Source organism: Mesorhizobium sp. M0960, from assembly GCF_040319055.1.
Taxonomy (GTDB): domain Bacteria; phylum Pseudomonadota; class Alphaproteobacteria; order Rhizobiales; family Rhizobiaceae; genus Mesorhizobium.
Genome location: NZ_JAMYNN010000004.1, coordinates 278,819 through 332,836, shown reverse-complemented (window position 1 = coordinate 332,836; position 54,018 = coordinate 278,819). Strand labels below are relative to the sequence as shown.

Sequence of the window (54,018 nt, the reverse complement as noted above, 5' to 3'; positions counted from 1 at the left end):
ACAATAGCCGGTGCAAGCGGCCAAGGCACGTTGCCAATCAGCGCCCCTGTCGAAATCGCCTGGAGCTAAGCCGCCATTCCACCCGCCTGCGTCAGCAGAAACGCCTCGCCGCAGGCTTTGGCCAGATTGCGCACCCGCAAGATGTAGCTCTGGCGCTCGGTGACGGAAATGACGCCGCGTGCGTCGAGCAGGTTGAAGACATGGCTGGCCTTGATGCACTGGTCGTAGGCGGGGAATACCATCCTGTGCATCGCCAGATTGTCGTTCGACGCCGGCGCGCCGGCTTGTAGCAGCGCCTTGCACTCGGCCTCGGCGTCTTCGAAATGCCTGAGCAGCATCACCGTGTTGGCGAATTCGAAATTGTGGCGCGAATATTCCTGCTCGGCCTGCAGGAAGACGTCGCCATAGGTCACCTTGTCGGCGCCTTCGCGGCCGTTGAAGTTGAGGTCGTAGACATTGTCGACGCCCTGCACATACATGGCCAGCCGCTCCAGCCCGTAAGTGAGCTCACCCGCCACCGGCGCGCATTCGATGCCGCAGACCTGCTGGAAATAGGTGAACTGCGACACCTCCATGCCGTCGCACCAGCACTCCCAGCCCAGTCCCCAGGCGCCCAGTGTCGGGCTTTCCCAGTCGTCCTCGACGAAGCGGATGTCGTGCAGCAGCGGATCGATGCCGATCGCGGCCAGCGAGCCGAGGTAAAGCTCCTGCAAATTGGGCGGATTGGGCTTCAGGATCACCTGGTATTGGTAATAATGCTGCAGCCGGTTCGGATTTTCGCCATAGCGGCCGTCCTTGGGGCGGCGCGAGGGCTGGACATAGGCCGCGTTCCAGCGTTTTGGGCCGAGCGCGCGCAATGTCGTTGCCGGATGAAAGGTACCGGCGCCGACTTCCATGTCGTAAGGCTGGAGGACGACGCAGCCATAGTCCGCCCAATAATTATGCAAGGTCAGGATCAGCCCCTGGAACGAGCGGCTGGGATGCGTGTGGGCAGGGATGTCAACGGTCACGGCGGCCTCCGGCGGGATGCGGCACCTCGTAGAGTGCCGCTCCGCGACCGTCAAGGCGATGGGGTCACCCCTTCGGGGCGGGCGCCGGCTCGGGCTTTACGTTCGGGGTTTCCTGCGCCGTGTTGGATTCGATCGGCGGCAGGCCCTTCATCAGCTTTTGCTGCAAGGCGGCAAGCACGTCCGGGTCCGGCTTCAGGTCGCGGGCCTGGTTCCACTGGAAGGTGGCTTCCAGCTTGCGGCCAACGCGCCAGTAGGCGTCGCCGAGGTGATCGTTGAGCACCGGATCCTCCGGCTTCAACGAAACGGCGCGTTCCATTTCGCGCACAGCGTCGTCGAACTGGCCAAGGCGATAATAGGCCCAGCCCAGCGAATCGACGATGTAGCCGTCGCTCGGCCTCAGGTCGACGGCCTTCTGGATCATCGCGAGGCCTTCCTTGAGGTTCATGTCCTTGTCGACCCAGGAATAGCCGAGATAGTTCAAAACCTGCGGCTGGTCGGGGTAGAGCTCCAGCGCCTTGCGGAAATTCGGCTCGGCCTTCGGCCATTCCTTCAGCCGCTCATAGGCGATGCCGCGCTGGTAGAAGATGTTCCAGTTGACGGCGGTCGGCGTCTTCAGCACCTCGACCGCCTTGTCATAAAGATTGGCGGCGGAGCGGAAATCCTCCTTCGAGGAATAGACCCCGCCGAGCGCCAGATAGGCGCGCATGTCGTCGGGATGCGCATCGACGATGGCCTTGAGGTGGGTGATCGCCTCGTCGTTGCGGTCGAGATCGGCAAGGTTGAGGCCGAGCTGCAGGTCCGAAAGCTCCTTCAGCGGCGAACCGGCGGGAATGCGGCGATAGAGCGCGATGGCGCCCTCGCCGTCCTTCAACTGCTCGGCAACGGCGGCAAGCTGAACGAGCGCCGCGTCATTGTCGGGCCGCAGCGCCAGCGCATATTGCAGATAAAGCCGCACGAACGGCTCGCCGCCGCCGCGGTTGAGCGCGGTGGCGAGATCGAGCAGGATTTCCGAGGCGCCGTCCGACGGGCCGGCAGCGAAGGGTTGGATCCTTTCGCCCTTGTTGATCTTGTCGCGAAGGGCTGCAATCTCGACCTTGCCGGGCGCAAATGTCTCGGCCTGGTCGAGCACCGACAGCGCCTTGGCCTTGTCGCCCTTACGGGCGAGGAAAGAGGCGTAGGCCTGCGCGTTGCGCATCCATGTTTCGGGGGCGGCACCGCCGGCGGCCGTGTCCTGCAGGGTGGCGGTGTAGAGCGCATCCGCCCTGTCGGGCAGGCCGGAGGCGTCGGCAATCAAGGCACGGTGGAAGGACTTGAACAGGCCGAACCAGTCGGGGCCCTGCAGCTTGTCGATGGAAGCCATGGCCTCGCCGGCGTCACCCGCACCCTGCTTGGCCCAGCCGGTCATGACGCCGGAAATCAGCCGGTCGAGATCGGATTCGAGCGACAGCTTGAGCCAGTATTCGGCCTTGGAGAAATCCTTCTTGTGGAAGGAATCGATGGCCAGCGCCAGGCGCGAGAAGCGCTCGACATCGGGAACCGCCTTGAGCTTGTCGGCGTAGACCAGGGACTCATCGAAGCGCCCCTGTGCGATCAGCGACAGCATCAGGCTCTGCTGCAGTCCCGTATCGTTCGGATCGAAGGCAAGCGCCTGCTTGTAGTAGGAGACGGCGCTGTCGAGGTCGTTGTCGCCTTCGGCAATCCGGGCGGCGAGATAGGCCCCCGAGAAGGATGTGATCCTGACCGGCTCTGCGGTCTGTTTGGCATGGACCGGCAGAGCCGAGATCGCCATGCCCGTCGCGATTGCCAGCCCCGTCAGCCAGCGCGCATATCCTTGCCGCATCATATCCCTTTCAGCCAAACGCCATCTCCGCGTCAGCGGGATCGCCGTAGACTCGATCTTTACAGGTAAAGCATGGCCTTTTTGGGGTCGTGCTTCAACCCGGCCCGAATTCACAATCGGGTCAAGCAATTAATAAACCATGCCGAAAGGGCCTGAACTGCGACCCTTGACCGCGTGGCGTCCGCTTTGGCGCTGCCTGCGCGTCGCTATTTGCCCGATGCCGTAAGCGATCCATAAGCGCCATCGGTTGAAAGCTTCCGCCATGCAACTTTGCGTGGCAGGATGAGATTTCAATTCTTGCTTCGCCAGCCATGGGGGCGCCGATGCTGGAAGTGCCGCGCGACGAAGAAGCCTTCGCCATCTCGATCGTATCTACGAAGCAGCGTTCGCCGCCGCCGACGCCGGAGGTCAATCCCAGAAGGGCCGCCGAACAAGCCGGTAAGTGAGGCGTCACGGCCCGGAACTCAGGACGTTTGCGAAAGCCTTGCGTCGAGCGCCTGCATGGCGACGATGACAAGATCGTGCAGCCGTTTTTTCGGAATGCCGTCGCGTGCCTGCACCGAAAGGCCGTGCATCAGCGTGGCATAATAATCGCCCAACGCCGCGGCGTCGGTGGCCGGCTTCAATTCGCCATCGCGCACGGCCTTTTTCAATCGCTCGACGATCGATGCGGTACGTGCCAGCCGGTGCTCCGCCAGCCATTGCAGCACGGCGTCATTTTCGACGGCGCAATTGGTCGCGGCCGTCACCACCATGCAGCCCTGCGGCCGCCCCGGCCGCGTATAGATTTCGACGGCGTCGCGAAGCATGCGCTCGATGACGCGCCGGACGTTTGGTTCTTCCTGCAGCGCGCGCGTGGCGAAGCCGCCCTCATTGGCTTCGTAAAGCGCCACCGCTTCGCGAAACAGGTCCTCCTTCGAGCCGAAGGCGGCATAGATGCGCGCCGATGCGAGGCCAAGCGCCGATACGAGATCGGCCATCGAGGTGCCCTCGTAGCCGCGTCTCCAAAAGGCGTCGCGGGCTTTCTCAAGCGCCTGGTCGCGGTCGAATTCCCTTGGCCTGCCTGCCATGGCGGTCTCCAATTTTTGTCGATCAACAAATAATCCGCTTGACTTCGGATTGCAAATCTCAATTCTTTTTCGATCATTAAATAATTGTCGACAAGGAGACCGGCATGAGTTCACTCGATCAAGGCGCGCCGCTCGGGGCGATGGCAGCGCAAGGAACAACCAGCGCGAAGCGCGGCGCAACGCTGGCGCTGCTCGCCTTCGCGCAGCTCATCATCGCGCTCGACCTCAACATCGTCTTCGTGGCGTTGCCGGAGATCGGCGCCGGCCTCGGATTTTCAGGCCAGACCCTGCAATGGGTGGTCAGCGCCTATACCGTGTTCACCGGCGGCTTCCTACTGTTCGGCGGCCGGGCCGCCGACCTGATCGGCCAGCGCCGCGTCTTCATCTTCGCGCTCTGGCTCTACGCGCTCTCGTCCCTGGTCGGCGGCCTCGCATGGTCGCCGCAAATCATCATTGCGGCCCGCGCCGTGCAAGGCATCGGCGGCGCCTTCCTGTTTCCGGCGACGCTGTCGCTGATCAACCGTCTGTTCGCCGAAGGACCGGAACGCAACCGGGCGCTCGCCGTCTGGGGTGGCGCAGGCGCCAGCGGCCTGACGCTCGGTTCGCTTGCCGGCGGGTTTCTGACCAGCGCCTTCGGCTGGCCGTCGGTCTTCTACGTCAACGTGCTTTTGGCCGGGATCGCCATCATCGCGGCTTTCGCCATCATTCCGCGCGATCCGAAGCCGCACGAGCACCGCAGCTTCGATCTGCCGGGCGCGCTGACCGTCACCGCCGGCGCGACCTTGCTTGTCTTCACACTGGTTCAGGGGCCCGAATATGGCTGGGGATCGACCGCAATCATCGTCAGTGCAGCACTGGCGGCATTCTTCCTGATCGCTTTCACGATGATCGAGGCGAAGAGCGCCGATCCGCTGATGCCGCTGCGCCTGTTCCACAACCGCAGCCTCGTCGCCGGCATGACGATCACCTTCCTCTACATGGCCACTTTCGGAGCGCTGCCCTACTTCCTCACCGTGCTGTTGCAGAACGTGCACGGCTTCACCGCCTTGCAGACGGGCCTCGCCTTTCTCGTGCCGTCGGTCGCCATCGCCACCGGCACGCAAGCCGGCGAGCGTCTGGCGACGCGCTTTTCGACGCGCAGCACGCTGGTCGGCGGCATGATCGTCGGCGCGGTAGGCACAGCATTGATGGTATCAGGCGCGACCGCGGAGAGCAGCTATCTGTCCCTCGTATCCGGCCTGATCGTCTCCGGCGTCGGACAAGGCATCGTCTGGACAGCAATGTGGATTGCCGCCGCTTCCGGCGTTGCGCATGATCAGCAAGGCGTCGCCTCGGGGATGGCTTCGACGACACTCAATGTCGGCAATGCCGTCGGCATGGCCGTGCTGATTGCGATTGCGAACAGCCAAATCGGCGAATTGTCCGGCAATGCCTTGAAAATTGCCGTCGCCGACGGCATCCAGGTCGCCTTCTGGCTCGCGGCGGCGGGCATCGTCGTCAGCCTGCTCGCAGCAATGGTTCTTCCGGCAAAGGCGCGATGAGAACAGGCGCGGGCGCCGACGCCTGTCAATTCACCCGGCTGATGCAGAAATCGATGACGTCGATCAGCGCCGATTTCTGCGGCGTCGCCTCGAGCGGCGCCAGCGCGTCACGGGCGATCTCGCCGAAGTGGCGGGCGCGTCCGATGGTGTCGGCAATTGCGCCGTGGCGGAGCATCAGGCCGACGGCCTTCTCCAGTCCGGCATCGTCGGCGGCATTGTCCTCGATGGCGCGTTTCCAGAAGCTGCGCTCGGCCTTTGTGCCGCGCCGATAGGCGAGGATCACCGGCAGCGTCACCTTGCCCTCGCGGAAATCGTCGCCGACATTCTTGCCGAGGTCCTTGCTGGTGCCGCCGTAATCCAGCGCATCATCGATCAGTTGGAAGGCAAGGCCGAGATTCATGCCGTAGGAGCGGAGTGCTGCGCGATCATTGCGCGTCGCCTGGGCGATGACCGGGCCGACCTCGGCGGCGGCCGAAAACAGCGCCGCGGTCTTGGCCTTGATCACGGCGAAATGCTCATCCTCGGTGGTCTCGAGGTTTTTGGCGGCGGCGAGCTGCATCACCTCGCCTTCGGCGATGACCGAAGCCGCACTCGACAGGATGTCGAGCGCTTCCAGCGAGCCGACATCGACCATCATGCGAAAGGCCTGGCCGAGCAGGAAATCGCCGACCAAAACACTGGCCTGGTTACCCCAGATCATGCGCGCCGTCTTCTTGCCGCGCCGCATGCCGCTTTCGTCGACAACGTCGTCGTGGAGAAGTGTCGCGGTGTGCATGAATTCGACCGAGGTGGCGAGCTTGACGTGGCCGTCACCGGAATAGCCGAACATCTGGGCGGCGGCGAGCGTCAGCATCGGCCGCAGCCGTTTGCCGCCGGACGAGATCAAGTGGTTGGCAATCTCCGGGATCATCTCGACGTCGGAGCCGGCCTTCGACAGGATCAGTTCATTAACGCGCCCCATGTCGGCGGCGGTCAGGTCGATAAGGTCCTTGATCGAGGCGGCTTCCCGCTTCCCGTTTTCAATGTTGAGAACGACACCCACGGCAAAACTCCCAACCTCGATATGCACGACGGCAACATGGTCCCTGGACAGACTCTAGGGCGGCAGCCACCGGTGCGGCAAGAGGCGAATTGGCGCGGCGGCTCTGGTACATAATCACGTCCACGTTTACATCAACGCCGCAAACTGCGAGTTTCATTCGATGATAGAGCTCATCCGCACCAACGACGCCGTCATCATTTCCTTTGTCGAATCGCTGATGCGCGATGCCGGCATCGGCTTTTTCGTCGCCGACCAGAACATGAGCGTGCTCGACGGCTCGATCGGCATTCTGCCCCGCCGTGTCATGGTGGACGCCGACAAGGCCGATGCGGCGCGGCGCATCCTGACGGATGCCGGCATCGCCAACGAGATCCGCCAAAAATAATGTCCGCGTCGCCCGCTGCCCTTGTCCCGGACATGCCGGCTCATACGGTCGATGCCTTCCATCGCGGTCGCTTCTGGCTGGTGCAGCCGAGAAAGGCAGGCCACCGCGCCGGCATGGATGCGATGATGCTGGCGGCTGCCGTGCCGTCCTCGTTCGCCGGGCGGCTTGCAGACTTTGGCGCGGGTGCCGGTGCCGCCGGCCTGGCGGTACTGTCGCGCTGCCCCGGTGCCGAGGCAGTGCTCGTCGAGCGTTCTCCGGAAATGGCGGCCTTCGCCACAACCACGCTTGCCCATCCCGGCAACGCGCATCTCAGCGACCGCGCCTCGGTGCTCGTCGCCGATGTCGCGCTGTCGGGCCGGGCGCGAATGGCCGCCGGCCTCGAGGATAACAGCTTCGATTTCGTCATCATGAACCCGCCGTTCAATGCCGCCGAGGATCGCGCGACGCCCGATCCGCTGAGAAAGGCCGCGCATGTCGCGGAGGACGGGCTGTTCGACAGCTGGATCCGCAGCGCGGCGGCGGTGGTCAGGCCGGGCGGCGGGCTGGCCGTCATTGCCCGGCCGGAACAGCTCGGCGCCATCCTCGATGCCATTGCCGGCCGCTTCGGCGATGCCGAGATGCTGGCCGTCCATCCTCGCCCCGAAGCGGCAGCGATCCGCATCGTCGTCCGGGCAGCACTCGGCGCACGCGGCAAGCTGTCGATCCGGCCGCCGCTGATGCTGCATGCCTATTCAGGCAATGGCCCCTCGGAACGGGCAGAGCTGATCAATAACGGGTTGGCGTCGCTGTTCGGAGACTGATCCATTTTGATTGCCGGGGTGACGGCATTGCCGTTGGCCGGCGAATTCCTACATGCCTCAAGCAAATCGACCGGAGACAGCCCCCTCGTGAAACGTCTTTTCAATCGCCTGCTGCCGAAATCCTGGCGCTCGAACGTCGTCACCATTCCGGTCATCCGGCTGCACGGCACCATCATGCCCGGCGGCGGCCAGTTCCGGCCGAGCCTGTCGCTGGCGTCGACTGCCGGCCTTCTCGAAAAGCTGTTTTCCTTCGACGCGCCGGCGGTCGCCATCTCGATCAATTCGCCAGGCGGCTCGCCGGTGCAGTCGCGGCTGATTTTCAGGCGCATCCGCGACCTGGCAACGGAGAAAAACAAGAAGGTCCTGGTCTTCGTCGAGGACGTGGCGGCATCGGGCGGCTACATGATCGCGGTCGCCGGCGACGAGATCTTTGCCGACCCGTCCTCCATCGTCGGCTCGATCGGCGTGGTGTCGGCCTCGTTCGGCTTTCCGGAGCTGTTGAAGAAGATCGGCGTCGAGCGCCGCGTCCACACCGCCGGCCAGAACAAGGCGGTGCTCGACCCGTTCAAACCGGAAAAGAAGGAAGACGTCGAGCGCCTGAAGGCGCTGCAGCTCGAGGTCCACGAGACCTTCATCGATCTCGTCAAGGATAGGCGCGGCAGCAAGCTCAAGGACGATCCCGACCTGTTCACCGGCCTGTTCTGGACGGCCAAGAAGGGGCTCGAGCTCGGGCTGGTCGATGCCCTCGGCGACATGCGCAGCGTGCTGAAAAGCCGTTTCGGGCCGAAGACCCAGCTCAAGCTGATCACCGCGCCGCGCGGCCTGTTCGGCCGCTTCGGCCTGTTCGGCTCGAGTTTTTCGGCGCCCGATATTGCCGCCGCCGCGGCAAGCGGCGTCATCGATGCGGCGGAAGAGCGCGCGCTGTGGGCGCGCTTCGGGCTTTGAAAAGCCGGTGAAAGCGTCTAGCATAAATCATCAACCGACCCGACCGGCCGTCTTGCCGGCCTTGCGAGGGAGAGTTTGACATGCCGCAGATCATCTTCTTCGCCGTCGTCGGCATTGCCGCCTATTTCGGCTACCGCTCCTTCGTCAGGGAAGCCGAGCGGGTGACCGCCAAGGTGCGGCGTACCGAAAAGCAAGCCGCCAACGGTACGATGGGAACGCTGGTCAAGGATCCGAAGACCGGCGAATACCGTCTGGCCAAGGATTGACCGTCGTCTCCCTCGCGGCCGAGCCAGTGGATTCCGAGACCAGCATCCGGGCATCGCATGCGCACGCCAAGATAAATCTCGCGCTGCACGTCACCGGCCGGCGCGCCGACGGTTATCACACGATCGAAAGCCTGGCTGTGTTCACGCGCTTCGGCGACCGCATCGAGACGGAACTTGCCGACAGCGACGGGTTTTCCGTGTCCGGCAAATACGCCTCCGCGGTACCGGCCGACGACAATAATCTGGTGGCGAAAGCGCGCGACGCGCTGCGTCGCGAGGCCGGTCCCCAGCATGCGCCGGCTGTCGCCATCAGGCTCGAAAAGAACCTGCCGGTCGCGTCCGGCGTCGGCGGCGGGTCAAGCGACGCGGCGGCTGTGCTGCGTGCTCTGGTCCAGGCCTGGAGGCTCGACATCGGCGATGCCGAACTGGCGCGGATCGGCCTGTCGCTTGGCGCCGACGTGCCGATGTGCCTCGCAGCCAAGCCGCTGATAGCCCGCGGCATCGGCGACGAGCTGACGCTCGTGCGGAGTTTCCCGGCCCTGGGTCTGGTGCTCGTCAATCCAGGAACTGCCGTCTCGACGGCCGAAGTGTTCGAGGCGCTTGGCCGCCGCGACAATGCGGGGCTGCCGCCGCTGCCGCACAGCCTCGACTTCCACAGCATCCGCAACTGGCTGGAGATCACCCGCAACGATCTCGAGCCTGCGGCGCGTGCAATCCAGCCCGCCATCGGCAAGGCGCTTTCTGTGCTCAACAAGGCTGGAGCCGGTTTTGCCAGAATGTCTGGTTCCGGCGCCACCTGTTTCGGGCTGTTCGAGACCGGCAATGTGGCCAAGCGCGCGGCCGTCGATATCCGCAGCCGCCATCCCGACTGGTTTGTCGCCGCGACGCGAAGCATGACGTCGGAGGCTGAGGCGCATGGCCAGGATTGACGAGAGCCGCCCCTTCGTTCCCGTACGCATCGCGGTACTGACCGTTTCAGATACGCGCAGCCTCGCCGACGACAAATCCGGGCAGACCCTGGCCGACCGCATCACCGAGGCCGGCCACATCCTCGCCGCTCGTGACATCGTCACCGACGACCGCGACAAGATCCGCGACAAGGTTTTGGGCTGGTCGAAGGACGATGCGATCGATGTCGTCATCACCACCGGCGGCACCGGCTTCACCGGCCGCGACGTGACGCCGGAGGCGCTGGAGCCGATCTTCGAAAAGCGCATGGACGGCTTTTCCGAAGTGTTCCACCGCATCTCCTACGACAAGATCGGCACTTCGACGATCCAGAGCCGGGCAACCGGCGGCGTCGTCAACGCCACCTTCGTCTTCGTGTTGCCGGGCTCGCCCGGCGCCTGCAAGGACGCCTGGGACGGCATTTTGAAGCCGCAGCTCGACTATCGGCACATGCCCTGCAACTTCGTCGAGATCATGCCGCGCCTGGACGAGCATTTGCGGCGCGGCTGAGACGGAGCGAGGTATCAGCCGGGCGATCCCGCCTCAGCGAATGACCGGCTCGCCGTGAAACCGCCGGCGCGACGGCGGCGAGACGCCGAAGCCGACTTCCATCATCAGTCGTGGCGTGCGCGTCGGCACGGTACCCATATGGAAGCCGAACGGATCCTCGACAAAGCCGAGACCGGCCTGCCCCGTCAGCGTGACCGGGCTCTGCTCGCCATAGACGCCCAGCACCTCTTCCGCCGAATGGCCGACCAGAAGCGTCAGCTGATGCTTCAGGATGCGGCGGTTATGGGAGCCGCGGACATAGACATGCGGCCCGGTGTCGTTGTCGACCGGCACCAGGTAGAAAAAGAACTTCAGCATGCGCCAGTCGTCGAGGTCGAAATGGTATTTGCCGAGCGAAGCCATGTTCTTGTCGGCGTCCGAGACGCCACCGGTCGGAAAGCTCCACCAGACGCGGGTGGTGATCAGCTTGGCCTGGCTGCCGAGATAGTGCGCTGCGATGTCGAGGAGTAGCGGATCGCGCTGCACGGCGACCGCAGCGTTGCAGTCGAGGACCCGCTCGAAATAGTGGCCGCTGAGCAGCGGGCGGCCGAAATGCTTTTCTGCATCGGCGTGTTTTTCGGGCAGGAATTCCAGCCGGCGGTCGAAATTGCCGAAGCATGGCGTGTGCTCGGCGAAGCGGGCGATCTCCTCATGGATGGCGGCTGGCAGCGTCAGGCCCGAATAGAGCCCCTCCGTCCGCAGCGCGCCGACGACGGCATCGCGATCGACGCCGGCGAACATCGTTTCACTGACATTGCGCGCCGGCCGAACCGGCTTCGCACCGCGCCAGTGCAGCCGCCGCGCCGGCATGGTGCGCGCCAGCATGAACATCGGCAGCCATGCCGGATTCTCGCGAAGGTCGGAAAGATAGGTCGGAATGCGGGCGGCGATGCGGCGCAGCGTACCGCCGTTGCGTGCGATCGCCTCGAGGCTTGCAGCGCCGGACTTGTCAGGGCTTGAAAGGGTCATCGGGGTCCTCAAATGTCGAGGGAACAGCATCGACGATAGTCGTCGTCGCCGCTCCGGCACACCCCAAACCCATTCGCCCGTATCGCTGGGAATGGTAACCCCCGGCCAGATTTTGTGCAATGCACAATAAACGACAACCCGCCAGAAAATTTGCTTGGGCGGCGTTTCCTAGGCCGGGATGGTAAGCCGTCACTTCCGCGGCGCCACCCAGATCTCGGCGTGGAGCCTTCTTGTCGCCAGGCCGCGGGCGATCGCTTCGGCGCTGCGGGCGCTCTTAGACAGCGCGGCGGCCTGACGCTTGCTGATCACCAAGCCTTCGGCGAGAGCGCGATTTCCGGCAAAGACCCGCGACAGGAACGGCGCGCGGCTGCCGCGTGCCCGTGAAAATCGCGCCGCCATGGTTTGCCTGGCCGTATGGGCGACGACCTCGTCGATCCAGCCCTCCCCCAGCCGCGCTCCCGGTTCCAGCAAAAGCAGCCAGTCGCCCTTGGCCTGCCTGATGCCGGCGGCGATGCCGCCGCTGACATAGTGGCAGCCGGCATGTTCGGCGACGCGGTGCGTCTGATCGGTCGAGCCGGTGTCGCAGACGAGAACGTCGCGCACCACGCCTTCGACCGCGCCGCCGATCAGCGAGGCGAGCGTGCGGGCGAGGCCCTCCTCGTCATTCAGGGTTTCGATCAGGACGCTGAGCATGTTTAGCCGAATAGCGGAAAGCGGTGGGCAGCGCCAGTTTTTGCGGCACGCCGCGAGAAAGTTCTTGCTTTGTTCCACTCGGTGCGATAGGAATACATTCATGAGCAGAGCGATTCGACAGCGGGCGGACAGTCCCTGGGAAAGGGCCAAAATGGAACAGATCGTGCGTGCCGACATTGCCGCCTTCGGCGCTGGCAGGGCCGAGATGGCGAATGCGATGATCGAGCAGAGCGGCATGCGCGTCCGCCCAGACCGCAATCGCGGCAGGTCGGCGGGCATCAATCCGTCCGGCCGTTTCGAGCCGGTCAGCCGGCATGTGTTCGACGACGGCTGGAATTCGCTGGAGGAGCTGCCGCCCTTCAAGACCGAGGTACAGGTCGAGAAGCCGCGCACCATCATCACCCGCAACGAATCGCCCGACATCTCCTTCGACCGCTCGATCAATCCCTATCGCGGCTGCGAACATGGCTGCGTCTATTGCTTCGCGCGGCCGACGCACAGCTTCATGGGCCTGTCGCCGGGGCTGGATTTCGAATCGAAGCTGTTTGCCAAGCCGGATGCGGCGCGGCTGCTCGACAAGGAATTGTCCAGGGATAATTACCAGCCGCGCACCATCGCCATCGGCACCAACACCGATCCCTACCAGCCGATCGAGAAGCAATACCGGATCATGCGCGAGATCCTCGAAGTGCTGGAGGCGCGCGGGCATCCGGTCGGCATCGTCACCAAGTCAGCGCTGGTGACACGCGACATCGACATTCTGTCACGCATGGCCGAACGCGGGCTGGCCAAGGTGGCACTGTCGGTGACGACATTGGACAGGATGCTGGCCAGAACGATGGAGCCGCGCGCGTCGACGCCGATCAAGCGGCTGGAGGCGATCAGGCAGCTTTCGGACGCCGGCATTCCGGCCTCGGTGATGGTCGCGCCGATCATCCCCGGACTGACCGACTCGGAAATGGAGCGCATCCTCGATTCGGCGCAGGCAGCGGGCGCGCGTGAAGCGGGCTATGTGCTGCTGCGCCTGCCGCTGGAGGTCGCGCCGATCTTCAAGGACTGGCTGCTGCGCCACTATCCCGACCGCTATCGCCACGTCATGTCGCTGATCCGTTCGATGCGCGACGGCAAGGACTACGATTCGGAATGGGGCAAGCGCATGAAAGGCTCCGGCCCTTATGCCTGGCAGATCGGCCGCCGTTTCGAGATCGCCGCCAAACGGCTCGGCCTCAATGCCGAGCGGCGGTCGCTGAGGACCGACCGGTTCGTCCCCGCCGCCAAGGCAACCGAGCAGCTGATGCTGCTGTGACAAAGCGTCTCGCGCCAGCCGCTTGAAGCGGCCGCAGCAGGCGAAAAATCCCGTCCGGCCTGTCCTGTCCCCGGGCTTGCAGACGGTAGCCCCTCCTGGTCCGGTGCCCCGCCCGACCCGGAGGGGACTTGCGGAGAATCGGAGCCGATGCGAACCTCGCCGCACCATGGCTCGCCCGCGTTCCGATTCTCCGCTTCTCTTCGAAATCGTCGAGAAACCCGACTTCTCGTTCGAGACGAAGGCGATGGCCGAAGGCCTGTGGCCGGTGGCGGGGATGGACGAGGCCGGCCGCGGCCCGCTCGCCGGGCCGGTGGTGGCTGCAGCGGTGGTGCTCGATCCCGCCAACATCCCCGACGGCCTCGATGATTCCAAGCGGCTGACGCATTTGCAGCGCGAGGCGCTGTTCCTGAAAATCCTCGGCTCCGCACTCGCCGTATCGATGGCCTCGGTCAGCGCCGAAGGCATCGATGCCTCCAACATCCTCAAGGCCAGCCTGGAGGCGATGCGCCGTGCAGTGGCCGGCCTGTCAATCCGGCCGAAGCTGGCGCTGGCCGACGGCCGCGACGTGCCGCCCGGCCTGCCCTGCGAGGGCAAAGCGCTGATCAAGGGCGACCAGCGCTCGCAGTCGATCGCTGCAGCCTCGATCGTCGCCAAGGTGTTGCGCGACCGCATGATGTGCGGCTGCGGCAGCCATCATGCGCGTTACGGCTTCGAGCTGCATATGGGCTACGCCACTGTGCGCCATCGCACGGCGATCGATCTGCACGGGCCAGTGGCACGGCTGCACCGCGCCTCCTTCGCGCCGTTCCGGTTCGGCGGCACCGAGGTGCTGGAGGAAGAGGGCCTTTCGGGCCTGGATTGAGCGAAAGCGGCTAGGCGTAATCTCCCCCTCGAGGGCAGGGGAATCGCATATGGCGATTTTGGGGTTGAGTTTAGGCTGAGAAAGGATTCTTTGGAGAGGCAGGTGAGCGAAGGAGCGACTGCCATTTCCTGCCTTGAGAGCTACTTTGGCGCGGTGCCTGATCCACGCGCGCCCAACGCCACGCACCGGCTTGGCGACCTGATCGTGATGATGATCGCAGCAAGCCTGTGCGGCGCCAGCAATGCGACGGAATTTGCCCTGTTCGCGCAGGAGCGCAAGCAGGCGCTGTCGCGGCTGATCGACTATGACGCAGCCCCCAGCCACGACACCTTCTCGCGGCTGCTGCGCCTGCTCGACCCGGAAGCCTTCGGTCGCGCCTTTGCTGCCTTTGCCGCAGCTTTCGCCCGAGCCAGCCGAGAGACGCCCGAGGTGGTGTCGCTTGACGGCAAGGCTTTGCGGCGGGCCTACGAGAAGGGCTTGGCAGCCAGTCCGCCGTTGACGGTGTCGGCCTTCGCCACCGAGACCCGGCTGTGCCTGGCGGCAGTCTCGCCGAGCGATGGTGAGAACGAAGTCGAGGCCGCGCTCAAGGTCGTCGAACTCATTGATCTTACGAGCAGATTGGTCACCGCCGATGCGCTCCACTGCCACACCCGCATGGCTGCGGCCATTACCCAAAGAGGTGGCGATTACCTGCTTGCGCTGAAGGGCAACCGTCGTCATTGGCTGCGCCGCGCCAACCTGCAACTGGCCGACGCCACCCCTTCCATTGCCGAGCGCACCGAGACCAGCCACGGCCGCAACGAGTGGCGGCAGGCCGAGATCGTGGCGGCGGCCGAGCCGCTGATGCCTGGCCACCAGGCCTTCATCCGCATCACCAGCCGGCGCGATCAGGCCAGACCTTTGATGCGCCTGTTCATGGCCTCCACGCTCATGTCGCCGCAGCGGGCGCTCGACCTCACCAGAGCTCATTGGCAGATCGAGAACGGCCTGCATTGGATGCTCGATGTCCATCTCGATGAGGATCTCAGCCGTGCCCGCAAGGACAATGCTCCCGCCAACACAGCCCTTCTCAATCGCCTCGCCAGAAACATCCTTCAGGCCGCCGATGCTGCCAAAGTTCCCATCAGCCATCGCATCAAGAAATGCGCCTGGAACGACGACTATCTCATCAATGCCATCACTCATATGCGATAGCCCTGCCCTCGAGGGGGAGATTTGCGCTCAGCCGCTTTCGCTAACAAAAAAGCCGCCAGGTTTCCCAGGCGGCCTTGGATGAATTTCTCGACGACGTCGCTTAATTCAGCTTCGACTTCAAATCCTGCAGCGAGGCGTTGAAAAGGTCGGCGCCGGCCTTGGCGTCGATCTTGCCGGCCAGCAGCGCGCGCGCGGCTTCGACCGCGATGTCGACGGCGCTGGCGCGCACTTCGCCGATCGCCTCGCGCTCGGCCTGGCCGATCTTCTGCTCTGCCAAGGCGGTACGCCGGGCGACATAATCCTCGGTCTTCTTGTGCGCCTCGGCGGCGAGCATGTCGGCTTCGCGCTTGGCGGCGGCGACGATGGCCGCGGCCTCCTGCTCGGCTTCCTTGCGCTTGCGCTGATATTGGCCGAGCAACTGCTGGGCCTCTTCGCGCAACCGGCGCGCTTCCTCGAGTTCGCTGCTGATCTTGTCGGCACGGGCATCGAGCGCCTTGGCGATCATGCCCGGCACCTTGATGTAGATGGCAATGCCGAGGAAGATTATGAGGGCAACGGTTGCCCAAAGCGTCGCGAGAGATGTGGCGTCCATGATGCGCTCCTCACCCGGCCACGGATTTGACCGCGGCCGCGATCTCGGCCTTGCTGGCCTTGCCGCCGACCAGCGCCTCGACGATGGCCGAAGCGGTGTCCTCGGCGATCGTGCCGACTTCCTTCATGGCATTGGCCTTGATGGAAGATATGCGCGCCTCGGCCTCGCCAAGCTTCTGGTCAAGCGCTGCCTCGATCGTCTTGCGGGCAGCCTCGGCTTCCGCCTTGGCCGCATCGTTGGCCTGCTGGCCGATCGCATTGGCCTTGCCCTTGGCTTCCGCCAATTCCTGCTCATAGGCGGCAACGGCGGCATCGGCCTCGCCTTTCAGCCGGGCAGCATGATCGAGATCCTGCGTGATGCGGTCGTTGCGCACGTCGATGATGCCGCCGACGCGCGGCATCACTACCCGCTTCAAGAAGAGGTAGAACAGCCCGAAAGTGATTGCCAGCCACAGCAGCTGTGACGGGTACGTCGCCGGATTGAATGGCGGGAACGTGCCGTGCGCCTCGGCAGGCACGCCGGTGGCGGCGTGCGTTTCGCCTTCCGTTGCGGCGGGCGCGGACTCTTGCGCAAAGGCAGATGTCACGAACATGGACTATCCCCGAAATTCAGACCCGCCGCAGGATCGCGGCCGGCCTGTTCAATTCTTCCCAATGTTCAGCCGAACAAGTATTCAGCCGAACAGGGCGAGAAGCGCGATGAGAAGCGAGAAAATACCCAGCGCTTCGGTCACGGCGAAGCCGAAAATCAGGCGGCCGAACTGGCCGTCGGCGGCCGACGGGTTGCGCAGCGCGCCCGCCAGATAGCTGCCGAATATGTTGCCGAGGCCAATGCCCGCGCCGCCCATGCCGAGGCATGCGATGCCGGCGCCGATGTACTTTGCTGCTTCTGCGTCCATTTGTTCAACTCCTTTGGATCTAAAATTCCGTTGCAAATTCGATCCGGCGGCAATGCCGGAAACCTTGTTAGTGCCCGGGATGCAGGGCGTCGTTGAGATACATGCAAGTCAGCACGGCAAAGACGTAGGCCTGCAGGAACGCGACCAGCAGCTCCAGCGCCGTCAGCGCCACGGCCATCGCCAGCGGCAGAACCGAGCCCGCCACGCCGACCGCGCCGAGCGCGCTCAGGCTGACGACAAAGCCCGAGAACACTTTCAGCGTGATGTGACCGGCAAGCATGTTGGCGAACAGACGAACCGAGAGGCTGACCGGACGCGAGACGAAGGAAATCACCTCGATCAGCACCACCAGCGGCAGCAGGTAGACCGGCACGCCATGCGGGACGAACAGCTTCAGGAAGCCAAAGCCGTGCTTGGTGAAGCCGTAGACGACGACCGTTCCGATCACCAGCGCAGCGAGGCCGAAGGTGACGATGATGTGGCTGGTGATGGTGAAGAAATATGGGAACAGGCCAAGCAGGTTGGCGACAAGCACGAACATGAACAGCGAGAACACGAAGGGGAAGAACTTCATGCCTTGCGTGCCCGCGGCGTCCCTCAGCATATTGCCGACAAATTCATAGGCCATTTCCGAGACCGACTGAAGGCGGCCGGGAACGAGGCTGCGGCTCGACGTGCTGAGGTAGAGAAACGCCGATGCAACAGCAACCGTCGCAAGCATAAACAGAGCCGAATTGGTGAAAGACAGGTCGTAGCCGCCGATGTGAATCGGAATGATCGGCTGAATCTGGAACTGGTGGATCGGATCGACCTTGTCAGCAGCCACTTTAAATCCCCATCGAAGCCGCAGACGGCTTGAGTATCCTGTTCAATGCGCCGGCATGCGGCGCCTCAATTCATTCTTTCGGATCGCGCGGTTTGTCGCCCGTTCCGAATTCCGACACAAGCCCGGCTGAACGCAGGACATTGAGCACGCCGGCGCCAAAACCCAGCAACAGCCCGACTATCAGACCCCATGGCGATGTCCCCGCCACGCGATCGATAAACCAGCCGAGAGCCGCGCCGACCACTATCCCGGCGATGAACTCGCTGGACAGCTTGAGCGCCTGGCCGTACCCGGCCACACTGCCCGCTTTCGCGTCGTCTTTCCCCTCGAGCCGGTCCGGCCGCCTTGTCGCAAGCGATGCTTCAAGGTCGCGCCGACGGCGCTCAAGATCGTCGTCGCGGATGTCGGCTTCATGCTGCTTGCCGCGGCCGGTTTTTCCGGTTCCGTCTGGCCCATTCTTGTCGGCCACGCAACCCCCCTGCCCGGTCAGACCGTCACCGTCCGTCCGCTTCTTAAAGTCGCCGGCAACATAGTTAGAGGGTCCGCGCCCGTCAAGCCACGAGCGGACGTTCAAGCTCAAGTATTTTTTCGTTATAAATCAGCTACTTGCTTGGGTGCGACATCGTGCCCGACGCGGTCTCTGGCGGGCTGCGGCCGAATCCCCACGACGACGGGTCTTCGATCGGCCGCTCTCCCGCGAAAGATGCAAGGGCTGCCCGAGCACTCAGCTCCAGCCGCCGCCATAGGTGCGGTAGAAGATATGCAGGCCGATCCTGGTCATTTTCTTCATCGTCCTCGCCCAGCCCGGATGGACGTAGTTGGCGTAATAATGGGTCGACGAGCCGACTTCCGGAATGAATATCTTGCCGGCTGTGACGGCCATGGCGACATCCTGGGCGGTCTTGTAGGCGGCGGGATTGTCGATGCGCTTCTTCCTGCCGTCGCAGGCGAAGGAAAACTGGCAGCGGTTGAACCAGTTGTCGTTCTGGTAGACGACGCCGCAGATCGAGTTCGGATAGGCCGGGTTGCGGACGCGGTTGAGGATAACCTGGGCGACGGCGGCCTGGCCGCGCACGGATTCGCCGCGCGCCTCGAAATAGATGCCGTTGGCGAGACAGGCCTGCTCCGGTTTGGAAAAGACGCTCGCCGGCAGCGGCGTCTGCATCCAAGAATGATCGCCCTTGCTCAGCGGTGGAATGAAGCGGCCATCGTTCGGGTCCTCGTCCTGCAGCAAGGCCTCGAAAGGCGATGCCTTGGCATAGTCGGGAGCCGACGAGGCATAGGCGGTTGCCAGCACGTCGGGATGATCGTTGTTGACCAGCGCGGCAAGCATCGCCGGCACGCCGGGATCCGGCTTCTTGTCGACGCGCGTGTGGAAGGCGGCGGCGATCTGGATTTCCTTGCCTTTGATCTCGGGCTTGGCGAAAGCCATCCTCAGGCCGCTGTCCATGCTTGGGCGGAGCAGTGAGGAGGTGCGCTCGAAGATCGAGCCGGCGTTGAAGTTCTTCGGCGGCGAGACGGGCGAGACCTGGATGATGCGGCCCTTCTTGTCGGCACGCGTGATACGGTTCTCGTCCGGCGTCGTGCCGGCGATGCCGCCCTTGCCGCGAAACGAGACGGAGCCGATGCCGGGCAGTTGGACGCCGGAGCCGGAGAGCGAGCCGGTGCTGCTGGAATCGAGGAAGGGCATTTCGGCGGCGTGAACGGAGCCGGCGACGGACTTCTCGACATAGGCGTTCCAGCGGACGCTCGGCGCCTCAAGGCCGGAGACCAGGCTTGTCATGTCCTGATAGGCAGCGACCGTCGGAAAGCCGATCCAGATGCCAAGGCCAATAATAAACGGAGACAGGAAGGAACGTTTTTTGTCACCGGCGGCGGCGACAAGCCGCGTCAAAACACGTCGATGCACGGAACTCTCCAGAAACGCAACGGACCCCACTGGAGAGCTACAATGATGCATTAACCTTGATGGGGCGTTAACAGCTTAGAACGTTGTTTTCCCATCTCATGTCGAAGTCAGGCGCTTTTGCGGCCATCGCTTGACGGAAGAAAGATCGGCCAGGCGATCAGTGCGCAAATAGCCGCACCCAGCCAGACGCCTGCCCACGAGCAGAGCACGAGAAGTCCGGGGATGGCGATCGGCACCAGGAAGAAGGCAATGAAGACCAGGCTGTTGGCGAGGCCGAGCGCCGTTCCGGCCTGGCTCGCGCCGGCCAGCGTCGCAAGCTCGGTGTAGGCGACGCCATGCCAGGAGGAGACGCAAATGCCGGCCACGACCAGCATCGCGACGATCGCCGGCGACAGCATCGGCACTTGGCCTGACAAGAATTGGGCCGCCAACAAGACGAGCGCCGCAAGCACGGTGAAGGCGATCAGGCTCAACAGGCTGCACAGACGCAGAAACGACCGGCGGTTGCCGTGACGGTCGGTGTAGCGGCCGCTCCAGACGCGCATGACCATGGCGCCGACCTGCACGGTGGCGAGGCTGGCGCTGATCACGGCTGTTCCCATGCCGGCGAAATCATGCAGGAAGACGGAAGCAAAGGTGAGCACCGCCACCTGCGGAAAGCACAGCAGGCCGATGGCTGTTGCGATGCGCCAGACGGCCGGGTTGCGCAGCGGCGCCGGGCCGGCCGGCAATGCCGTGCTGCTCGAATTGGTATCGTCATGCACCGGTGGCTGATGCAGCCAGCGCCAGGCGAGAGAGGTCGAGACGGCGGATGCAGCCGCCAGAAGTCCGAAGACCGCCGTGAAGCCATGGGCCGAAGCGAGCGACGGCAGCACGAGCGCGCCAAGCCCGCCGCCAAGCGGCACCGCTGTCTGCCTGATGCTCATGGCAAAGCCGCGCTCGCCTTCGCCGAACCAGGCCATGATGGCACGGCCGCTGGAGCCGTTGACGCTGCCGCCGAGCAATCCGGTGACCAGCAGGGCAGCGGCGAGAAGCGCGATGCCAGGAATGTGGGCCGGTGACGGCACGATCAGCGCGGCCATGACAAGCAGCCAAACCGCGGTTGCGCCGAGCCCGGTCAGCAGCACGCGGCGGTCGCCCCAGCGATCGGTCAGCAGTCCCCACGGCAATTCGCTCAGCGCTACGCCCAGGCCGAGAAGACCAAGCGCCATGCCGAGTTCGCCATTGGAGAGATGATAGCCCGAGCGCAGGAACACCGCCGTCGCCGGAATGCCGGAGAAGGTCGCGGAAAAGCAGGCATTGGCGGCGACGCCGATGCCCAGCACCTTCCAGCGATGATTGGCTCGAAGTGCCGCCGCTTCCGACGGGGCGGCAACGGCGCCTGGGCGAAACGGTTTGCAATCTGGTCCTGTGGCGACAGCAGACATGGTTCAGCTCCTGCATGGGCTGGTTGCGTTCGGTCTTGACGCGCTGTCTCTATCGCCATAGCTTCGTCCTGAATATCAGGAAGTTTTTGACGTAATGTCCCAAATACCAGGATTATTGCCATCCGACGCGTGACATTCGATCTCGACGTCCTGCGCAGCTTCGTCACCGGTATGGAGTTGGGCAGCTTCGCCAAGGCCGCCGACCGGCTCGGCCGCTCGACCTCGGCAATCAGCGCACAATTGAAGAAACTGGAGGAGCAGGCGGCGACGCCGATCTTCCGAAAGTCGGGGCGCAGCCTGGCGCTGACCGAGGCAGGCGAGACCATGCTGGGCTATGCGCGGCGGCTGATCGAGCTCAACGACGAGGCCGCGTCCGCCATCCACGACGTCGAGCTGGAGGGCTGGGTGCGGCTTGGATTGCAGGAGGATTTCGGCGAGGCGGTCCTGCCGGAGGTGCTCGGGCGCTTCGCCCGCGCCCATCCCAAGGTCAAGATCGAAGCCAGGATCGCACGCAGCCACGAGCTTGCCGAACGGATCATTTCGGGCAGCCTCGATATCGCGCTTGCCTGGCACAATGGCGCGACGCTGCCCTACAGCCGGCATGTCGCCGACGTCCAGATGCGCTGGATCGGCCCGGCAAAACAGATCGAGACCAGCCTGCGCGATGGCGAGCCTTTGCCGCTGGTGGCGCTCGAAGCGCCGTGCCTGCTCCGCAGCGTGGCGACCGAAACCCTGGACCGCGCCGGTCTGGCATGGCGGATGGCCTTCTCCAGCCCGAGCCTTGGCGGTATCTGGGCAGCCGTCGCCGCCGGGCTCGGACTGACGATCCGCACCGATATCGGCCTGCCGGCCACCGTCAGGGCGATGACGCCGGGGATCGCCGGGCTGCCCGCTTTGCCCAAGATGGCGCTGTTCCTGCATCGCAAGGAGGCCGAGCCCGACCCGGTGGCGGCGCGGCTTGGCGACATCCTGCTGCAGGCGGCGCTGGAAGCGTTGCCGCAGACGCAAACAGCGCCTGTCCTGCGCAACGTGGCGTAGAGGAGAAGTGGCGCTCAGCGGCGCTTCTTTGCCTTGCTGGCGAATGGGTTGTCCGAGGTGCGCAAGGCGATGCGGATCGGCACGCCGGGCATGTCGAAAGCCTCGCGCAGGCTGTTCGAGAGATAGCGGACATAGGATTGCGGCATCGCGTCGGGCCGTGAGCAGGAGACGACGAAGCCCGGCGGCCGCGTCTTGGCCTGCGTGACATATTTGATCTTCAGCCGGCGTCCGGCGACGGCGGGCGGCGGGTGATGCGCCAGGATGCCTTCCAGCCAGCGGTTGAGCTTGCCGGTCGACACGCGGCTGTTCCAAACGCGATGCGTCCTGATGACAGCATCCATCAGCTTGTCGAGGCCACGCCCGGTCTCGGCCGAGACCGGCACCGCCTGCATGCCGCGCGCCTGCGGCAACAGCCGCTCGGTTTTTTCGCGCAGCTCGGCCAGCAACTCCTGGGGATGGTCGATAAGGTCCCATTTGTTGAAGGCGATCACCGGGGCACGGCCCTCGCGGATGATCAGGTCGGCGATCTGCAGATCCTGCTTCTCGAAGGGAATAGTCGCGTCGAGCACGATGATGACGATCTCGGCAAAGCGGATGGCGCGCAAGCCGTCCTGCACCGACATCACTTCGAGCTTTTCGTGGATCCTGGCCTTGCGGCGCATGCCGGCGGTGTCGAACAGTTTTAAGCGGCGGCCATGCCAGTCCCAGTCGACCGAGATGGAATCGCGGGTGATGCCGGCCTCGGGGCCGGTCAACAGCCGTTCCTCGCCGATCAGCGCGTTGATCAGCGTCGACTTGCCGGCGTTGGGACGGCCGACGACGGCGATGCGCATCGGCTTGGTGTCGTCATAGCTCGGCTCTGCGTCCGGGTCGGTGATGTCCTCGCCGATCAGCACCTCGCTGGCGGCGACCTCATCCTCGCCGGCCTCTTCGTCCTCGCCGAAGGCGCGCGCCTCGCCAAGTGCCGCGATCACCGCGTCGCGCAGATCGGGCAGGCCCTGGCCGTGTTCGGCCGAGACCGGGATCGGTTCGCCAAGGCCGAGCTCCCAGGCCTCCAGCATGCCGCCCTGGGCGCCGCGCGCCTCGGCCTTGTTGGCAACGACGACAACCGGCTTGCCGGACTTGCGCACGATCTCGGCGAACGTCTTGTCGTCGGGCATCAGCCCGGACTTGGCATCGATCGTAAAAAAGATCAGGTCGGCCTCGCGGATGGCGATCTCGGTCTGGGCGCGCATGCGGCCGGGCAGCGTCGAGGCAGCCGCATCCTCGAAGCCGGCGGTGTCGATGACGTCGAAATGCAGGTCGTAGAGCTTTGCGGCATGGACGCGGCGATCGCGTGTGACGCCGGGCGTATCGTCGACAAGCGCCAGCTTCCTTCCCACCAGCCGATTGAAAAGGGTCGATTTGCCGACGTTAGGCCGGCCGATGATGGCGACTTTGAAGGTCATGGACTATCACGACACGCCGCCCGAGCCGCGGATCAGCTCGGACATCAATGTCGCCCGCTCGCGCGTGTTGCGCGGGGCGCCGTCATCCGCGGCGATCTGGTCGAACAGCTTCAATGCATCCGCCGCCTTGCCTTCCTTCCAGGCGGCAAGGCCAAGCGCCTCGCGCGCCGTATGGCGCAGCGTGTTGGTGTCGGCGGTGAGCGCCTCGACGCGGCTGGAGACATCGGCGAAAGAGCCGTGGTCGACCAGAAGCAGCGCTGCCCTGAGACGAGCCATGTCGCGAATGCCGGAGGGGATCTTGGTGTCGGCGGCGACCTCGTCGAAATCCTTGACGGCGGCGTCGACGTCGCCCTTGTCCGCCTTGACGGTTGCCGCGCGCATGCGGGCGAGCAGCGGATAGGCGCCGTAGCCGTCCTTCTCCAACGCCTCCAGAGCGGCAAGCGCCTCGTCGTTCTTGCCGTCATTGGCAAGCTTGAGCGCCTGCGAAAAAGCATCGCCCGAGCGGTTGGCGCGGGTCTCGTCCCAATAGCGGTAGCCGACGACAGCAGCAGTGCCAAGCACCACCAGCACGGCCAGCACGAGCAAGGCGGGACCGAAACGGTCCCACAGCGCATGCGCCTGGTCGCGACGAATCTCTTCGTTGACTTCGCGGATAAAACTGTCGTCCGACATGATCAAAACCATTCATGCCCCCGGGCGGGGCGGTTGATGAGCCCGCGTTTTAGCGAAATTTTGCCGGCATGGAAGGGGTTCGGCAGGAAAATCGCCTATTCACGAGGCAGTCGCCGCCAACGGCGGCCGACAGGTCGATCGTACCCGTGCCATATTTCACCGGTAGGCGTCGCTTCTACATTCCTTGACCCGGTCAGATGCCTTTGCCCCGTTTGTCCCGCGTTGTTGCGTTTTCCATTGCCGTGTTTGCTGCCGGCGCGGCTTGCGCCGACCCGCCGGCGCCGCCGGCAAAACCGAAGCAGATCGTCATCATCTCATTCGACAGCGCCCGCGACATTTCGCAGTGGCAGCGCAGCCGGGCGCTGGCCGCACGCACGGGTGCGCATTTCACCTATTTCGTCTCCTGCGTATTCCTGCTGTCGCCCGAGACGCGCAAGGAATACACCGCGCCCGGCAAGACAGAAGGCAAATCGAACATCGGCTTTGCCGCCTCCAAACAGGAAGTCGCCGAGCGGCTCGAGCAGATCAACCTCGCCGCCTCGGAAGGCCACGATATCGGCAGCCATGGCTGCGGCCATTTCGACGGCAAGGACTGGAGCAAAGCCGACTGGCTAAGCGAGTTCGGCTCGTTCAAGCATGTTCTCGAAAACGCCTATTCGATCAACGGCATTGCACCCGAACCAAAGGGCTGGCGCGATTTCGCAGGCAAGGCAGTGGTCGGCTTCCGCGCGCCTTATCTGTCGGCAAACAAGGCGCTCTACGAGGCGCTGCCTGCGGCCGGTTTCCTGCTCGACGCAAGCGGCGTCTCGCGTGGGCCGGTTGAGCCACCGACCGTCAGCGGCATCACGCGTTTTTCGCTGCCGCAGATCCCGGAAGGGCCGAGCTCAAGGCGGGTGATCGCCATGGACTACAATCTCTATGTCAGACATTCCGGCGGCTTCGAGCGGCCGAGCATGGCAGAAGAGTTCGCTGACCGGGCCTATCACGCGTTCCGCGCCGCCTTCGATGCGCAATACCGGGGCAAGCGCATTCCGCTGGAGCTCGGCTTCCACTTCACGCTGATGAACGACGGCGCCTACTGGAACGCGCTGGAACGCTTTGCCGGCGAGGTCTGCATCAAAGCGGACGTCGAGTGCATCAGTTTTCGCGATTATGTCGCGCGGCGCGGAGAAAGGCAGACGGCGGTGGGCGGCTGAGCCCAGTGCTCGCCGCCCGCCAGTCTTAGCTTGCCGGCTGGTCCTCAGGACGCAGCCCGGCTTGCTCACGTTCCAGATAGTGCTGGTCGATCGCCGGCAGCGGCTCGCCCTTGATCGTGGCTTCGAACGCTCGCAGCCGCTTGTGGACTGACAAGAGCTCAACGATCGTTGACCAGGAATTAACAAGATATTGGAACGAGCTGGTCACTTGGCTGAACGCGGAATTGACCTGGTTGACGAGACCCAACGTCAAGGTTCCGGCGACCAACGAAGGAGTCATCAAAAAAAGAGGGAATATGGTATTTAGTTGCAAGTAGAGATAGCGGACCACATTGAAATAGACGTAGTGGAAATAGAGCCGGAAGTAGTTCTGGCGCACATTTCCGAACAATTCGGAAACGGTCGGCGGCTGCGCTCGGGACTGATCGTCCTCACCATAAACAAGTTCCTTGCGGTAAGCGGCTTCGACGCGCTGGTTGCGAAACTGCAAGCCGGGCAGCTTTATGCCGGCGGTGGCAATGCATACCGTCCCAAACATCGCCCAGAAGATCGCAGCCAAAACCAACGGCTGCGGCACCTGACCGATGAAAGGCAATGCCGTAATGTGCTTTGAGTAGGCAAGCAAAATCGGCATGAAGGCGATCAAAGTCATTATCGAATCAATAAAGCTGGTCCCAAGATCTTCCATGATCTTTGAAAAGCGCATCGTGTCTTCCTGCACGCGCTGGGAAGCTCCCTCGATGCTCCGCACCCTAGGCCAATAGGACATGTAGTAGTCGTTCATCGCTGTCCGCCAGCGAAACACCCAATGGCTTACAAAGAAATTTGTCAGAACGTAAACAGTAACAGCCACCAGAGCGATGCCGAGGAAAGTTATTAACTGCGCATAAACATCATACTCTGTCGCCTTCACACTTTTGCTCACAATGCCCTGGATCAGATCCCAGAACGGCCCGTACCAGGCATTGATCGCTACACTTACCTGAACCTGAAAATAGGTCGTGAACAAGATCAGCGAGCTGCCAAGGATCGACCAGCGGTCCCACGGGTGCGGGGAATACCAATGCCAGAAGGCGTAAAAGAGCAGCACACCAAGTGTAAAATAGATGTAGAACCAAAGGAACGGAGGCGACCAGAAAACGGAAACGCCAATGATCGGCGCCGCGTCCACTGCAGGGAGGGGAAATCCGACCAAAGCGCCTAGCTGGTCGCCGCCGAGAAACCACACGGCCACCATGACCGCACTCCAGACGGCGGCCGAGGTGAAAAAGAGCTTCGGCTGCGGAAAAAACGATACGAACACTGTGGCGAAATCCTCGGTCGGCGCAAATCAGCGGCGTTGGTCAGCGGGCATAAAGTCACACATTAGTGGGAAAGAAAATGCCCGTGCCCGACGCCCGGCGCCGAGCAAGACCATAATCATGGCGATTTTGGCGCAGCCGACCAGGCGATCGCACCGGAAGCGAGCAGGACGGCGGCGGCAACGATCGAGGCGAGGAAAAAGTTACCCGAGGCCTGCGCAAGCAGCCCGGCGACGATCGGGCCGATGATCTGGCCGAGGCCGAAGGCGGCCGTCATCACCGCCAGCATCCGGCGTGGCGCTTGCGGAGCAAGCTGCCTGCCGGTCTGCAGGCCAAGCGCGGTGATGGCGATGAAGGTGCCGCCGACAAGAAGGCCGCCGAGCAGCGGCCCTGTGTGCCCGCCCATGATGACACTGGCGCTGACGCCGACCACCTCGACCAGGCACCCAAGCGCGTAGGTGGCATAGAGCCCGATTTTAGCCGCGAGCTTCTGCCACAGCCAGACCGAGGGAAAACCGGCAAGTCCGGTGACCATCCAGACCACAGCCTCGAAGACGCGGCCGCCGCCGCCCTGGCGGACGATGGCGACCAGGAACGTTGCCGTGACGATGTAGCCGAAGCCGAACAGGCCGTAGGCGACGATGATCTTCACCAGCGATCGGTTTTTCGGCAGTGCCGGCTCGCTCCCGGTGGTGCTGTTCGCGGCCGAGGTGCCGCCGGCCAGCAGGGCGACGGCGGCAAAGCCGCCGGCCGAAATCACCGCCGACCACAGCCAGCCCGCCGCCCAGCCGGCATGTTCGGTGACGAGGATTGCCAACAGCGCCGAGGACGCCGCGATGCCGACGCCGACGCCGCCGAAATACAGCGCCTGCAGGTCGCTTCGCCCGGCTGCGGCGAGATGACCGAAAACGATGCTGGTCATGAAGACCAGCACGAAAGCGCTGGCGAGGCCAGCAAGAAAGCGGATGAGGAGAAAGGCGGGCATGGTGCCGGTCAGGCCCATCAGCCCGGCGAGGATCGCAGTGGCGGCAAGGCCGGCCAGCATCAGGTGGCGCTCGCGGCCTTGCGCCCAGCCGTCGGTGGCGGCAAGCGCGCCGACGAGGTAGCCGAGATAATTGGCCGATGCGATCCAGCCGGCATCGGCCGGCGACAGGCCGAGCTCTTCCATCATTCCGGGCAGGATCGGCGTATAGACGAAGCGGCCGATGCCCATGGCGACGGCCAGGGCGATCATGCCGGCGATTGCCAGGCGCAAGGGCGAAGCGATGTTCATCGCGGTGCACCATAGGTGCGCCTGCCGGTGAGACAATCCGCCTTTTATTGGGCCAGAAGTGTTCGCGGCCGCGTCGGCGGCTGGCTCACCTGAGTGCTTCGTTCAGGAGACTCAGTCGCAGCAGGTCCTTGTCGAGGCCGTCTCATAATGAGTGCGACGCGCGGTCAGCCTGAACGGCATGTCGGCGAGTTCGCGCTCCGACATGGTATCGAGGAGCGGATGCGCCAACGGATCGGTCACCCGATTGATGGCCTGGCTGTCATGCCGGTGTGGCTGCATTCCAATCGGAGAAAAGGCGCCGAGCCATGATAAAATCTTCATCGGATTTGCCTCCTCACTCTGAGTAACCCACCTAGAATCCGGCATTCGGCAGCGCTTGGCAATTGAGATTTCAGCCGTACGAGTTTAGAGAAACTGTATGGCTATGCTGAACCGTGTCCATCTCAACGGCCTGCGCGCCGTCGAAGCCGTCGCCCGCCTGGGCTCGCTTGCAGCGGCGGCCGGCGAGCTCAACGTCTCGGTCAGCGCCGTCAGCCAGCAGATCAACCGGACCGAAAAGCAGCTCGGCCGGACGCTGTTCGAACGAACGCCAGCTGGCCTCGTGGCGACCGAATTCGGTGCCATCTTCACAACGCGGCTCAGCGCAGGCTTTCGCGAACTTGCGCAGGCGATGGCGCTTGCCGATGAAAGCTCGGAGTGCACGCTGGTGGTTTCGGTAGCGCCGGCCTTCGCCTCGAAATGGCTGCTGCCGCGGCTGTCGCGGCATTTCGCCCGGCATCCGAACGTGCTCCTGCGGATCGATGCCTCGGTGCGGCTTGCCGATCTCGATCGCTCGGACATCGACGTCGCCATCCGGCTCGGCGACGGCAAATGGCCGGGCGGGCGGGCAGAATTGCTGCTGGCGCAGGAGGTGTTTCCGGTCTGTGCACCGGTGATCGCCAGCAAGCTGAAATCGATCGAGGACCTTGCTTTGACCTGTGCGATCACCGACGAAAGGTCGATGATCAGCTGGGAGAGCTGGTTCGAAGCGGCCGGCGTGGAGCCGGTCACCTTCATGCAGGGCGCGCGCTTCACCGATCCGATGCTGTGCCTGGAATCGGCGATTGCCGGTCACGGTGTCATGCTCGGCTGGCAGTTGCTGGCCGCCGACGCGCTGGCCGATGGCCGGCTCGTCGCGCCGTTCGGCGCGAGGGCGCAGAGCGGGCTTGGCTATTGGCTGGTGACCTTGGCCAGCAAGAGCGAAAGCCGTAAGGTCAGGGATTTCAAGATCTGGGTGCGCGAAGAGATCGAGGCGACGATGGCGCAGTTCAGATCGCTCGAGAGGGCCAGCTAGGACGTAGACTCATTACCGCGTAGCCAGATGCGGATTGCGACGAGTTTGAGCGCGGTAAGATAGTTCTCAGCCAGCTTGTCGTAGCGGGTTGCGATGCGGCGGAATTGCTTCGCTTTGTTGAAGAAGCGCTCAACTAAGTTGCGGGCCTTATACAAGAAGGGGCTGAAGCAGATCGGGTCCTTGCGGTTGGCCTTGGGCGGGATGTTGGCCCATGCTTTTCGCTCGCTGACCGCATTGCGCAAGGCGTCGGCATCATAGCCCTTGTCGGCGAGTAGCATGGCACCCTCCGGCAAATCCGTGATCAGGTCCGCGGCCGAGGTAATGTCACTCATCTGACCTGCCGTGAGCATCAGTTTGATCGGCATGCCTTTGGCGTCGACAAGAGCATGGATTTTGGTTGTCAGCCCGCCTCGGGAACGACCGAGACAATGATCTCGATCCCCCTTTTTTGCCGTCGCGCCCTGCTGATGGACGCGAACAATAGAGGTGTCGATCATCTGCACCTTGCCGTCATGGACTTTGGTGATAGCACGCGCCGATCATCGACACGCGGCACACCTCGTGGCCTTTTTGGGCAAAAGTGGCTTGATCACGTGCCATTCGAAGTCGGTCAGGTCATATCGGCTCATGCAGAGTCTGGAATCAGATTCCCCTGCAATAGGAAAGCCGCCAGTCGACAATCGACCTCTTAGCGGACGTATTTGATCAATTCACAGGTGGTCTTGGGAGTGCCGCAGCCACGAAGTCTTGACCTCGGAATTGCAGTGCCAATGGTGTTCAGCCACCAGCACGGCAAGTCCGGACGTTCCGCAGGGGTCGTTAGTTGCGGCCGTTGTCATCGATGGCGAGGGAACTCGACAGCTCGCGATAGGTATCGATCTGCTGCTGCAGAATGGCAATCTTCTGCTCTGCCGTGGCAATGGCATCGGCACCGGCAAGGAAACGGTGGGGCAGCACGTCCCCAGCCGCGAGCGTGATCAGGGCGCGCGCAAGCTTGGCGGGGTCACCTCCTTGCTTGCCGTTTTGAGAACGCCAGAAAGCGATCTGCGCCGTCCGCCGCTCATGGTAGTCCTCGACGGAAGGCGCGGCATAGTTGGTCGACTCTTCCGTGAGAAGCTCGGTGCGGAAGAAGCCGGGGTTCACGATCATCGTCTCGATGCCGAACGGCACGACTTCGGTCTGCAGCGCCTCCATCCAGCCGTCGAGGCCAAACTTCGAGGCTGAATAGGCCGAGCAGAACTCGAAACCCATCAGCCCGGCCGTCGAGGAGATCGAAATGACCCTGCCGGACCGCTGGTTGCGCATCGCTGGCAGAAAGGCCCGCGTCACCTTCATGGGACCGACGAGGCTGGTGCTGAGCTGCAGTTGCATCTGTTCGACGGTCAACTCTTCGAAGTACCCGGCAAAGAAACTCGCCGCATTGTTGACCAGCACGTCGATGCGGCCAAACCGGTCAAGCGTTGCCTGGGCAGCGGCTTCGGCGTCGGCCGCGCTCGTCACGTCCAGCTTGACGATAAGGAGGTTCTCGGACTTTCCGACGGCCCTTGCGACCTTTTCCGTGTTGCGGCCGGTTGCCACCACCTTGTGGCCCGCCGCCAACGCGGCCTTGGCGATATCCAGACCGAGGCCCCGGCCTGCGCCGGTGATGAACCAAACACTCATATTGGGCTCCTGTTGTCTAGGCCGCAGCTCGGCCTCGAATTCGGACGGATGGCCAGCATGGGCTGACGTCCCATGCTGGTACCCATCCGCTAGCGGACTGCATCACTGCGGAAGGCCGGCGCCTTCGGTGATAATGCGAAATCCTTCGGTCGACTTGGTAAAAAACTGCCGGGCCGCCGTGTATCCCGGCGAGTTGTAGTAGCGCTTGGCGTCAGCAAGGCTCGGGAACTCGGCGATGGCGATCACCGATCTCGAGCTTCCTTCGATGGCAGTGACATTAGGATTGTAGACGATCACGCGGCCGCCATACTGGGTGACGAGCGGCGAGGCGGCTTCGATGTACTGCTGAAACACCGCCTGATCCTTGATGTCATAGCTGCCGATCATGTAGGCGCGGGGGACGGCGCCCGTCGCTTCCTGAGCAAAGGCGGCCGGGCTCACGATCATGGTGAGAGCGGTGAGCGCGCCCACGATTACCTTCTTCATTTTGTTCTCCTTCAGTGGGCCAGTTGGACGGTAGGCATTGCGCGGAGAGTTGCTCCGGTTGACCGTCTGGCCTTGATGTCAGGAAGTTAGCTCCTTTAGCGGCATGCAATTAGATGGTATAATTTGCATGAGCTTAGAAGGGGGATTGATGAATGCGTCGCGACAGCCTGGATGACTTCCTGACCTTCATCGCCGTCGCCCGCGAGCGCAGCTTCACCAAGGCGGCCGCCATGCTCGGCGTGTCGCAGTCGGCTCTGAGCTATTCGATCCGGACGATGGAAGAGCGCCTCGGCGTTAGGCTGCTGACCCGCACGACCCGCAGCGTCTCGCTAACCGAAGCGGGGGATCGCCTGTTTCGAAGCATCGCTCCCAAGTTAGATGAGATCGCAAGCGAGATTGCCGCCCTCAGCGCCCTGCGCGACAAGCCGGCCGGCACAGTCCGGATCACCACGGTGGAGCATGCCGGCGAGACCATCATCTGGCCCGCCATGGTCGGGCTCATGCGCGACTATCCCGACATCAGGGTCGAGATTATCCACGACTACGGCTTGGCAGACATTGCGGCCGATCGCTTCGATGCGGGTGTACGGCTTGGCGAACAGGTGGACAAGGACATGATCTCGGCGCGCGTTGGGCCAGACTTCCGCATGGCGGTTGTGGTAGCGCCTTCATACTTCGCAAGCCGCTCCCGTCCGGTCACGCCTGAAGACCTTGCCGATCATGCGTGCATACCCCTGCGACTGCCCACAGGCGGCTGTGCACCGTGGGAGTTTCGCAAGGAGGGGCGGGAGTTGAGGGTGCGCGTTCAAGGACACGCCGCGTTCAACACCCTCGCGATGATCTGTCAGGCCAGCCTTGAAGGATTCGGGCTCGCCTATCTGCCCGAGGATCTGGTGGCCTACCCACTCGAACAGGGTCGCCTGGTGCGTGTTCTTGAGGACTGGTGCCCCCTTCGGCCGGGATATCACCTGTATTATCCAAGCCGGCGCCAACACTCGCCGGCTTTCGCACTCGTGCTGGAAACGCTGCGCTACCGCGACTGAGTGCGGTTGAAATAAGGGTCGTCAGACCTCGACGACCATGGCACCTATCCAAGCCGCCCAGTACAGGAAGTCCGGAGCGTCCGTTTCCCACCGATCCCAGTCTTCCCCAATTTATGAGTTCACGGCCTAGGGCTGCCGGCGTCATCAGAGTGGAAAGGTCGGTAGCGCCGGTCTATGTAAGAAACAGTCCCCAAATCACGGCAGGCAGGATCATGACCACACATTCGCGCGGCGTTTCCGCAACCATCGACCCGGTGAAGCTCGACAGGCTGGCGGAGGTCGCCGTCAAGGTCGGGCTGCAATTGCAGCCGGGGCAGGATCTGGTGCTGACCTCGTCTATCGCCGCGCTGCCTCTGACGCGGCGGATCGTCGAGCACGCCTACAAGGCAGGTGCGGGCCTGGTGACGCCGATCTTCAACGATGACGAGATCACGCTGGCGCGCTTCCGCTACGGCGCCGACGCCGGCTTCGACCGCGCCGCCGGCTGGCTCTTTGAAGGCATGGCAAAAGCCTTCGCCAATAATGCGGCGAGGCTTGCCGTGCGCGGCGAGGATCCGTCGCTGCTTTCTTCTCAGGACCCGGCAAAGGTGGCGCGTGCCAACAAGGCGAATTCGATGGCTTACCAGCCGGCGCTGGAGAAGATCACCGGCTTCGATATCAACTGGAACATCGTCGCCTATCCCGATCAGGCCTGGGCCAAGCAGGTTTTCCCGGACGACGCCGAAGACGTCGCCGTGGCCAAGCTAGCCGACGCCATCTTTGCGGCCTCGCGGGTGGACGTCGAAGACCCGATCGGCAACTGGACGGCGCACAATGCGGCGTTGAAGAGCCGCACCGAATGGCTGAACGGCCACAATTTCCACGCACTGCATTTCACCGGCCCCGGCACCGACCTGACCGTCGGACTGGCCGAAGGCCACGAGTGGATGGGTGGTGCCTCGACCGCCAAGAACGGCATCACCTGCAACCCCAACATCCCGACCGAAGAGGTTTTCACCACGCCGCATGCAAGGCGCGTCGAGGGTCATGTCACCAGCACCAAGCCGCTGTCCTACCAGGGCACGCTGATCGACGGCATTGCGGTGCGTTTCGAGGCGGGGCGCATTGTCGAGGCCAAGGCCACGAAGGGCGAGGATGTGCTGCAAAAGGTGCTGGACACCGACGAAGGCTCGCGCCGTCTCGGCGAGGTGGCGCTGGTGCCGCATTCCTCGCCGATCGCCAAGAGCGGGCTGCTGTTTTTCAACACGCTGTTCGACGAGAACGCCGCCTGCCACATTGCGCTCGGCCAGTGCTACTCGAAGTGCTTCGTCGACGGCGCCTCGCTCAGCCAGGACGAGATCGCGGCGCGCGGCGGCAACAAGAGTTTCATCCACATCGACTGGATGATCGGCTCCGACAAGATCGACATAGACGGCATCCACAAGGACGGCAGCCGCGTGCCGGTGATGCGCAAGGGCGAGTGGGTTTAGGCCCGGGATCGCTAAGCGAAGGCCAGCAAGCATCGGCGCCTGCTGGCCCATGCGGAGTTGGCAATGGAGCTCGCGGTCAAGCGCATCTATGAGCCGCCGGCGCCCGATGACGGGCAGCGGGTGCTCGTCGATCGCATATGGCCGCGCGGCATCGCCAAGCAGGACGCGGCGCTGACGGCCTGGCTAAAGGACATCGCGCCAAGCGACGCGTTGCGCAAATGGTTCGGCCATGAGCCGGCGCGCTGGGCGGAGTTCCAGCGGCGATACCGCGATGAGCTTGAACGGAACGGCGAGGCGGTGGCGGAACTGCGCGCCTTGCTCCGTGAAGGCAAGGTGACGCTGCTCTACGGCGCCCATGACGAGGCGCACAACAATGCGGTGGCACTGGCTAGCTATTTGCGTGAGAACAATTAGTCACGCCGGCGGGACAGCACCCCTCTCTGTCCTGCCGGACATCTCCCCCTCGTGGGCCCCCAAGGGGGGGAGATTGGCAGCTTCGCCGAAAGCGCCCTTCTTTGGAGACTAGCGAACGCCGAAGTGACATCCAATCACCCCACTAGAGTGGGAGATGTCCGGCAGGACAGAGGGGGCGCGACGGATCGCGGCGGGTCGGTCCTATTTCCCACTCACCGCCTGCTGATAAACATCAGGCTTGAAGCCAACGAGAACCCTGTCGCCAAGTTCCAGCACCGGTCGCTTTATCATCGTCGGTTTGGCCAGCATCAGCGCCTTGGCCTTGTTCTCGTCCAGACCCAGTCTGTCCTCCTCCGACAGTTCGCGAAACGTCGTGCTCGCCTTGTTGAGCAGGATTTCCCAGCCGACCTTGCCTGACCAGCCGTTCAGCCGATCCGCGTCAAGCCCGTCTGCCCTGTAATCGTGAAAGCGATAGGCAACATCATGGCTCGCCAGCCAGGAACGCGCCTTCTTGACCGTATCGCAATTGGTGATGCCGTACATGGTGATCGTCAAAACGCTTCCTCGGATCGGTCGAATCTGATGGCACCCTAAAACCGTGCCTCTCACTTTTCCAGCTGCCTTGCCAGGCATCCGTGATTTTTGCGCTTGCCAATAGTAAGGAATTTTCCTAACTATTGTCCCGAGCTAATTTTGGTCACGCGGAATGGCCGAGGCAAGGAAATGACCATGACGAGCCTGCAGACCGAAAGCCCCCCACCGATCGACGGCATTTTCCGTGCGCTCGCCGATCCGACCCGGCGGCGCGTGGTCGAGCGGCTGAACCGAAGCCCCGCCTCGGTCAGCGAGCTTGCCCAGCCGTTCGAGATGGCCCTGCCATCCTTCATCGAGCATCTCAGGGTTTTGGAAGGCTGCGGGCTGGTGCGTTCGGAGAAGGCCGGCCGCGTCAGGACCTACCGGCTTGCGCCGGAGCCGCTGAAGCTCGCGGAAAGCTGGCTGGCCGAGCAGCGTGAGCTGTGGGAGCGCCGTCTCGACCAGTTCGACGACTACGTGCTGAAACTCAAGGAGACAGACAGATGAATATGGTCGCGTTTTTTCAACCCGATCCGAAGCTCGACCTCGTGCTCGAACGGACGATCGAGGCGCCACGAGAACTGCTGTGGACGGCCTTGACGAAGCCCGAGCATGTCCGCCAATGGTTCACGCCGAAGCCGTGGATCATCACCGATTGCGAGATCGACCTGCGGCCCGGCGGTCTGTTCCGCACCCGCATGCAGTCGCCCGACGGCAAGGAGGTCAACGACAGGCGTTGCTGCTACCTCGAGATCGTCCAGAACGAGCGGCTGGTGTGGACCGATGCGCTGCTGCCCGGCTACCGGCCGTCAGGCGACCCATTCATCACAGCCGTCATATCGCTGCAATCGCAGGGCGAGGCGACGCGCTACACCGCGACCGCTATCCACCGCGACGAAGCCACGCGCAACAGCCACGAGGAGATGGGCTTTTACGACGGCTGGGGCACGGTGGCGGATCAGTTGGCGGGCTACGTCAAGACGATCTGAGGGGACCCTGGCTTGGCTCACATTGCGGCCACGGAATCGTCGTGGCCGTTCAACCGCCAGCGCCCGAGCTCTTCGTACCGGCCTTGCCGGATCAGACTGCGGATGAGCACAAAGTCACGTACGGTCCAGCTGATGGGTTCGATCGCCCGTTCTCGAACCCTTTGAACCCGCAATTTGTCACGAAGCAATGTAACATGAGGTTCAAAGGAGCTCCCCACAAAGGGCTTCAGCGGGCTGTCGGCGATCAGGGCGGTAAGAACGCTTGCAGCGGCGGGACGCCGTCGCTGCCACGCAGCACCAACGCACCGCCGCCGAAAGCCGACAACCGATCGAACGACACCTCAAACGGTTTCGCCTGGACCATCGAGGCGACGTGGCGGGCGATTTTGACCAATTCCTCCGGCAGTCCATCATAGTCGCCGAGCCCAATAAGCGAGATGTGCAGGCGTTCCGCCGGAAACACTTGCCCTCGCAATCCCGATTCTCGCCGCCAGACGGCGGCCCGGCGTGCAAGCGGCACGGCGATCGTACTTTCAAGAAGAATGGCGAAGAACAGCCGGTCATTCCAGCGCCGATCCAGCTCCTGCCAGTTGAACACGGCTTGGCCGTTTTCGGTGATCCTGAATGCGGGCAGCTCATTCATGTTCATTGCTCCTCTCAAAGCCATTCCCGCCCAGCCAAGCAGAATAGAACAAAAAGGGAACAAATCAAACGAAAATGATACGAGCGCCGGTACTGGCAGCACCAACGCTCGCAACCACATTTCGGTCGGCCGTATGTTGATGGCTCAGGCGCTGTCGCCGATGATGCCCTTGATCTCGAGGAAATCGTGGATCGCCCGGTCGGCGTATTCGCGGCCGTTGCCTAGCTGGACAGCATAGGGCAGTTGGCGCCACGGCGCAGGCTGATATGCGCCACGTCGCCGACGCTGAATTGAAAACCCTCCGCCCGGCGCGGCGCGTCGATCACCACCTGTGTCCCCTGCCCCAGCTCCGCATGAAGGCGCAAGGTGCGGCCGTGGAAGACGATGCTGTTCACCCGCACCGGTACAGTGCCGGCCGCCGCTTCGGTCGTCGCCAAAAAATCCTCTGGACGCACGCCGATGGTGCGCACCGTGCCCTCGCCAGGCAGTTCGCCCGTCTCCGAAACCGCTTCCAGCGGCAGGGCGCCGGCGGCGAACCGCAAGCGCTCGCCGTCACGGCCGACGAAGCGCGACTGCAGAAGGTTCATCGTGCCGATGAAGCTGGCAACGAATTTGGTGGCGGGCCGGTCGTAGAGGGTCGCCGGCGGCGCAATCTGCTCGATGCGGCCTTTGTTCATGACGACGATGCGATCAGAGATCGACAGCGCCTCGGTCTGGTCGTGCGTGACCATGACGAAAGTGGTGCCGAGGCGCGACTGCAGTCGCTTCAATTCGACCTGCATCTGTTCGCGCAGATGCGCATCGAGCGCCGACAACGGCTCGTCGAGCAGCAGCACGCGCGGTTCGCAGACGATGGCGCGGGCAAGCGCGACGCGCTGGCGCTGGCCACCCGACAATTCGGACACGCGGGCGCCGAGCTTTTCAGCAAGGCCGACCATGTCGAGCGCTGCGCCGACGCGCTTTGCCTGTTCGGCACCGGAGAGCTTGCGCAGCGACAAGCCGAAGCCGACATTTTCGGCGACGTTCATGTGCGGGAACAGCGCGTAGTCCTGGAATACGGTATTGACCGGACGGTCGAAGGGCCTGAGCGCACTGATGTCGCGGCCTTCGAGCAGAACCTTGCCGCTCGACGGGCTTTCGAAGCCGGCGATGACCCGCAGGCTGGTGGTCTTGCCGCAGCCGGATGGTCCGAGCAGGGTCAGGAACTCGCCGCGCGAAATATCGAGATCGACGGCATCGAGCCCGACGATGCTGCCGGGGAATATCTTGGAGACCTTGTCCAGCCGGACGAGTGGATCAGGTGCCATCGCGAACCTCGGACGGCTTGGTCGTGTTGACCCACAGGATCTGGCAGCGCTCGCTGCCCGGATTGCGGAAAGCATGCAGCAAGGTGCTCTTGAAGGCGAAGCTGTCGCCGGCCTTCAGGCCGTATCTGGTCGAATCGACCACCAGCTCGACCTCGCCCGAAAGGACGAACCCGAATTCATGGCCGGCATGGGCGTAGGCTTCGGCGGTGCCGCCACCGGCCTCCACCGTCACCAGCATGCCGGTCAGCGCAGCAGCCGGCGGCGACAGCAGCGACTTGGCGATGCCTTCCGACTTGACCGGGATCTGACGCCGGCTGTTGGCGCGCACACAATAAAGATCGTTGCCGGCGTCGTTGCCGTCGGCGATCAGCGCGGACGGCTCGATGTCGAGGGCGGCGGCGAGCGGCCAGATCACTCGGACCCGCAATGACGACATGCCGCGCTCGATCTGGCTCAGCGCTCCGATCGAGACGCCGGCTTTGGCTGCAAGTTCGGCCAGCGAGAGATTACGCTCCAGCCTGAGCGCCCGCACGCGCCGGCCGACCCTGACGTCGGCGTCGTCCTTCGGCTTCTCAGCCGCTTCGTCCAGCATGTCCATCCATTCGTCCTTTTTGCCAACGCTTTCCCTTCCCCTTGCGGGAGAAGGAAGAAGCAGGCTCAGCCGCCCGCCTTGACCTTCTCGAACATCTTGGCGAGTTCATCATTCTGTTTCATCGGCCCGGTGAAGATGGTGGTCTTCAACATCACTTCCGGATCGGACGGCAGCTGCAATTTCTCCAGCTCCTCCTTCGGCACGGCAGCGAAAGCCGAGCTGGTCGAGCTGCCATAGCCATAGGCCTGGATCAGGTATTTGCCCGAGTCCGTTTCCAGCCGGCTGTTGATGAAGTCATAGGCGAGGTCGACGTTCTTGGCGTCCTTGAGCATGACGAAACCGCAAGCCCAGGTAAGCATGCCTTCCTTCGGCTTCATGAACTCGACAGGCACGCCTTGCTTCTTCAGCGACGTGGCCGAGGCATTCCAGGTCATGGCGGCGACCAGCTGGCCGCTGGCCAGCGCCTGTTCGACCGATGTCATGTCTGTGGTGTAGTTTGAGAGCAGCGGGCGCTGCTCGCGCAGTTTCTCCGCAACCTTGTCCATCTGTTCCGCCGTCATGTCGAATGGATTGACGCCGGCAAGAAGGGCCGCCACCACCGGAGTGTCGTGGACGGCATCGATGGTCGCCATGCGCCCGGCATATTGCTTGTCCCAGAGCAGGTTCCAGCTCGCTTCCGGGTTCTTCACCAGATCGGTGCGGTAGAGAATCGAGGTGTTGCCCCAGTCCCACGGCACCATCCAGACCTTGCCGTCGCCGGCCTGCAGGTCGGGCAGGTTCTTGAAGACCGGGAAGATCGAATCCCAGTTCTTGATGCGCTTGGTGTCGATCGGCTGCAGCAGGCCTTCCTTGTTCCAGCGCGCCACCTTGTCATAGCATGGGTGCGCGACATCGGGGCGGAAGCCGGCCTTGACCTTGGTGAAAGCGTCATCGTCGTCGCCGAACATCGAGGCTTCGACACCATCCGGGTGCGCGGCGAGGAAGCTCTTGTTGAAGTCGGGCAGCTCATAGCCCGACCAGGTGAAATATTGCAGCTTGTCGCCGGCAAAAGCGACAGTCGACGCAAGCGCCAGCGCGAAGGCGGCCAGTCCGGTTTTCGCTGTCTTTGTCGTTATCGATTTCAGGTCGAATGCCATTGCAGTTCTCCTCTTTCGGTTTCTTCTGGTTTTGACAGGCTGGCGGTCGCTGGCCGCTGAGCGGCGGCAAGCCCGCGATGGCGCAGGATTTCGGCGAGTGCGGCGGTGACGAAGGACACGGCCAAGATCGCCGTGCCCAGCGCCATGACGGTCGGCAGCGATTTCGGGAAGCGCAGCTGGCTCCAGATATAAAGCGGCAGCGTCGGCTCGGTACCGGCAAGGAAGAAGGCGACGATGAACTCGTCGAACGAGGTCAGGAAGGCCAGCATGAACGCCGAGATAATGGCGGGCAGGCTGAGTGGCAGCATCACCCGCCTGAAGGTCGTCCAGTCGGAGGCGCCGAGGTCGAGCGCTGCCTCACGGATGGTCTTCGGGATGGCGGCGAAGCGGCTGCGCATGACCACCACCGTCGCCGGCAGCGCCACCAATATGTGGCCGAGCACAATGGCAATGCGCGACGGCCCAAAGCCGGCGAGGTTGACGAGGATGAGCAGCGATATGCCGACGATGACGCCTGGGATCAGGATCGGCAGCCGCGCTATGGCACTGATGGTGGCGGCCAGCGGCGAGCGTCCGTAGAGGTCCATGTAGGACACCGTGATGCCACAGAGCGTGGCGCCGGTGGCGGCAATGGCGCCGATGACGAGGCTGTTGGCGAGCGCACCGGACAGCGCCGAATTGCCTAACAGCGTGCCGTACCATTCAAGCGTAAAGCCTTGCAGGGGAAATGCCGCCTGGACGGAATTGTTGAAGGAAAACAGCGGGATCAGCAATATCGGCAAATACAGGAACACCAGATAGGCAAGGACATAGGCACCGAGCCAGCCGCCGCCCTGCCTTGCATCGATACGCGCTGTGTTCATGTGCGGCTGCGGTATCGGCGGTCGGCGAAGCGCACCACCAGCACCACGGCGAGAATGACAAGCATGACGGCGACGGCGAGTGCGGCGCCGAACGGCCAGTCATTGGCCTTGCCGAACTCGGCCTGGATCAGTGTGCCGATCATCGTGCTGGCAGGGCCGCCGACCAGCGCCGGGGTGACGTAGTCGCCGACGGTCGGCACAAAAACGACGAGGGCCGCAGCCAGCACGCCGGGCATCGAATTGGGCAGCACGACGCGGCGGAAGCTGGTGAACGGTTTTGCGCCGAGATCGGAAGCGGCTTCGAGCAGCGATTTCGGGATCGTGTCCAGCGCCACGTAGATGGGCAGGATAGCGAATGGCGCATAAGCGTGGGCGAGCGTGACGACGACTGCTGCCGGCGTATTCAAGAACGCCAATGTCGGCTCCGACCAGATGCCGCTTTCAATCAGCGCCGAGTTCAGCACGCCATTATAGGCAAGCACGATCTTCCAGGCGAAGACGCGCAGGAGATAGCTGGTCCAGAACGGCAGGGTCAGCAGGAACAGCAGCAGCCCACGCTGCCGCCCGGCATGGAAAGCCAGATAATAGGCGACGGGATAGGCGGTGACGACGGTTGCGAGCGTGACCAGGCCGGCGATGCCCAGCGAGCGCAGCGTCACCGTCCAGTACAGTGGATCGGTGGCCACAGTGACGAAATTCGCAAGGGTAAAACCAGCCCCCAGCAGCGAGCCGTCATTGCCGCGGAAGGCAAGGAAGAACACCAAGCCAAGGGCGAAAAGGATCAGCAGAAAGGTGACCAGCCCGCCGGGCAGCAGCATAGCGAAACGGAAGCCTGGCGAAGACCGGGTTTCCGGCAGCGGCTGCGTTGCGGCAATGGTCGACATTGACTGTCCGTCGAAATTTGAAATCGACTAAGCTTTTTTCATATTGGTGAAACTGTCAAGCTGTTTCACGCTGGGGAATGAAAGTCAGCGTTCGAACGCGTCCAGCATCCGGTACCAGGCGATGGTCGCGGCAACGCCGACCTGCCGAAACGCGTGAAAAGGGATCGGCCGGATCGGCGATATCGGGAACGGCAATTGCCTGGTGTCGCCGCTCGACAGATAGGAGGCGATGCGCTCGCCAAGCGCGGTCATCAGGCCGATGCCGCGGCCCTGGCAGCCGACGACCGCCAGCAGACCCTTCTCTGGCTCGTGGATATGCGGGAGATGGTCCGGCGTCATTGCCACCCGGCCGAACCACCGCTTTTCAATGGCAATGTCTGACAGCGCCGGATAAAGCCGCAGCAGCGCGCGTTCAAGATGCGCCCAGTCGGCCGGGCCGTTCGGCAAAGCCATGCGGCCGCGCCCGCCGAGCACCAGCCGGCCGTCGGCACTCTTGCGGTAATAGACGAGGATGCGGCGCGAATCCGAAACCGGCTGCCCTTCCGGCAGGATCGCCGCGGCGAGATTGGACGATAGCGGCGCTGTCGCGATCTGGAAGGAATGCAGCGGAACGATCGTCTCGGCGAGGCCCGGAAGCAGGCCGCCGGTATAGGCGTTGGTCGCCAGAACGACCGCCTTGGCCTTCAGTTCGGCGCCGCTTTCCGCCGAAACGTGCCAAATGCCAGCACCCTTGCTGATCTGCATCACGTTCTGGCGTTCGGCGATCTTCACGCCCGCCGCGGCAGCGACGCGCGCCAGTTCCGACGTGTAGGCGAGCGGATCGATGACACCGGCGCGGCGATCGAGCCAGCCGCCGAGATAGCCTTGCGCGCCGGTCATCGTCGCAATCTCCGTCGCGCTCAGCAGCCGGACATCGGCGCCGCGGGCGCGCCACTGCCGATCCCGGTTTGCCGCCGCTTTTAGCGCGGTCCCGGTATGCGCCGCCTGGATCCAGCCATTACGGACGAACGGCACCGCCAGTCCTTCGTCGCGGATCAATTCGAAGACGGTGTCAGCGGTCGAGGCGGCAAAGTTGACGAGCGCTTCGCCGCGCTCCAGACCAAAATGCTCCAGCAGCCAGTCCGGATCGTATTTCAGGCCGGGAATGACCTGACCGCCGTTCAGGCCGGATGCGCCATTGCCGATTTCGCCGGCGTCCAGCACCTGGACGGCAAGACCGAGCCGGGCGGCGTGCAAGGCCGTCGACAGCCCCATGATGCCGCCGCCGACGATGACGACATCGACGCGTCGGCCGGCTGGAAAAAGCGACTGGAACGCGGTTGCTGTCCGCGGCTTTTGCCAGATTGGATCGGAAAACCGTAAGCGCAAGCGTCACCTGGAGATTTCAGTAAGTGAAAACCCTAGCGACGGTTTCATTATTTTGAAAGAGCGTTTTCCATGGCCATGGGCGCACGTCAGGCTCGATCAAGGTCCAGCGATGCGAAGACCGCTGGAAAGAATTGACAAAGCTCACCCTGGAAGCGGGATAGACGTTTGGCGGGAATTTGTTGAAAGTGCCGCGGCCAAAGGACAAGACAACAGGAAACGCAAGTCATGACGAACGCCACACATTTGCCCGCCGAGGGCCTCTTCGTAGGCCGCGCCCGGACGAGCGATGCTTCCCATCCGCTGGTGGTCACGGTGCGCGACGGCACGGTCTTCGACATCACGTCAAATGTGGCACCGACCGTACGCGACATTTGCGAATTGCCGGATCCGGCAGGACACGTCCGCTCGGCCAAGGGGCGGCCGATCGGCCCGCTCGAAGCCATTGCCGCCAACAGTTTCGAGACAGCGCGCGATCCGGGAACGCCGTACCTGCTGTCCCCCGTCGACCTGCAGGCGATCAAGGCGTCTGGCGTTACCTTTGTCGTCAGCCTGCTCGAGCGCGTCATCGAGGAACAGGCGCGCGGCTCGGCGGAGAAGGCCGACGCCATTCGAGCCGACATCGCCGGGCTGATCGGCCACGATCTGTCGAAGCTCAAACCCGGCTCGCCGGAAGCGATGGAGATCAAGGCCAAGCTGATCGCGCGCGGCGCCTGGTCGCAATATCTGGAAGTCGGCATCGGGCCCGATGCCGAGATCTTCACCAAATGCCAGCCGATGGCCTCGGTCGGCTTCGGCGCCGATGTTGGCCTGCATCCGGTTTCGACATGGAACAATCCGGAGCCGGAGATCGCCATGATTGCCGCCAGCAGCGGCAGGATTGTCGGGGCGACGATCGGCAACGACGTCAATCTGCGCGACGTCGAGGGACGCTCGGCGCTCCTGCTCGGCAAAGCCAAGGACAACAACGCTTCGGCAGCACTTGGCCCCTTTATCCGGCTGTTCGACGAGACATTTTCCATCGGCGACGTGAAGAAGGCGGTCGTACGGCTGAAGGTCGAGGGCGAGGACGGGTTCTCGCTGGAGGGCGCCAGTTCGATGGCCGAGATCAGCCGTTCGCCGGAAGAGTTGGTCGCCGCCGCGATGGGGCCGCACCACCAGTACCCGGACGGGCTCGCGCTCTATCTCGGCACGATGTTCGTGCCGTCGAAGGATCGCGGCGAAAAAGGCAAGGGTTTTACCCACAAGATCGGCGACATCGTCACCATCTCGTCGGAGAAGTTCGGCGCCTTGGTCAACCGCGTGCGGCTGTCACCCGACTGCCCGCACTGGACCTATGGCGCCAGCCATCTGATGCGCGACCTCGCCAGAGCCGACCTGATCTGAATAGAGAACGATCCAATTCGGCAGTAACCAGGCCGTGAACCGCCTCTATTTCGGGACGGGCAAGCAGGAGCCGCCGAGGATCAGATGGGTCGGAAAGGCGATGCGTTGCGCCGGCCGCTCGCGCTGGCCGCCGAGCCGCTCCAGCAGAAGCTGTGCCGCGGTGCGGCCGATCTCCTCGACGGCCCGGTCGATGAGCGTGATCGGGCCGGGATAAAGCAGCGCGACGTCCGACCTGTCGCAGCCAATCAGCGAGATATCGCCCGGGACCGAAACGCCTTGCTGCTGGATGGCGCGCAGCAAGCCGACCAGAATGCGGTTGCCGGCGGCGATGATGACGGTTGGACGCTCCTCCATCTGCAACAGGGCGGTGGCCTTGCGGAAACCGAAGTCCACCCAGAGGCTTTGCGAGCGGATCAGGTCCTGCGGCACCGGCAGGCCGCTGCGCTGGAACGCCTCGACGAAGCCGCGCACCCGTTCACGGCCCGGCCTGATGTCGCTGCCGGCCGTGATGATGGCAATGCGACGGTGCCCGAGTTCGATCAGATAGCTTGTCGCCTGCCGCAACCCGGTGGCGTGCTCGGTCAGCACCGCGTCGATCTCGAGCGGAATGTCGCGATCGAGCAGTACCGATGGAATCCGTAACTCCTTTAAGCGCTTGATGGTGCGCGCATCCTGTTCGTTGTTGATGGTCATGATCATGCCGTCGGCCCGCCCATGCTGCAGCATGGTGGCGCGGCCGTTGGTGCTCATCAGGTAAAGCGAATAGCCGCGCTGGCGCATTTCCGCGTCCACCGCCTTGAAGCAACTGGCATGCCAGGGATTGGCAATGTCGTCGATGACGAAACCAACCGTCATGGTGTTTCGACGGCGCATGTTCTGGGCGCGCGAATCGGGCTGGAAGCCGAGCGACTGGATTGCCGCGCGTACCTTCCCCAACGTGTCCGGCCTGACAGTCTCAGGCGCGTTCAAGCTCCGTGAAACGGTTCCGACGGACACGCCGGAAACGCGCGCCACGTCGCGTATTGTCGCCGCCAGAATCCGGGTTTTCCATGTCGCGAAACTGAAAATCGAACGCGACATGATGAATGCTGGCGACTTCCGCGTCTCGCCGCTGGAAGTCGAGCCAGCGCTTGCGCCCTGCCCCGGCGTCGCCGAGATCGCCGTTGCCGAACACCGGGTGCGCGACGATGTCTCGGTCATCGCGGCCTATGTCGTGCGCAAGGCAGGCGTCAGCGTCAGCGCCGAAGATATCGTCGCCCTGGCGGGGCAAAGGCTCGCCGCCTACAAACGGCCGAAACAGGTGTTCTTCGTGCCGAGCCTGCCGCGCAGCGCCAACGGCAAATTGCTGCGCCGAAATCTCGCGCCGGACTGAAGTGGTTCAGGTCTTCTGCGTCGGCTTCTTTGCGGCTCCCCGACCCCCAGCGAAGCGGGCGAGCACCGCCTCGGTATCGGCGTCGAACGGACGGCCCTGATGACGCAGGCGGCCGGGTGTCTTCGACATGCCGGCAACGACATTCTGCATCACCACGCCGTCCACTTCGGCGATCATACCGCGGGCGCGGAAATGCTCGTCGTCAAAGATGTCCCTCATGTCGAGGACCTTGGCGATTGCCGCATCGACGCGGCGGAACTCGCGCAGCACCTCCTCGGATGGCCGGCCGGCGACCCAGGCGGCGACATAGGCCTCCAATGCCTCGCGGTTCTGGCTGCGGGCCTGGAAGCCGGCAAAGCGGGGATCGTCACCGTGACCGATCAAGGCCAGGACGCGGCGGGCGACGGAATCGGACGAGCTCGAAATCGCCACCCACACGCCATCGGCGCAGCGATAGGTGCCGCGCGGGACGGTGTAGGGGATGCCGGAGCCGAGCCGCGGCTGCAGATAGCCGAGATGGGCATAGGCGGACGGTAACGGCCCCATGATCTGGAACATCGAGTTGAGCAGATTGACGTCGACTGTCTGGCCTTCGCCTGTCCGCTCGGCATGACGCAGCGCCGCCAGCGCCGCAAAGGCGCCGACAAGGGCGGTGACTTCGTCGGTCATGGCGATCGGCGGCAGCAGCGGCGGGCCCCCGGCCTCGCCGAGGAGCCCGGAAAACCCACTCATCGCCTCGGCAATCGTGGCGAAGCCCGGATGCATGGCATAGGGACCATCCTGGCCGAAACCGGTGATGCGCAGGATCACCAGCCTGGGATTGCGGCGCAGCAGTTCGTCCGGCGCAAAACCCAGCGCCTCGAGCTTGCCCGGCCGCATGTTCTCGATCAGTACGTTGGCGTCGAGCAGCAGCGACCAGAGATTTTCCTTGCCGGTATCGGTCTTGAGGTCGAGCGCAATGACCTGCTTGTTTCGGTTGACCAGTTTCCAGAAATAGGAATCCGTTTCCCCCGGACCGGTCCACCCCATGCGGCGGGTCGGATCGCCATCCGGCCCCTCGACCTTGATGACCTCCGCGCCGAAATCAGCAAGATAACGGCCGGCACCCGGCCCGGCTACGACGGTGGCCAGCTCGATGACGCGGACGCCGTCGAGCGGCCCCGACGCTTCGGCCTTCGGCACGGTCTTGGTCGCTGGCGGAGCCGGCTTGTCCATCACGCGTCCTTCCCGGGGCGCAGCGGCAGCAGGACCGAGCGCGTGAATGTGCAGACTTTGAGCCGGTCCTGGTTGAACCCATCCGTGCGAACGGTCAAAACCCCCTCGCCCTGCCTGGAGGCGGATGGACGCTGCGCCAGTATTTCGGTCTCGCCATAGAGCGTATCGCCATGGAACAACGGAGCGAGATGGCGCAGCTCGCTAAGGCCGAGATTGGCGACCGCGCGTCCGGAAATGTCGGGTACGCTCATGCCGAGAAGCAGCGAGTAGACATAGGTGCCGACGACGACATTGCGGCCTTGCGCCATTTCGGTCTCGGCGAAATGGCGGTCGATGTGGAGCGGGCTGGCCGCCATGGTCAGCAGGCAAAAGAGGTGGTCATCGGCCTCGGTAACGGTCTTGCCCGGCCAGTGCTTGAACACGTCGCCGATCTCGTAGTCGTCGAGATACGAGCCAAACCTTTCGTCGCGGGCCGAATGAACCCTCGGCATGTCAGACCTCGAGCACCAGGGTCGGGGCGCCGGTCCTCACGTCATCGCCGACAGCGATCAATATCTCGATGACGGTTCCGGCGAAGGGTGCGGGAACCTCGACCTGGGTTTTGTCGGTCTCCACCGTGAACAGGGTTTGCCCCTCGGTGATCTTGGCACCGATGCTGGCCTGGATTTCGCTGATGACGACTTCATCGACGGCATCGCCGACCTTGGGCATCTTGAGTGTGGAACGCATCGTCAGTTCTCCGTCTGCAAGCCGAGGGTTGAAGGAAGTCCGCCGGCTGGCAGCCAGGCTTCGCGGCGGATGGGCGCTTGAAAACACCCACTTCTTCGTTGCCAGACGACAAGACCCCCGCCAAGATCGAGCGCAAAGACTTCGGTGAAATTCGAGGCGGCACGCGTTCTCATCACAGCGCCTTGCCCGTGGTGCCGTCGAAGAGATGCGCGCGGCTACCATCGATGACGAGTTCCAGCATCGTGTCGCGGCGCGGCACCTTGTCGGCGCTGACGCGAAGCACGATCAGGCGGGCATCCCGGCGCACCAGCTCGGCCGGATCGGCGGGAGTGCCGATCGAATAATCATCAGCGGTGCGGATGACGACCTGGGGATTGGCTGGAGCCACCGCGATGAAGGATTCAGGTTCGAGCTGTTCGACCAGCTCGACACGGGCGGCCAGACGGCTTGCTGCCCCCCCGCTGGCCGAAGCTTCGCCTGCAGGCCGCCATGACAGGTGCTCCGGCCGGAGGCCGACCAGCAATGTTCTGCCGGCCGGAAGGTCGTGGGCATCCGACTTCGGTGTCACAACCAGCCGACCGTCGCCGATGGACACGACCATCTTGCCGCGCCCGGCATCGACTACAGTTGCCTCAAGGAAATTCATCGCCGGGCTGCCGATGAAACCGGCAACGAAAATGTTGGACGGCGCGTGATAGAGCGCGTGCGGCGTGTCGTACTGCTGCAGCGCGCCGCGCGAAAAGACGGCGACGCGGCTGCCGAGCGTCATCGCTTCGACCTGGTCGTGGGTGACATGGATTGTGGTGACGCCGAGCCGCACATGCAGGCGGCTGAGCTCGGCGCGTAGCTGGACGCGCAATTTCGCGTCAAGATTGGAGAGCGGCTCGTCGAGCAAAAAGGCCTCCGGATCGCGCACAATGGCGCGGCCCATGGCGACACGCTGCCGCTGGCCGCCGGAGAGCTCGCGCGGCTTACGGTCAAGCAGATCGGCGAGGTCGAGAATTCGCGCCGCTTCGCTGACGCGGCGGTCGATCTCGGCCTTGGCAAATTTACGCAACTGCAGCGCGAAGGCGATGTTCTCGCGCACCGTCATTTGCGGATAGAGCGCATAGTTCTGGAAGACCATGGCAATGTCGCGATCGCGCGGCGACACCTCGTTCATCACCTTGCCATTGATGCTGATCTTGCCGGTGGTGATGGATTCCAGCCCAGCGATCATGCGCAACAATGTCGACTTGCCGCAGCCGGACGGGCCGACGAAGACGACGAACTCGCCGTCCTCGACCTCAAGGTCGACGCCATGGACCGCCGAAACGGCGCCATAGAGCTTGCCGACCTTCTGCAGGCTGATCGATCCCATCAACACCCTTCCCTGCGCAACGGCCTGCAAGCAGCCAGGCGCGGGCGATGCAGGAGCGCATTTCGCACCGTTGGCGACTGCCGACAAAAGCGGTCCCGCACCAGAAATTGTGGCGCGAGACTAGGCAATTCGAGAATCTATGTCAATCGTTTGACCATACCAGATCAATCGGTTGACCAAACCGCCTCGCGGGGCTATGGTTGCTCCGCTTTCCCGGGTCGGCCGGGGTCCTTGGGAGGGGATGGAATGCCTGGTCCTTCAACTATCGTCGATATCAGCGTCGCCGCCATACAGGGCCAATTGCCGGCGCCGGTGATCTTTGGCGACTGGGTGATGAAGCAAAGGGAATTCGTGGTCGTGCGGCTGCGCACGCAGTCCGGCCATGAGGGCTGGTCGTTCACGCTGACGCGGGATGGCGCCTGCGCCGAGCAGATCCGCAAGAGCATCGCCCCAGTTTATATCGGTACCGACGTTGGCGACCGCGTGAAGACCTTCAAGACAGCCAAGGGGCGCAGCTACGGTTCGCACAGCGCCGGTGTCGGCTTGCGCGCGCTGTCGCAGGTCGACCTCGCCGCATGGGACGCGGCAGCAAAGATAGCCGACAAGTCGATCGCCGAGTTCCTCGGCGGAACAACCGCGCCAATGCCGGCAACCGCGATCGTCGGCTACCCGCCGGCGCTGATGAACCCGCAGCAGATCGGCGACCAGGTGAAAGGGCTCTATGCCGCGGGCTGGCGCCGGTTCAAGGCGCCAATGGGCGTCACGCTGGATGAATCCGAAGCGCGGCTGCGCGCCGCGCGCAGGAACGCGCCGGACGCCTGGCTCGGCACCGATCTGGTCTGGATGTTCTCGGACGTCGACGCGGCTGCCGCCTATGCCAACCGCCTCGCCGATCTCAATATGGGCTGCATCGAAGACATCTTCCCGCCGGGAAACGCCAGGAAGCTCGCCGAGCTGCGCAAACGCGTGCCGATGCCGATCTGGCAAGGCGACGAACAGGGCGGCTCTTACTATCCCGAAGCGCTGATCATGGCCGGCTCCGTCGACCGCGTGCGCGTCGACCTGACCTGCATGGGTGGGATTACCGGCGGCCGCGCCATCATCGACGAGTGCCTTGCCGCGGGCGTCGATTTCGGTCCGCACATGTTCGCGCATGTGCACAGCCAGGTGTTCAGCGCCTGGGGCTTTTCCGACAAGCCGGTCGAATGGGGCGTGCCGTGGAGCGGCGTCGACCCCTATGCGGACAGCCTGGTGCAACCGGAAATCATCAAGGGCGGGCTGATGAAGCCGCTTCCTGCCAAACCCGGCTTCGGCGACATGATCAACCGGGAATGGGCGCTGAGCCAACCGCACCAGGATCCCGACCACATTCTCGACTGACCAAAGCCGCCGCGGAGCGGCCTAGACACGGGCATAGCGATGACCGACGACCAGACCGTTCCCGCCAATTATGCAGCGGGCCTCTTCGACCTCTCCGGCCGCGTCGCCGTCGTGACCGGCGGCGGCAGCGGGCTGGGTGCCGCGATCGCGATCGGCTACGCGCAATTGGGCGTCACCGTCATCGTTGCCGACATCAACATGGCCGGCGCCGAAGCGACGCGCGCAACGATCGCCGAACAGGGTGGCAAAGCCGAGGTCGCCAGCCTCGATGTCACCAAGCGCGACCAGTGCTTCGCCTTGGCCGAGGCGGTCAAGCGCGGTCACGGCCATATCGACATACTGGTCAACAGCGCCGGCTCGGCCTTCCGCAGCCCGGCCGAGGAGTTCCCCGAGGACAAATTCAACTTCATCCTCGACCTCAACCTGAAGGGCACGTATTTCTGCTGCCAGGCCTTTGGCGGAGTGATGCTCGGCCAGAACAAGGGCTCGATCATCAACATCGCCTCGATCGGCTCGTTCAAAGCCTATCCCTGGGCGAGCGCCTATCTCGCGTCGAAGGGCGGCGTCCTGCAGGTCACCCGCGCACTGGCGCTCGAGTGGCGCGACCGCGGCGTCAGGGTCAACGGCATCGGGCCGACACTGATGGAATCGCCGCTGACCAGGGCGGCGGGAGCGACAAGCTCGATCACCGCCGATTTCATCAAGGCGCGTATGCCGCGGCCGCGACTCGGCTTGCCGCGCGAACTGATCGGCACGGCGGTGTTCCTCGCCAGCGACGCCTCGGAACTGGTCACCGGCCATGTCGTCATGTGCGACGACGGCTATCTGAACGCCTGACCAAAGGAGCGCAGACGGAATGGCCAGGATCACGAAAGCCCATCACACCGGCTTCACCGTGCGCTCGCTCGACCGCTCGATCGCGTTCTATCGCGACGTGCTCGGATTCGAGCTGGCGTTCCAATGGAACCCGCGTGCGCCCTATATCGGCGAATTGGTCGGCTATCCAGAAGTCGACCTGCACAGCGCCATCCTGCGCCTGCCCGGTACCGACGTCTGCCTCGAGCTTCTGGAATACCGCAATGTCGAGCAGATTCCCGTCGACATGCATAACGGCAATGTCGGCAATGGCCACATCGCCTTCAACGTCGATGACCTCATGTCGTTCTACGAAAAACTGACGGCGATGGGCGTCAAATCCGTGTCGCCGCCGGTGACACCGACGATCGGGCCGAACAAGGGCGGCAAGGCGGTTTACCTGATCGACCCGGACGGCTTCCGCGTCGAGCTCATCGAAAGTGCCCAAGCCTTCGGCAGCTACAAACCGGAATGACGCCAGTGCCGATAAAAACGTTTCCAAATCTTTTCCGCTGCGATGATTTCGCCGACGCTATCGACGATCCGAGCAGTGCATTGGGAGGTCTGAACCTTGGCTAAAATCTGGATACGGCAAGCGGTTCTGCGGGCGCTTGACGATGCAATGACGGATGACCCCAGCGTCATCGTCATGGGTGAAGACATCGCCGCCGCCGGCGGTCCGTTCAAGGTGACCGAGGGGCTGCTTGCCACGCACGGCCCCGAACGGGTGATCGACACACCGATTTCGGAAATGGCGTTCATGGGTGCCGCGGTCGGTGCTGCCGTCTGCGGCCTGAAGCCGGTGGTCGAGATGATGTTCATCGAATTCATCGGCGTCGCGCTCGACCAGTTGACGACGCAGGCGGCAACGATGCGCTATCTGTCGCGCGGCCGGCTGACGACGCCGCTCGTCGTGCGCGCGTCAGCCGGCGCCGGCCAGGGGTTTGGCTGCCAGCATTCGCAGATGCTCGACCACTGGTTCCGCGGCACGCCCGGCCTCAAGGTCGCGGTGACCAGCAATGCGCGCACGACCTATGGCCTGCTGCGGTCGGCGATCGAAGATCCGGATCCGGTGGTGGTGCTCGAACCGCGCGTGCTTTACGCCGAGCGCGAGGAATACGAATTCGACCGCAACTACCGCATTCCGCTCGGCCAAGCCGAGATCGCGCGGCCCGGCAGCGACGTGACGCTCGTCACCTGCGGCGCGATGCGGCGGGTGGCGCTCGCGGCAGCGGAAACCAGCCACGCCAATATCGAGGTCGTCGACCTTCTGACGCTGTGGCCATGGGACCGCCGGACCGTTGCCGAATCGGTTGTGCGCACAGGCCGCCTGGTGACGCTCGAAGAGGCGCCGGCCGGCAGCGGCTGGGGCGGCGATGTCGTCTCGTCGATCGCCATCGAAGCGTTCGGCCGGCTGAAGGCGCCGCCGCATCGTATCACGCTTCCCGAAGCGCCCGTACCTTATAGCGGCGCGCTCGAAGCCCGTTTCCTGCCGAGCCCAGCCTATGTGGCCGAACAGATCGCAACGCTTGTCTCGACCAACAAGCCACCCCTTCCGTGGTGGAGGAACGCAGCATGACGCTCTCCAATTCGAATGTGCCGATCGTGCGGCGCGAGGCCTTGAAGAACAGGCTGGAGCAGCTCACGCGCATGGTCGAGATTCGCGCGGTCGAGGAGCGCATCCAGAAACTCTTCGCCGAAGGGCACGTCCGCGGCAGCACGCATCTTGCCAGCGGACAGGAGGCCGTCTCGGTCGGCATCGCGCGCTCGATCGATCCCGACGACATCGTCACCTGCACCTATCGCGGCCATGGCCATGCATTGGCGCTCGGCGTGTCGCCAACGGCGGTCATCGGCGAGATCTGCGGCCGCGTCATCGGTTGCGCCGGTGGCCTCGGCGGTTCCATGCATCTGGTCGAGCCGGAGGTCGGGCTGCTGCCGACCGCCGCCATCGTCGGCGCCGGCCTGCCGATCGCCTGCGGCGCGGCGATGGCGGCTCGCGCCCGCGGCAAGGACCGCATCGCCGTATCCATTTTCGGCGACGGCTCGGCCAATATCGGCGCCTTCCACGAGTCGCTCAATTTCGCGGCGATCCGCAAGCTGCCGGTGGTCTTCGTCTGCGAGAACAATCTCTACGGCGAATACACCCGTATCCAGCTGTCGACCCCGGTCGAGGACATCGCCATACGTGCAGCGAGCTACAATATGCCGGGCGTCGTCGCCGACGGGCAGGATGTCGACAAGGTGGCGGAGGCGATGGCGACCGCCGTCGCCCGCGCCCGCCGCGGCGAAGGGCCGACACTGATCGAAATGAAGACCTATCGCTATTCCGGCCATTCACGTTCGGACCCGGCGACCTATCGGCCGGCCGGCGAGCTCGATGCCTGGCTGAAGCGTGACCCGATCGACATCCTGGCAGAGCGGCTGGCCGGCGAAAAAATATTGGCGCCGGGCGGTCTCGACCAGCTTAAGGCCGACATAAGCGATGCCGTGGAGCGGGCGACAATGGAGGTGCTGGACTCACCGGCGCCGGATCTCGGCGAAATCCTGGCGCATGTCGGCGCCAATTCGGCTGGAGGGGACCAGAGATGGAATTTCTGGTCGAAATAGAGGTAAATTTCCCGCCCGACGGCGACCCCCTGCAAAAGGCGGAGCTGATCGCGGCAGAAGGCCGTCGCGCCAAGGAACTGGCCGCGGCCGGCATCGTGCGCCGGCTGTGGCGTCAGCCGGGCCGATGGGCGAATTTCGGCATCTGGGAGGCGCCGGACGCGACCGCGCTGCATGAGGCGATCGCGTCGCTGCCGTTCTACCCCTGGCTGAAGGTGGTGGTGCGGCCGCTGGCAGCGCATCCTTCTGATCCGGGCCGAAGCTGACGAAGGTTCAGCAGCGTGATCACGTCTCCCCCCGCAACAGGCATCGACGGTCCGTTCTACGAGGATCTCCGCATCGGCGACCGCGTCGA

General features: G+C 63.7%; 62 protein-coding genes and 2 pseudogenes (2 of these 64 only partly in view). 29 read left to right on the top strand and 35 right to left on the bottom strand.

What is annotated here, in order from left to right:
* Window positions 1-69: the 3' end of a hypothetical protein gene (locus tag NKH63_RS12350; RefSeq protein ID WP_023716871.1), read on the top strand. The gene continues 105 nt to the left of window position 1, outside the view; only the last 69 of its 174 coding nucleotides appear in the window; its start codon lies beyond the left edge, outside the window; it ends in the stop codon at window positions 67-69.
* Here the strand turns inward: NKH63_RS12350 and NKH63_RS12345 are convergent.
* A complete protein-coding gene (locus NKH63_RS12345) occupies window positions 66-1,010 on the bottom strand; it encodes a glycine--tRNA ligase subunit alpha (RefSeq protein WP_023716870.1) in 945 nt (314 codons plus the stop codon). The genes NKH63_RS12350 and NKH63_RS12345 overlap by 4 nt on opposite strands.
* 64 nt (window positions 1,011-1,074) lie before the next feature.
* Window positions 1,075-2,850, bottom strand: a complete 1,776-nt coding sequence (locus tag NKH63_RS12340; protein ID WP_023716869.1) for a tetratricopeptide repeat protein — start codon at window positions 2,848-2,850, stop codon at window positions 1,075-1,077.
* A gap of 323 nt (window positions 2,851-3,173) precedes the next feature.
* On the opposite strand from NKH63_RS12340, the gene NKH63_RS12335 reads away from it, so the two are divergent.
* Window positions 3,174-3,296 (top strand): hypothetical protein, encoded by a 123-nt coding sequence (locus NKH63_RS12335; RefSeq protein WP_352483732.1) that lies wholly within the window; start codon window positions 3,174-3,176, stop codon window positions 3,294-3,296.
* A gap of 18 nt (window positions 3,297-3,314) precedes the next feature.
* Here NKH63_RS12335 and NKH63_RS12330 read toward each other — a convergent pair whose 3' ends face one another.
* The gene (locus NKH63_RS12330; protein ID WP_352917916.1) at window positions 3,315-3,920 is read right to left on the bottom strand and encodes a TetR/AcrR family transcriptional regulator; all 606 of its coding nucleotides are present in this window, start codon (window positions 3,918-3,920) and stop codon (window positions 3,315-3,317) included.
* A 104-nt stretch (window positions 3,921-4,024) separates the two neighbouring features.
* Here NKH63_RS12330 and NKH63_RS12325 point away from each other — a divergent pair, with 104 nt between their 5' ends.
* Window positions 4,025-5,461, top strand: a complete 1,437-nt coding sequence (locus NKH63_RS12325) for an MFS transporter (protein WP_352917915.1) — start codon at window positions 4,025-4,027, stop codon at window positions 5,459-5,461.
* A 25-nt stretch (window positions 5,462-5,486) separates the two neighbouring features.
* Here the strand turns inward: NKH63_RS12325 and NKH63_RS12320 are convergent, their stop codons facing one another.
* The gene (locus NKH63_RS12320; protein ID WP_023716865.1) at window positions 5,487-6,503 is read right to left on the bottom strand and encodes a polyprenyl synthetase family protein; all 1,017 of its coding nucleotides are present in this window, start codon (window positions 6,501-6,503) and stop codon (window positions 5,487-5,489) included.
* Window positions 6,504-6,663: 160 nt separating this feature from the next.
* Here NKH63_RS12320 and NKH63_RS12315 point away from each other — a divergent pair, with 160 nt between their 5' ends.
* The 6 genes from NKH63_RS12315 (at window position 6,664) to moaB (ending at window position 10,357) form a co-directional block, all read left to right on the top strand.
* On the top strand, window positions 6,664-6,888 hold the full coding sequence (locus tag NKH63_RS12315; RefSeq protein ID WP_023716864.1) for a putative signal transducing protein: 225 nt from the start codon (window positions 6,664-6,666) through the stop codon (window positions 6,886-6,888).
* Window positions 6,888-7,688 carry a tRNA1(Val) (adenine(37)-N6)-methyltransferase gene (locus NKH63_RS12310; RefSeq protein ID WP_352483733.1) on the top strand — a complete coding sequence of 267 codons (801 nt, stop codon included), beginning with the start codon at window positions 6,888-6,890 and terminating at the stop codon, window positions 7,686-7,688. Before NKH63_RS12315 ends, NKH63_RS12310 begins: the two co-directional genes overlap by 1 nt.
* Window positions 7,689-7,775: 87 nt before the next feature.
* Entirely contained in the window at window positions 7,776-8,633 is an 858-nt protein-coding gene (locus NKH63_RS12305) for a S49 family peptidase (RefSeq protein ID WP_023716862.1), read from the top strand.
* Between the two features lie 80 nt (window positions 8,634-8,713).
* The gene (locus tag NKH63_RS12300; protein ID WP_023674078.1) at window positions 8,714-8,899 is read left to right on the top strand and encodes a membrane protein; all 186 of its coding nucleotides are present in this window, start codon (window positions 8,714-8,716) and stop codon (window positions 8,897-8,899) included.
* Between the two features lie 26 nt (window positions 8,900-8,925).
* Window positions 8,926-9,828 carry a 4-(cytidine 5'-diphospho)-2-C-methyl-D-erythritol kinase gene (locus NKH63_RS12295; protein WP_023716861.1) on the top strand — a complete coding sequence of 301 codons (903 nt, stop codon included), beginning with the start codon at window positions 8,926-8,928 and terminating at the stop codon, window positions 9,826-9,828.
* Window positions 9,815-10,357 carry a molybdenum cofactor biosynthesis protein B gene (gene moaB, locus NKH63_RS12290; protein ID WP_023716860.1) on the top strand — a complete coding sequence of 181 codons (543 nt, stop codon included), beginning with the start codon at window positions 9,815-9,817 and terminating at the stop codon, window positions 10,355-10,357. The genes NKH63_RS12295 and moaB overlap by 14 nt, the downstream gene beginning before the upstream one ends.
* A gap of 33 nt (window positions 10,358-10,390) precedes the next feature.
* On the opposite strand, the gene NKH63_RS12285 is transcribed toward moaB, so the two are convergent.
* Window positions 10,391-11,365 (bottom strand): phytanoyl-CoA dioxygenase family protein, encoded by a 975-nt coding sequence (locus NKH63_RS12285; RefSeq protein WP_023716859.1) that lies wholly within the window; start codon window positions 11,363-11,365, stop codon window positions 10,391-10,393.
* 189 nt (window positions 11,366-11,554) lie between these two features.
* Window positions 11,555-12,058, bottom strand: coding sequence for a glycosyltransferase (locus NKH63_RS12280; RefSeq protein WP_023716858.1), 504 nt, complete (start codon window positions 12,056-12,058; stop codon window positions 11,555-11,557).
* 151 nt (window positions 12,059-12,209) lie between these two features.
* Between NKH63_RS12280 and NKH63_RS12275 the strand changes: the two genes are divergently transcribed.
* The 3 genes from NKH63_RS12275 to NKH63_RS12265 all read left to right on the top strand — a co-directional run bounded on the left by NKH63_RS12275 (window position 12,210) and on the right by NKH63_RS12265 (window position 15,420).
* Window positions 12,210-13,364 carry a PA0069 family radical SAM protein gene (locus NKH63_RS12275; protein ID WP_352917914.1) on the top strand — a complete coding sequence of 385 codons (1,155 nt, stop codon included), beginning with the start codon at window positions 12,210-12,212 and terminating at the stop codon, window positions 13,362-13,364.
* 166 nt (window positions 13,365-13,530) lie between these two features.
* On the top strand, window positions 13,531-14,226 hold the full coding sequence (gene rnhB, locus NKH63_RS12270) for a ribonuclease HII (protein WP_352483735.1): 696 nt from the start codon (window positions 13,531-13,533) through the stop codon (window positions 14,224-14,226).
* 102 nt (window positions 14,227-14,328) lie between these two features.
* Window positions 14,329-15,420 carry an ISAs1 family transposase gene (locus NKH63_RS12265; RefSeq protein WP_352917913.1) on the top strand — a complete coding sequence of 364 codons (1,092 nt, stop codon included), beginning with the start codon at window positions 14,329-14,331 and terminating at the stop codon, window positions 15,418-15,420.
* Window positions 15,421-15,520: 100 nt separating this feature from the next.
* Here the strand turns inward: NKH63_RS12265 and NKH63_RS12260 are convergent, their stop codons facing one another.
* The 7 genes from NKH63_RS12260 to NKH63_RS12230 all read right to left on the bottom strand — a co-directional run bounded on the left by NKH63_RS12260 (window position 15,521) and on the right by NKH63_RS12230 (window position 21,072).
* A complete protein-coding gene (locus NKH63_RS12260) occupies window positions 15,521-16,012 on the bottom strand; it encodes a F0F1 ATP synthase subunit B (protein ID WP_023716855.1) in 492 nt (163 codons plus the stop codon).
* A gap of 10 nt (window positions 16,013-16,022) precedes the next feature.
* The gene (locus tag NKH63_RS12255; RefSeq protein WP_023716854.1) at window positions 16,023-16,604 is read right to left on the bottom strand and encodes a F0F1 ATP synthase subunit B; all 582 of its coding nucleotides are present in this window, start codon (window positions 16,602-16,604) and stop codon (window positions 16,023-16,025) included.
* Between the two features lie 81 nt (window positions 16,605-16,685).
* Window positions 16,686-16,910, bottom strand: coding sequence for a F0F1 ATP synthase subunit C (locus NKH63_RS12250; RefSeq protein WP_006206606.1), 225 nt, complete (start codon window positions 16,908-16,910; stop codon window positions 16,686-16,688).
* 67 nt (window positions 16,911-16,977) lie between these two features.
* The gene (locus NKH63_RS12245; RefSeq protein WP_023716853.1) at window positions 16,978-17,736 is read right to left on the bottom strand and encodes a F0F1 ATP synthase subunit A; all 759 of its coding nucleotides are present in this window, start codon (window positions 17,734-17,736) and stop codon (window positions 16,978-16,980) included.
* A gap of 70 nt (window positions 17,737-17,806) precedes the next feature.
* A complete protein-coding gene (locus NKH63_RS12240; RefSeq protein WP_023716852.1) occupies window positions 17,807-18,205 on the bottom strand; it encodes an AtpZ/AtpI family protein in 399 nt (132 codons plus the stop codon).
* A gap of 255 nt (window positions 18,206-18,460) precedes the next feature.
* Window positions 18,461-19,645, bottom strand: coding sequence for a cell wall hydrolase (locus NKH63_RS12235; RefSeq protein WP_023716851.1), 1,185 nt, complete (start codon window positions 19,643-19,645; stop codon window positions 18,461-18,463).
* A gap of 107 nt (window positions 19,646-19,752) precedes the next feature.
* Window positions 19,753-21,072, bottom strand: coding sequence for an MFS transporter (locus NKH63_RS12230; protein ID WP_352913994.1), 1,320 nt, complete (start codon window positions 21,070-21,072; stop codon window positions 19,753-19,755).
* 120 nt (window positions 21,073-21,192) lie between these two features.
* On the opposite strand from NKH63_RS12230, the gene NKH63_RS12225 reads away from it, so the two are divergent.
* A complete protein-coding gene (locus tag NKH63_RS12225; protein WP_352515631.1) occupies window positions 21,193-22,110 on the top strand; it encodes a LysR substrate-binding domain-containing protein in 918 nt (305 codons plus the stop codon).
* Window positions 22,111-22,124: 14 nt separating this feature from the next.
* On the opposite strand, the gene der is transcribed toward NKH63_RS12225, so the two are convergent.
* Together der and NKH63_RS12215 are read right to left on the bottom strand one after the other, a co-directional pair.
* On the bottom strand, window positions 22,125-23,558 hold the full coding sequence (gene der, locus NKH63_RS12220) for a ribosome biogenesis GTPase Der (protein WP_023716848.1): 1,434 nt from the start codon (window positions 23,556-23,558) through the stop codon (window positions 22,125-22,127).
* 6 nt (window positions 23,559-23,564) lie between these two features.
* Window positions 23,565-24,230, bottom strand: coding sequence for a tetratricopeptide repeat protein (locus NKH63_RS12215; RefSeq protein WP_023674063.1), 666 nt, complete (start codon window positions 24,228-24,230; stop codon window positions 23,565-23,567).
* 203 nt (window positions 24,231-24,433) lie between these two features.
* Between NKH63_RS12215 and NKH63_RS12210 the strand changes: the two genes are divergently transcribed.
* Window positions 24,434-25,426: a polysaccharide deacetylase family protein gene (locus NKH63_RS12210; protein ID WP_023716847.1), complete on the top strand. Its 993-nt coding sequence runs from the start codon at window positions 24,434-24,436 to the stop codon at window positions 25,424-25,426.
* Window positions 25,427-25,451: 25 nt separating this feature from the next.
* Here the strand turns inward: NKH63_RS12210 and sbmA are convergent, their stop codons facing one another.
* The 3 genes from sbmA to NKH63_RS12195 form a co-directional block, all read right to left on the bottom strand.
* Window positions 25,452-26,729, bottom strand: coding sequence for a peptide antibiotic transporter SbmA (gene sbmA, locus NKH63_RS12205; RefSeq protein ID WP_352484070.1), 1,278 nt, complete (start codon window positions 26,727-26,729; stop codon window positions 25,452-25,454).
* A gap of 116 nt (window positions 26,730-26,845) precedes the next feature.
* Window positions 26,846-28,000, bottom strand: a complete 1,155-nt coding sequence (locus NKH63_RS12200; RefSeq protein ID WP_352484071.1) for a YbfB/YjiJ family MFS transporter — start codon at window positions 27,998-28,000, stop codon at window positions 26,846-26,848.
* A 111-nt stretch (window positions 28,001-28,111) separates the two neighbouring features.
* On the bottom strand, window positions 28,112-28,321 hold the full coding sequence (locus tag NKH63_RS12195; RefSeq protein ID WP_352484072.1) for a hypothetical protein: 210 nt from the start codon (window positions 28,319-28,321) through the stop codon (window positions 28,112-28,114).
* Between the two features lie 97 nt (window positions 28,322-28,418).
* Here NKH63_RS12195 and NKH63_RS12190 point away from each other — a divergent pair, with 97 nt between their 5' ends.
* Window positions 28,419-29,333, top strand: a complete 915-nt coding sequence (locus tag NKH63_RS12190; RefSeq protein WP_352917912.1) for a LysR substrate-binding domain-containing protein — start codon at window positions 28,419-28,421, stop codon at window positions 29,331-29,333.
* On the opposite strand, the pseudogene NKH63_RS12185 reads toward NKH63_RS12190, so the two are convergent.
* The 3 genes and pseudogenes from NKH63_RS12185 to NKH63_RS12175 form a co-directional block, all read right to left on the bottom strand.
* Window positions 29,330-29,962: pseudogene (locus tag NKH63_RS12185) on the bottom strand (IS5 family transposase). The gene NKH63_RS12190 and the pseudogene NKH63_RS12185 sit on opposite strands and share 4 nt — an antisense overlap.
* Window positions 29,963-30,152: 190 nt before the next feature.
* Window positions 30,153-30,995 carry an SDR family oxidoreductase gene (locus tag NKH63_RS12180; protein WP_352917911.1) on the bottom strand — a complete coding sequence of 281 codons (843 nt, stop codon included), beginning with the start codon at window positions 30,993-30,995 and terminating at the stop codon, window positions 30,153-30,155.
* Window positions 30,996-31,097: 102 nt separating this feature from the next.
* Window positions 31,098-31,481 carry a DUF1330 domain-containing protein gene (locus tag NKH63_RS12175; RefSeq protein WP_352484075.1) on the bottom strand — a complete coding sequence of 128 codons (384 nt, stop codon included), beginning with the start codon at window positions 31,479-31,481 and terminating at the stop codon, window positions 31,098-31,100.
* Window positions 31,482-31,633: 152 nt separating this feature from the next.
* Between NKH63_RS12175 and NKH63_RS12170 the strand changes: the two genes are divergently transcribed.
* From NKH63_RS12170 to NKH63_RS12160, 3 genes are all read left to right on the top strand, one after another.
* Window positions 31,634-32,524 carry a LysR family transcriptional regulator gene (locus tag NKH63_RS12170; protein WP_352917910.1) on the top strand — a complete coding sequence of 297 codons (891 nt, stop codon included), beginning with the start codon at window positions 31,634-31,636 and terminating at the stop codon, window positions 32,522-32,524.
* Between the two features lie 212 nt (window positions 32,525-32,736).
* The gene (locus tag NKH63_RS12165) at window positions 32,737-33,993 is read left to right on the top strand and encodes an aminopeptidase (RefSeq protein ID WP_023716842.1); all 1,257 of its coding nucleotides are present in this window, start codon (window positions 32,737-32,739) and stop codon (window positions 33,991-33,993) included.
* Window positions 33,994-34,050: 57 nt separating this feature from the next.
* Window positions 34,051-34,407, top strand: a complete 357-nt coding sequence (locus NKH63_RS12160; protein ID WP_023716841.1) for a DUF488 domain-containing protein — start codon at window positions 34,051-34,053, stop codon at window positions 34,405-34,407.
* A 201-nt stretch (window positions 34,408-34,608) separates the two neighbouring features.
* Here the strand turns inward: NKH63_RS12160 and NKH63_RS12155 are convergent, their stop codons facing one another.
* Window positions 34,609-34,962, bottom strand: a complete 354-nt coding sequence (locus NKH63_RS12155) for an ArsC family reductase (protein WP_023716840.1) — start codon at window positions 34,960-34,962, stop codon at window positions 34,609-34,611.
* Between the two features lie 174 nt (window positions 34,963-35,136).
* On the opposite strand from NKH63_RS12155, the gene NKH63_RS12150 reads away from it, so the two are divergent.
* Window positions 35,137-35,487 carry an ArsR/SmtB family transcription factor gene (locus NKH63_RS12150; protein ID WP_031193345.1) on the top strand — a complete coding sequence of 117 codons (351 nt, stop codon included), beginning with the start codon at window positions 35,137-35,139 and terminating at the stop codon, window positions 35,485-35,487.
* Between the two features lie 2 nt (window positions 35,488-35,489).
* Window positions 35,490-35,969 (top strand): SRPBCC family protein, encoded by a 480-nt coding sequence (locus tag NKH63_RS12145; RefSeq protein ID WP_023716838.1) that lies wholly within the window; start codon window positions 35,490-35,492, stop codon window positions 35,967-35,969.
* Window positions 35,970-36,213: 244 nt separating this feature from the next.
* On the opposite strand, the gene NKH63_RS12140 is transcribed toward NKH63_RS12145, so the two are convergent.
* The 7 genes from NKH63_RS12140 to NKH63_RS12110 form a co-directional block, all read right to left on the bottom strand.
* Window positions 36,214-36,714: a 2'-5' RNA ligase family protein gene (locus NKH63_RS12140; protein ID WP_352917923.1), complete on the bottom strand. Its 501-nt coding sequence runs from the start codon at window positions 36,712-36,714 to the stop codon at window positions 36,214-36,216.
* Window positions 36,715-36,833: 119 nt separating this feature from the next.
* Entirely contained in the window at window positions 36,834-37,919 is a 1,086-nt protein-coding gene (locus NKH63_RS12135) for an ABC transporter ATP-binding protein (protein WP_023716836.1), read from the bottom strand.
* Window positions 37,909-38,517, bottom strand: a complete 609-nt coding sequence (locus NKH63_RS12130; RefSeq protein ID WP_023716835.1) for a cupin domain-containing protein — start codon at window positions 38,515-38,517, stop codon at window positions 37,909-37,911. The genes NKH63_RS12135 and NKH63_RS12130 overlap by 11 nt, the downstream gene beginning before the upstream one ends.
* A 59-nt stretch (window positions 38,518-38,576) precedes the next feature.
* A complete protein-coding gene (locus NKH63_RS12125; RefSeq protein ID WP_352484080.1) occupies window positions 38,577-39,647 on the bottom strand; it encodes an ABC transporter substrate-binding protein in 1,071 nt (356 codons plus the stop codon).
* A complete protein-coding gene (locus NKH63_RS12120; RefSeq protein ID WP_023716833.1) occupies window positions 39,632-40,510 on the bottom strand; it encodes an ABC transporter permease in 879 nt (292 codons plus the stop codon). Before NKH63_RS12120 ends, NKH63_RS12125 begins: the two co-directional genes overlap by 16 nt.
* Window positions 40,507-41,394 (bottom strand): ABC transporter permease, encoded by an 888-nt coding sequence (locus tag NKH63_RS12115; RefSeq protein ID WP_352917909.1) that lies wholly within the window; start codon window positions 41,392-41,394, stop codon window positions 40,507-40,509. The genes NKH63_RS12120 and NKH63_RS12115 overlap by 4 nt, the downstream gene beginning before the upstream one ends.
* Window positions 41,395-41,478: 84 nt before the next feature.
* Window positions 41,479-42,762, bottom strand: coding sequence for an NAD(P)/FAD-dependent oxidoreductase (locus tag NKH63_RS12110; protein ID WP_023716831.1), 1,284 nt, complete (start codon window positions 42,760-42,762; stop codon window positions 41,479-41,481).
* 225 nt (window positions 42,763-42,987) lie between these two features.
* Here NKH63_RS12110 and NKH63_RS12105 point away from each other — a divergent pair, with 225 nt between their 5' ends.
* Window positions 42,988-44,145 carry a fumarylacetoacetate hydrolase family protein gene (locus NKH63_RS12105; protein WP_352917908.1) on the top strand — a complete coding sequence of 386 codons (1,158 nt, stop codon included), beginning with the start codon at window positions 42,988-42,990 and terminating at the stop codon, window positions 44,143-44,145.
* A gap of 45 nt (window positions 44,146-44,190) precedes the next feature.
* Here the strand turns inward: NKH63_RS12105 and NKH63_RS12100 are convergent, their stop codons facing one another.
* Both NKH63_RS12100 and NKH63_RS12095 read right to left on the bottom strand, forming a co-directional pair.
* The gene (locus NKH63_RS12100; RefSeq protein ID WP_352917922.1) at window positions 44,191-45,000 is read right to left on the bottom strand and encodes a substrate-binding domain-containing protein; all 810 of its coding nucleotides are present in this window, start codon (window positions 44,998-45,000) and stop codon (window positions 44,191-44,193) included.
* A 93-nt stretch (window positions 45,001-45,093) separates the two neighbouring features.
* Window positions 45,094-45,225, bottom strand: a pseudogene (locus NKH63_RS12095) (LacI family DNA-binding transcriptional regulator); the annotation flags it as partial.
* Here NKH63_RS12095 and NKH63_RS12090 point away from each other — a divergent pair.
* Window positions 45,224-45,517 (top strand): AMP-binding enzyme, encoded by a 294-nt coding sequence (locus NKH63_RS12090; protein ID WP_352917907.1) that lies wholly within the window; start codon window positions 45,224-45,226, stop codon window positions 45,515-45,517. The pseudogene NKH63_RS12095 and the gene NKH63_RS12090 overlap by 2 nt on opposite strands.
* A 6-nt stretch (window positions 45,518-45,523) precedes the next feature.
* Here NKH63_RS12090 and NKH63_RS12085 read toward each other — a convergent pair whose 3' ends face one another.
* From NKH63_RS12085 to NKH63_RS12070, 4 genes are all read right to left on the bottom strand, one after another.
* Window positions 45,524-46,732: a CaiB/BaiF CoA transferase family protein gene (locus tag NKH63_RS12085; RefSeq protein WP_352917906.1), complete on the bottom strand. Its 1,209-nt coding sequence runs from the start codon at window positions 46,730-46,732 to the stop codon at window positions 45,524-45,526.
* Entirely contained in the window at window positions 46,732-47,223 is a 492-nt protein-coding gene (locus NKH63_RS12080) for a MaoC family dehydratase (protein ID WP_023716825.1), read from the bottom strand. The genes NKH63_RS12085 and NKH63_RS12080 overlap by 1 nt, the downstream gene beginning before the upstream one ends.
* 1 nt (window position 47,224) lies before the next feature.
* Window positions 47,225-47,461: a biotin/lipoyl-containing protein gene (locus tag NKH63_RS12075; protein WP_023716824.1), complete on the bottom strand. Its 237-nt coding sequence runs from the start codon at window positions 47,459-47,461 to the stop codon at window positions 47,225-47,227.
* A gap of 172 nt (window positions 47,462-47,633) precedes the next feature.
* The gene (locus tag NKH63_RS12070) at window positions 47,634-48,821 is read right to left on the bottom strand and encodes an ABC transporter ATP-binding protein (protein WP_352917905.1); all 1,188 of its coding nucleotides are present in this window, start codon (window positions 48,819-48,821) and stop codon (window positions 47,634-47,636) included.
* Between the two features lie 246 nt (window positions 48,822-49,067).
* Here NKH63_RS12070 and NKH63_RS12065 point away from each other — a divergent pair, with 246 nt between their 5' ends.
* The 7 genes from NKH63_RS12065 to NKH63_RS12035 form a co-directional block, all read left to right on the top strand.
* On the top strand, window positions 49,068-50,201 hold the full coding sequence (locus tag NKH63_RS12065; protein ID WP_023716822.1) for an enolase C-terminal domain-like protein: 1,134 nt from the start codon (window positions 49,068-49,070) through the stop codon (window positions 50,199-50,201).
* A 39-nt stretch (window positions 50,202-50,240) separates the two neighbouring features.
* Window positions 50,241-51,038 (top strand): SDR family NAD(P)-dependent oxidoreductase, encoded by a 798-nt coding sequence (locus NKH63_RS12060; RefSeq protein ID WP_023716821.1) that lies wholly within the window; start codon window positions 50,241-50,243, stop codon window positions 51,036-51,038.
* Window positions 51,039-51,057: 19 nt separating this feature from the next.
* Window positions 51,058-51,531 carry a VOC family protein gene (locus NKH63_RS12055; protein WP_352588929.1) on the top strand — a complete coding sequence of 158 codons (474 nt, stop codon included), beginning with the start codon at window positions 51,058-51,060 and terminating at the stop codon, window positions 51,529-51,531.
* A 96-nt stretch (window positions 51,532-51,627) separates the two neighbouring features.
* Window positions 51,628-52,635, top strand: coding sequence for an alpha-ketoacid dehydrogenase subunit beta (locus NKH63_RS12050; RefSeq protein WP_023716819.1), 1,008 nt, complete (start codon window positions 51,628-51,630; stop codon window positions 52,633-52,635).
* Window positions 52,632-53,666 (top strand): thiamine pyrophosphate-dependent dehydrogenase E1 component subunit alpha, encoded by a 1,035-nt coding sequence (locus tag NKH63_RS12045; RefSeq protein WP_352917904.1) that lies wholly within the window; start codon window positions 52,632-52,634, stop codon window positions 53,664-53,666. Before NKH63_RS12050 ends, NKH63_RS12045 begins: the two co-directional genes overlap by 4 nt.
* On the top strand, window positions 53,645-53,929 hold the full coding sequence (locus tag NKH63_RS12040; protein ID WP_352494005.1) for a muconolactone Delta-isomerase family protein: 285 nt from the start codon (window positions 53,645-53,647) through the stop codon (window positions 53,927-53,929). The genes NKH63_RS12045 and NKH63_RS12040 overlap by 22 nt, the downstream gene beginning before the upstream one ends.
* A 15-nt stretch (window positions 53,930-53,944) precedes the next feature.
* Window positions 53,945-54,018, top strand: the 5' end (the start) of a protein-coding gene (locus NKH63_RS12035) for a MaoC family dehydratase (protein ID WP_352917903.1). 931 nt of this gene lie beyond the right edge of the window; the window shows 74 of its 1,005 coding nt (coding positions 1-74); the start codon lies at window positions 53,945-53,947; its stop codon lies off the right edge, out of view.

Bases quoted from the DNA above. Each gene is read 5' to 3' on its own strand.
- NKH63_RS12340 (WP_023716869.1), bottom strand. From the start codon at position 2,850: ATGCGGCAAGGATATGCGCGCTGGCTGACGGGGCTGGCAATCGCGACG.
- NKH63_RS12335 (WP_352483732.1), top strand. From the start codon at position 3,174: ATGCTGGAAGTGCCGCGCGACGAAGAAGCCTTCGCCATCTCGATCGTA.
- NKH63_RS12330 (WP_352917916.1), bottom strand. From the start codon at position 3,920: ATGGCAGGCAGGCCAAGGGAATTCGACCGCGACCAGGCGCTTGAGAAA.
- NKH63_RS12325 (WP_352917915.1), top strand. From the start codon at position 4,025: ATGAGTTCACTCGATCAAGGCGCGCCGCTCGGGGCGATGGCAGCGCAA.
- NKH63_RS12315 (WP_023716864.1), top strand. From the start codon at position 6,664: ATGATAGAGCTCATCCGCACCAACGACGCCGTCATCATTTCCTTTGTC.
- NKH63_RS12310 (WP_352483733.1), top strand. From the start codon at position 6,888: ATGTCCGCGTCGCCCGCTGCCCTTGTCCCGGACATGCCGGCTCATACG.
- NKH63_RS12300 (WP_023674078.1), top strand. From the start codon at position 8,714: ATGCCGCAGATCATCTTCTTCGCCGTCGTCGGCATTGCCGCCTATTTC.
- moaB (WP_023716860.1), top strand. From the start codon at position 9,815: ATGGCCAGGATTGACGAGAGCCGCCCCTTCGTTCCCGTACGCATCGCG.
- NKH63_RS12285 (WP_023716859.1), bottom strand. From the start codon at position 11,365: ATGACCCTTTCAAGCCCTGACAAGTCCGGCGCTGCAAGCCTCGAGGCG.
- NKH63_RS12280 (WP_023716858.1), bottom strand. From the start codon at position 12,058: ATGCTCAGCGTCCTGATCGAAACCCTGAATGACGAGGAGGGCCTCGCC.
- NKH63_RS12275 (WP_352917914.1), top strand. From the start codon at position 12,210: ATGGAACAGATCGTGCGTGCCGACATTGCCGCCTTCGGCGCTGGCAGG.
- rnhB (WP_352483735.1), top strand. From the start codon at position 13,531: ATGGCTCGCCCGCGTTCCGATTCTCCGCTTCTCTTCGAAATCGTCGAG.
- NKH63_RS12260 (WP_023716855.1), bottom strand. From the start codon at position 16,012: ATGGACGCCACATCTCTCGCGACGCTTTGGGCAACCGTTGCCCTCATA.
- NKH63_RS12255 (WP_023716854.1), bottom strand. From the start codon at position 16,604: ATGTTCGTGACATCTGCCTTTGCGCAAGAGTCCGCGCCCGCCGCAACG.
- NKH63_RS12250 (WP_006206606.1), bottom strand. From the start codon at position 16,910: ATGGACGCAGAAGCAGCAAAGTACATCGGCGCCGGCATCGCATGCCTC.
- NKH63_RS12230 (WP_352913994.1), bottom strand. From the start codon at position 21,072: ATGTCTGCTGTCGCCACAGGACCAGATTGCAAACCGTTTCGCCCAGGC.
- der (WP_023716848.1), bottom strand. From the start codon at position 23,558: ATGACCTTCAAAGTCGCCATCATCGGCCGGCCTAACGTCGGCAAATCG.
- NKH63_RS12215 (WP_023674063.1), bottom strand. From the start codon at position 24,230: ATGTCGGACGACAGTTTTATCCGCGAAGTCAACGAAGAGATTCGTCGC.
- NKH63_RS12200 (WP_352484071.1), bottom strand. From the start codon at position 28,000: ATGAACATCGCTTCGCCCTTGCGCCTGGCAATCGCCGGCATGATCGCC.
- NKH63_RS12195 (WP_352484072.1), bottom strand. From the start codon at position 28,321: ATGAAGATTTTATCATGGCTCGGCGCCTTTTCTCCGATTGGAATGCAG.
- NKH63_RS12190 (WP_352917912.1), top strand. From the start codon at position 28,419: ATGGCTATGCTGAACCGTGTCCATCTCAACGGCCTGCGCGCCGTCGAA.
- NKH63_RS12180 (WP_352917911.1), bottom strand. From the start codon at position 30,995: ATGAGTGTTTGGTTCATCACCGGCGCAGGCCGGGGCCTCGGTCTGGAT.
- NKH63_RS12175 (WP_352484075.1), bottom strand. From the start codon at position 31,481: ATGAAGAAGGTAATCGTGGGCGCGCTCACCGCTCTCACCATGATCGTG.
- NKH63_RS12170 (WP_352917910.1), top strand. From the start codon at position 31,634: ATGCGTCGCGACAGCCTGGATGACTTCCTGACCTTCATCGCCGTCGCC.
- NKH63_RS12165 (WP_023716842.1), top strand. From the start codon at position 32,737: ATGACCACACATTCGCGCGGCGTTTCCGCAACCATCGACCCGGTGAAG.
- NKH63_RS12150 (WP_031193345.1), top strand. From the start codon at position 35,137: ATGACGAGCCTGCAGACCGAAAGCCCCCCACCGATCGACGGCATTTTC.
- NKH63_RS12145 (WP_023716838.1), top strand. From the start codon at position 35,490: ATGGTCGCGTTTTTTCAACCCGATCCGAAGCTCGACCTCGTGCTCGAA.
- NKH63_RS12135 (WP_023716836.1), bottom strand. From the start codon at position 37,919: ATGGCACCTGATCCACTCGTCCGGCTGGACAAGGTCTCCAAGATATTC.
- NKH63_RS12130 (WP_023716835.1), bottom strand. From the start codon at position 38,517: ATGGACATGCTGGACGAAGCGGCTGAGAAGCCGAAGGACGACGCCGAC.
- NKH63_RS12125 (WP_352484080.1), bottom strand. From the start codon at position 39,647: ATGGCATTCGACCTGAAATCGATAACGACAAAGACAGCGAAAACCGGA.
- NKH63_RS12120 (WP_023716833.1), bottom strand. From the start codon at position 40,510: ATGAACACAGCGCGTATCGATGCAAGGCAGGGCGGCGGCTGGCTCGGT.
- NKH63_RS12115 (WP_352917909.1), bottom strand. From the start codon at position 41,394: ATGTCGACCATTGCCGCAACGCAGCCGCTGCCGGAAACCCGGTCTTCG.
- NKH63_RS12105 (WP_352917908.1), top strand. From the start codon at position 42,988: ATGACGAACGCCACACATTTGCCCGCCGAGGGCCTCTTCGTAGGCCGC.
- NKH63_RS12100 (WP_352917922.1), bottom strand. From the start codon at position 45,000: ATGACGGTTGGTTTCGTCATCGACGACATTGCCAATCCCTGGCATGCC.
- NKH63_RS12090 (WP_352917907.1), top strand. From the start codon at position 45,224: ATGATGAATGCTGGCGACTTCCGCGTCTCGCCGCTGGAAGTCGAGCCA.
- NKH63_RS12085 (WP_352917906.1), bottom strand. From the start codon at position 46,732: ATGGACAAGCCGGCTCCGCCAGCGACCAAGACCGTGCCGAAGGCCGAA.
- NKH63_RS12080 (WP_023716825.1), bottom strand. From the start codon at position 47,223: ATGCCGAGGGTTCATTCGGCCCGCGACGAAAGGTTTGGCTCGTATCTC.
- NKH63_RS12075 (WP_023716824.1), bottom strand. From the start codon at position 47,461: ATGCGTTCCACACTCAAGATGCCCAAGGTCGGCGATGCCGTCGATGAA.
- NKH63_RS12070 (WP_352917905.1), bottom strand. From the start codon at position 48,821: ATGGGATCGATCAGCCTGCAGAAGGTCGGCAAGCTCTATGGCGCCGTT.
- NKH63_RS12065 (WP_023716822.1), top strand. From the start codon at position 49,068: ATGCCTGGTCCTTCAACTATCGTCGATATCAGCGTCGCCGCCATACAG.
- NKH63_RS12060 (WP_023716821.1), top strand. From the start codon at position 50,241: ATGACCGACGACCAGACCGTTCCCGCCAATTATGCAGCGGGCCTCTTC.
- NKH63_RS12055 (WP_352588929.1), top strand. From the start codon at position 51,058: ATGGCCAGGATCACGAAAGCCCATCACACCGGCTTCACCGTGCGCTCG.
- NKH63_RS12045 (WP_352917904.1), top strand. From the start codon at position 52,632: ATGACGCTCTCCAATTCGAATGTGCCGATCGTGCGGCGCGAGGCCTTG.
- NKH63_RS12040 (WP_352494005.1), top strand. From the start codon at position 53,645: ATGGAATTTCTGGTCGAAATAGAGGTAAATTTCCCGCCCGACGGCGAC.